General features: G+C 67.4%; 50 protein-coding genes (1 of these 50 cut by a window edge). 36 read left to right on the top strand and 14 right to left on the bottom strand.

Annotation, left to right across the window (positions count from 1 at the left end):
- The 3 genes from JHD80_RS04825 to JHD80_RS04815 form a co-directional block, all read right to left on the bottom strand.
- Positions 1-653, bottom strand: partial view of an Lnb N-terminal periplasmic domain-containing protein gene (locus tag JHD80_RS04825; RefSeq protein ID WP_199085241.1) — the 5' portion only. Its footprint begins 358 nt before the window's first position; only the first 653 of its 1011 coding nucleotides appear in the window; the start codon lies at positions 651-653; the stop codon falls past the left edge of the window.
- A gap of 133 nt (positions 654-786) precedes the next feature.
- Positions 787-2421 carry a phosphoenolpyruvate carboxykinase gene (locus tag JHD80_RS04820; protein WP_210339804.1) on the bottom strand — a complete coding sequence of 545 codons (1635 nt, stop codon included), beginning with the start codon at positions 2419-2421 and terminating at the stop codon, positions 787-789.
- A 268-nt stretch (positions 2422-2689) separates the two neighbouring features.
- On the bottom strand, positions 2690-3451 hold the full coding sequence (locus JHD80_RS04815) for a HugZ family pyridoxamine 5'-phosphate oxidase (protein WP_199085239.1): 762 nt from the start codon (positions 3449-3451) through the stop codon (positions 2690-2692).
- 141 nt (positions 3452-3592) lie between these two features.
- Here JHD80_RS04815 and JHD80_RS04810 point away from each other — a divergent pair, with 141 nt between their 5' ends.
- The 14 genes from JHD80_RS04810 to trxA all read left to right on the top strand — a co-directional run bounded on the left by JHD80_RS04810 (position 3593) and on the right by trxA (position 22037).
- Entirely contained in the window at positions 3593-4294 is a 702-nt protein-coding gene (locus tag JHD80_RS04810) for a response regulator transcription factor (RefSeq protein ID WP_199085238.1), read from the top strand.
- 67 nt (positions 4295-4361) lie between these two features.
- Positions 4362-6155 carry a sensor histidine kinase gene (locus JHD80_RS04805; RefSeq protein WP_199085237.1) on the top strand — a complete coding sequence of 598 codons (1794 nt, stop codon included), beginning with the start codon at positions 4362-4364 and terminating at the stop codon, positions 6153-6155.
- Positions 6145-6630 carry an HPr kinase/phosphorylase gene (locus JHD80_RS04800; protein ID WP_199085236.1) on the top strand — a complete coding sequence of 162 codons (486 nt, stop codon included), beginning with the start codon at positions 6145-6147 and terminating at the stop codon, positions 6628-6630. Before JHD80_RS04805 ends, JHD80_RS04800 begins: the two co-directional genes overlap by 11 nt.
- A 108-nt stretch (positions 6631-6738) precedes the next feature.
- A complete protein-coding gene (locus tag JHD80_RS04795; RefSeq protein WP_061971766.1) occupies positions 6739-7140 on the top strand; it encodes a PTS sugar transporter subunit IIA in 402 nt (133 codons plus the stop codon).
- 21 nt (positions 7141-7161) lie between these two features.
- Positions 7162-7476, top strand: coding sequence for an HPr family phosphocarrier protein (locus JHD80_RS04790; protein WP_199085235.1), 315 nt, complete (start codon positions 7162-7164; stop codon positions 7474-7476).
- A 6-nt stretch (positions 7477-7482) separates the two neighbouring features.
- Positions 7483-7635, top strand: coding sequence for a hypothetical protein (locus JHD80_RS04785; RefSeq protein WP_199085234.1), 153 nt, complete (start codon positions 7483-7485; stop codon positions 7633-7635).
- A gap of 106 nt (positions 7636-7741) precedes the next feature.
- Complete coding sequence (gene ahcY, locus JHD80_RS04780; protein WP_210339803.1) at positions 7742-9148, top strand: adenosylhomocysteinase; 1407 nt, start codon at positions 7742-7744, stop codon at positions 9146-9148.
- Positions 9149-9549: 401 nt separating this feature from the next.
- On the top strand, positions 9550-12030 hold the full coding sequence (locus JHD80_RS04775) for a sensor histidine kinase (protein ID WP_199085232.1): 2481 nt from the start codon (positions 9550-9552) through the stop codon (positions 12028-12030).
- Positions 12027-13583, top strand: coding sequence for a tRNA (adenosine(37)-N6)-threonylcarbamoyltransferase complex ATPase subunit type 1 TsaE (gene tsaE, locus JHD80_RS04770; protein WP_199085231.1), 1557 nt, complete (start codon positions 12027-12029; stop codon positions 13581-13583). The genes JHD80_RS04775 and tsaE overlap by 4 nt, the downstream gene beginning before the upstream one ends.
- Before the next feature lie 28 nt (positions 13584-13611).
- Positions 13612-14352 (top strand): sugar phosphate nucleotidyltransferase, encoded by a 741-nt coding sequence (locus JHD80_RS04765; protein ID WP_199085230.1) that lies wholly within the window; start codon positions 13612-13614, stop codon positions 14350-14352.
- Positions 14345-17452, top strand: a complete 3108-nt coding sequence (gene addB, locus JHD80_RS04760) for a double-strand break repair protein AddB (RefSeq protein ID WP_199085229.1) — start codon at positions 14345-14347, stop codon at positions 17450-17452. Before JHD80_RS04765 ends, addB begins: the two co-directional genes overlap by 8 nt.
- Entirely contained in the window at positions 17449-20943 is a 3495-nt protein-coding gene (gene addA, locus JHD80_RS04755; RefSeq protein ID WP_199085228.1) for a double-strand break repair helicase AddA, read from the top strand. The genes addB and addA overlap by 4 nt, the downstream gene beginning before the upstream one ends.
- Positions 20940-21599: a DUF1345 domain-containing protein gene (locus JHD80_RS04750; protein ID WP_199085227.1), complete on the top strand. Its 660-nt coding sequence runs from the start codon at positions 20940-20942 to the stop codon at positions 21597-21599. Before addA ends, JHD80_RS04750 begins: the two co-directional genes overlap by 4 nt.
- A gap of 117 nt (positions 21600-21716) precedes the next feature.
- The gene (trxA, locus tag JHD80_RS04745) at positions 21717-22037 is read left to right on the top strand and encodes a thioredoxin (protein ID WP_038366779.1); all 321 of its coding nucleotides are present in this window, start codon (positions 21717-21719) and stop codon (positions 22035-22037) included.
- A gap of 73 nt (positions 22038-22110) precedes the next feature.
- Here trxA and JHD80_RS04740 read toward each other — a convergent pair whose 3' ends face one another.
- On the bottom strand, positions 22111-22503 hold the full coding sequence (locus JHD80_RS04740) for a DoxX family protein (protein ID WP_199085226.1): 393 nt from the start codon (positions 22501-22503) through the stop codon (positions 22111-22113).
- Positions 22504-22783: 280 nt separating this feature from the next.
- On the opposite strand from JHD80_RS04740, the gene JHD80_RS04735 reads away from it, so the two are divergent.
- Complete coding sequence (locus JHD80_RS04735) at positions 22784-24940, top strand: transglycosylase domain-containing protein (RefSeq protein ID WP_465246495.1); 2157 nt, start codon at positions 22784-22786, stop codon at positions 24938-24940.
- 3 nt (positions 24941-24943) lie between these two features.
- Here the strand turns inward: JHD80_RS04735 and JHD80_RS04730 are convergent, their stop codons facing one another.
- From JHD80_RS04730 to JHD80_RS04720, 3 genes are read right to left on the bottom strand one after another with little or no spacing between them, the layout of a single operon-like run.
- A complete protein-coding gene (locus JHD80_RS04730) occupies positions 24944-26140 on the bottom strand; it encodes a multidrug effflux MFS transporter (RefSeq protein ID WP_199085224.1) in 1197 nt (398 codons plus the stop codon).
- Positions 26141-26195: 55 nt separating this feature from the next.
- Positions 26196-26867, bottom strand: a complete 672-nt coding sequence (locus JHD80_RS04725) for a glutathione S-transferase family protein (RefSeq protein ID WP_465246497.1) — start codon at positions 26865-26867, stop codon at positions 26196-26198.
- A 2-nt stretch (positions 26868-26869) separates the two neighbouring features.
- Positions 26870-28054: a diaminopropionate ammonia-lyase gene (locus JHD80_RS04720; protein ID WP_199085223.1), complete on the bottom strand. Its 1185-nt coding sequence runs from the start codon at positions 28052-28054 to the stop codon at positions 26870-26872.
- A gap of 104 nt (positions 28055-28158) precedes the next feature.
- Between JHD80_RS04720 and JHD80_RS04715 the strand changes: the two genes are divergently transcribed.
- Positions 28159-28638: an Lrp/AsnC family transcriptional regulator gene (locus tag JHD80_RS04715; RefSeq protein ID WP_199085222.1), complete on the top strand. Its 480-nt coding sequence runs from the start codon at positions 28159-28161 to the stop codon at positions 28636-28638.
- A gap of 105 nt (positions 28639-28743) precedes the next feature.
- Positions 28744-30543, top strand: a complete 1800-nt coding sequence (locus JHD80_RS04710; protein WP_349237210.1) for a chloride channel protein — start codon at positions 28744-28746, stop codon at positions 30541-30543.
- Between the two features lie 9 nt (positions 30544-30552).
- On the opposite strand, the gene JHD80_RS04705 is transcribed toward JHD80_RS04710, so the two are convergent.
- A complete protein-coding gene (locus JHD80_RS04705) occupies positions 30553-31038 on the bottom strand; it encodes a 2'-5' RNA ligase family protein (RefSeq protein WP_349237213.1) in 486 nt (161 codons plus the stop codon).
- A 153-nt stretch (positions 31039-31191) separates the two neighbouring features.
- Here JHD80_RS04705 and JHD80_RS04700 point away from each other — a divergent pair, with 153 nt between their 5' ends.
- The 8 genes from JHD80_RS04700 (at position 31192) to JHD80_RS04665 (ending at position 39051) form a co-directional block, all read left to right on the top strand.
- Entirely contained in the window at positions 31192-32307 is a 1116-nt protein-coding gene (locus JHD80_RS04700; RefSeq protein WP_210339802.1) for an ABC transporter ATP-binding protein, read from the top strand.
- A gap of 15 nt (positions 32308-32322) precedes the next feature.
- Positions 32323-33453, top strand: coding sequence for an ABC transporter substrate-binding protein (locus JHD80_RS04695; RefSeq protein ID WP_199085220.1), 1131 nt, complete (start codon positions 32323-32325; stop codon positions 33451-33453).
- Between the two features lie 184 nt (positions 33454-33637).
- The gene (locus JHD80_RS04690; protein ID WP_465246496.1) at positions 33638-34468 is read left to right on the top strand and encodes an ABC transporter permease; all 831 of its coding nucleotides are present in this window, start codon (positions 33638-33640) and stop codon (positions 34466-34468) included.
- Positions 34465-35280, top strand: a complete 816-nt coding sequence (locus JHD80_RS04685) for an ABC transporter permease (protein ID WP_211201053.1) — start codon at positions 34465-34467, stop codon at positions 35278-35280. Before JHD80_RS04690 ends, JHD80_RS04685 begins: the two co-directional genes overlap by 4 nt.
- 291 nt (positions 35281-35571) lie before the next feature.
- A complete protein-coding gene (locus JHD80_RS04680) occupies positions 35572-36312 on the top strand; it encodes a GntR family transcriptional regulator (protein ID WP_199085218.1) in 741 nt (246 codons plus the stop codon).
- Positions 36309-37145 carry a 5-dehydro-4-deoxy-D-glucuronate isomerase gene (gene kduI / locus JHD80_RS04675; protein WP_199085217.1) on the top strand — a complete coding sequence of 279 codons (837 nt, stop codon included), beginning with the start codon at positions 36309-36311 and terminating at the stop codon, positions 37143-37145. The genes JHD80_RS04680 and kduI overlap by 4 nt, the downstream gene beginning before the upstream one ends.
- Positions 37145-37915 carry a 2-dehydro-3-deoxy-D-gluconate 5-dehydrogenase KduD gene (kduD, locus tag JHD80_RS04670; protein ID WP_199085216.1) on the top strand — a complete coding sequence of 257 codons (771 nt, stop codon included), beginning with the start codon at positions 37145-37147 and terminating at the stop codon, positions 37913-37915. Before kduI ends, kduD begins: the two co-directional genes overlap by 1 nt.
- 101 nt (positions 37916-38016) lie before the next feature.
- On the top strand, positions 38017-39051 hold the full coding sequence (locus tag JHD80_RS04665; protein WP_199085215.1) for an aldo/keto reductase: 1035 nt from the start codon (positions 38017-38019) through the stop codon (positions 39049-39051).
- Between the two features lie 140 nt (positions 39052-39191).
- On the opposite strand, the gene JHD80_RS04660 is transcribed toward JHD80_RS04665, so the two are convergent.
- From JHD80_RS04660 to JHD80_RS04645, 4 genes are all read right to left on the bottom strand, one after another.
- Positions 39192-40463: a M20/M25/M40 family metallo-hydrolase gene (locus JHD80_RS04660; protein ID WP_199085214.1), complete on the bottom strand. Its 1272-nt coding sequence runs from the start codon at positions 40461-40463 to the stop codon at positions 39192-39194.
- A 43-nt stretch (positions 40464-40506) separates the two neighbouring features.
- Entirely contained in the window at positions 40507-41436 is a 930-nt protein-coding gene (locus tag JHD80_RS04655) for an acetamidase/formamidase family protein (protein WP_199085213.1), read from the bottom strand.
- Positions 41437-41724: 288 nt separating this feature from the next.
- Positions 41725-42612, bottom strand: coding sequence for a MurR/RpiR family transcriptional regulator (locus JHD80_RS04650; RefSeq protein ID WP_199085212.1), 888 nt, complete (start codon positions 42610-42612; stop codon positions 41725-41727).
- 32 nt (positions 42613-42644) lie between these two features.
- Positions 42645-43403 (bottom strand): HAD hydrolase-like protein, encoded by a 759-nt coding sequence (locus JHD80_RS04645; RefSeq protein ID WP_199085211.1) that lies wholly within the window; start codon positions 43401-43403, stop codon positions 42645-42647.
- 171 nt (positions 43404-43574) lie between these two features.
- On the opposite strand from JHD80_RS04645, the gene JHD80_RS04640 reads away from it, so the two are divergent.
- The 5 genes from JHD80_RS04640 (at position 43575) to lhpH (ending at position 49119) form a co-directional block, all read left to right on the top strand.
- Positions 43575-44498: an ABC transporter permease gene (locus JHD80_RS04640; RefSeq protein ID WP_199085210.1), complete on the top strand. Its 924-nt coding sequence runs from the start codon at positions 43575-43577 to the stop codon at positions 44496-44498.
- A gap of 6 nt (positions 44499-44504) precedes the next feature.
- Positions 44505-45407 (top strand): ABC transporter permease, encoded by a 903-nt coding sequence (locus JHD80_RS04635; RefSeq protein WP_199085209.1) that lies wholly within the window; start codon positions 44505-44507, stop codon positions 45405-45407.
- A 49-nt stretch (positions 45408-45456) separates the two neighbouring features.
- A complete protein-coding gene (locus JHD80_RS04630) occupies positions 45457-47022 on the top strand; it encodes an ABC transporter substrate-binding protein (RefSeq protein WP_199085208.1) in 1566 nt (521 codons plus the stop codon).
- Positions 47023-47089: 67 nt separating this feature from the next.
- Complete coding sequence (locus JHD80_RS04625; protein WP_199085207.1) at positions 47090-47989, top strand: metallophosphoesterase family protein; 900 nt, start codon at positions 47090-47092, stop codon at positions 47987-47989.
- A gap of 122 nt (positions 47990-48111) precedes the next feature.
- Positions 48112-49119 (top strand): trans-3-hydroxy-L-proline dehydratase, encoded by a 1008-nt coding sequence (gene lhpH, locus JHD80_RS04620; RefSeq protein ID WP_199085206.1) that lies wholly within the window; start codon positions 48112-48114, stop codon positions 49117-49119.
- A 27-nt stretch (positions 49120-49146) separates the two neighbouring features.
- On the opposite strand, the gene JHD80_RS04615 is transcribed toward lhpH, so the two are convergent.
- Positions 49147-49701 (bottom strand): LuxR C-terminal-related transcriptional regulator, encoded by a 555-nt coding sequence (locus tag JHD80_RS04615; RefSeq protein ID WP_199085205.1) that lies wholly within the window; start codon positions 49699-49701, stop codon positions 49147-49149.
- Positions 49702-49796: 95 nt separating this feature from the next.
- Here JHD80_RS04615 and JHD80_RS04610 point away from each other — a divergent pair, with 95 nt between their 5' ends.
- A complete protein-coding gene (locus JHD80_RS04610) occupies positions 49797-50519 on the top strand; it encodes a haloacid dehalogenase type II (protein WP_199085204.1) in 723 nt (240 codons plus the stop codon).
- Between the two features lie 38 nt (positions 50520-50557).
- The gene (locus JHD80_RS04605) at positions 50558-50734 is read left to right on the top strand and encodes a hypothetical protein (protein WP_199085203.1); all 177 of its coding nucleotides are present in this window, start codon (positions 50558-50560) and stop codon (positions 50732-50734) included.
- A 29-nt stretch (positions 50735-50763) separates the two neighbouring features.
- Here the strand turns inward: JHD80_RS04605 and JHD80_RS04600 are convergent, their stop codons facing one another.
- Positions 50764-51381, bottom strand: coding sequence for a ParB-like protein (locus tag JHD80_RS04600; RefSeq protein ID WP_199085202.1), 618 nt, complete (start codon positions 51379-51381; stop codon positions 50764-50766).
- A gap of 132 nt (positions 51382-51513) precedes the next feature.
- Here JHD80_RS04600 and JHD80_RS04595 point away from each other — a divergent pair, with 132 nt between their 5' ends.
- From JHD80_RS04595 to JHD80_RS04580, 4 genes are all read left to right on the top strand, one after another.
- The gene (locus tag JHD80_RS04595) at positions 51514-53241 is read left to right on the top strand and encodes a SulP family inorganic anion transporter (protein ID WP_199085201.1); all 1728 of its coding nucleotides are present in this window, start codon (positions 51514-51516) and stop codon (positions 53239-53241) included.
- A 152-nt stretch (positions 53242-53393) separates the two neighbouring features.
- On the top strand, positions 53394-55064 hold the full coding sequence (locus JHD80_RS04590; protein ID WP_199085200.1) for a peptide ABC transporter substrate-binding protein: 1671 nt from the start codon (positions 53394-53396) through the stop codon (positions 55062-55064).
- Positions 55065-55172: 108 nt separating this feature from the next.
- The gene (locus tag JHD80_RS04585) at positions 55173-56126 is read left to right on the top strand and encodes an ABC transporter permease (protein WP_199085199.1); all 954 of its coding nucleotides are present in this window, start codon (positions 55173-55175) and stop codon (positions 56124-56126) included.
- On the top strand, positions 56123-56935 hold an 813-nt coding region (locus JHD80_RS04580; RefSeq protein WP_199085198.1), incomplete at its 3' end, for an ABC transporter permease. The genes JHD80_RS04585 and JHD80_RS04580, both read left to right, overlap by 4 nt.

Genomic DNA, 56935 nt, shown 5'->3' with positions numbered 1-56935 from the left:
AGGCGAAAGAGCCTGGCATCCTCGCGCCGCGCATGGGTGCGCAAGCCGACGATGTCGCGTTCGTCGGCGGCGACATAGGCCATCTCGTAACTGCGGAAGAAACCGGCCAGCGCCGACCATTCTTCGCCCTTCTCGCGCCGGACCTCGATCGAGATGGTGAGCGGCACCGAATCGGAAAACGTGAAGCTGATCATCAGATGCGCGATCGCCTCGCCCGACCAATAGGTCAGGAAGGCGTCGGCGCCAGTGACGGCCGCAAGATTGTAGCGCCGGGTCTCCCAGACCTGATCGTAATCCGTCTCCGTGCGCCAGTGGAAATGGCGCAGATTGGACACGGTGATCGCGTCGCCCTGGCGCGCGATGCTCGGCAGCTTCGCGAGCTCGGGAATCCAGTCGCGGTCATGCGAGGGCTGGAAGCTGCTCCACCATCCCAGCAGGCCGACGAAGACCGTGGCGAAGCCCAGCGTCAGGCGCGCGTCGCTGGTCCAGATGCCGACGAGCCCGGCCAGTGCCGCGATGCCGAAGCCGATCGCCGCGATGGTTGCGGTCGTGCCCGGCAGGCGGAACAGTAGGAACCCCGCGCCCCAGAGCGCGGCGCCGAGAACGACGAGGGTGAGGAGAAGCTTCAGCACAATGAAAAAGAGGCGGCCCATGGCCGCCTCTCGTAACCGATTTCTCGATCCATCCCAAACGCGGTCGTCCTGGATCGGCGCCTTTCCGTCGGACGGTCCCGTGTCTGCGCCGCAGCATTTCATGCTGCAACGCGCACGGGATGACAGGCGGGTCTCAGGCCGCGAGCGAGCTCGTCGGCGCGGCAGCCTTCACGGCGTCGTCGACATGGTCCTCGAACTTCGCGAAGTTCTTGGCGAACATCTCCGTGAGATTCTTGGCGGTCTCGGCGAAGGCGGCCTTATCCTGCCAGGTCTTCACGGGATAGAGGATATGCGGCTCGACGCCAGGCACCGAGGTCGGCACCGCGAAGCCGAAATACGGATCACGGCGGAAATCGGCGCGGTTGAGCGAGCCGTCGAGCGCCGAGGAGAGCAGGCGGCGCGTCACGCGGATCGGCATGCGCCGGCCGGTGCCGTATTTGCCGCCGGTCCAGCCGGTGTTCACCAGCCAGCAATCGACATGATGCTTGGCGATGAAGTCGCGCAGCAGGTTGGCGTATTCCGACGGGTGGCGCGGTAGGAAGGGCGAGCCGAAGCAGGTCGAGAATTCCGGCTCGACGCCGGTGAGCCCGCGCTCCGTGCCGGCGACCTTGGCGGTGTAGCCGGAGAGGAAGTGGTACATCGCCTCGGCCGGGGTCAGCTTGGCGATCGGCGGCATCACGCCGAAGGCGTCGGCGGTCAGCATCACGATGTTCTTCGGGATGCCGGCGCGGCCGGTGCGCGAGGCGTTGGGGATGAAGTCGAGCGGATAGGCCGAGCGGGTGTTCTCGGTCTTGGACTGGTCGTCGAAATCGACCTCGCGGGTGATCGGGTCCATGACGATGTTCTCGAGCACGGTGCCGAAGCGCAGCGAGGCCGCGTGGATCATCGGCTCGGCCTCGGCCGAGAGCCGGATCGTCTTGGCGTAGCAGCCGCCCTCGAAATTGAAGATGCCTTCCTTCGACCAGCCATGCTCGTCGTCACCGATCAGCGTGCGCTCTGGATCGGCGGAGAGTGTGGTCTTGCCGGTGCCGGAGAGGCCGAAGAAGATCGCGGAATCGTCCTTGGCGCCGACATTGGCCGAGCAGTGCATCGGCACTACGCCCTTGGTCGGCAGGACGTAGTTCAGATAGGTGAAGACCGATTTCTTCATCTCGCCGGCATAGGCCGAGCCGCCGATCAGCACGATCTTGCGGGTGAAGTCGATCGCGACGACGGTCTCGCTGCGGCAGCCATGGCGCTTCGGATCGGCCTTGAAGCTCGGCAGATCGACGATCGTCATCTCCGGCACATAGGCGTTGATCTCGTCGCGCGGCGGGCGGATCAGCAGGTTGCGGATGAAGAGCGAGTGCCAGGCCATCTCGGTGAAGACGCGGGCCTTGACGCGGTGGACGGGGTCGGCACCGCCATAAAGGTCCTGCGCGAACAGCTCCTTGCCCTCGGCATGGGCTAGGAAATCGGCCAGAAGCGTCTCGAAATGCTCCGGCGACATCGCCTGGTTGTTGTCCCACCAGACGGTGTTCTCGGTCAGCGCGTCGCGCACCGTGAACTTGTCCTTGGGCGAACGGCCGGTATGGGTGCCGGTATCGGCGCAGAGCGCGCCGCCGCGGGCGAGCTGGGATTCGCCCCGATCCAGGGATGCCTCATAGAGCTGCGGTGCTTCCAGGTTCCAGTGCACAGCCTTCAGCTTGCGGAAGCCGAAGCCCTCGGCGCCTTGGGCGGCATTGAACTGACCGATATTGTCCACTGAATTCCTCCGGAGGCCGGCCATGCTGTCGGCGGCCCGTTGTCTTCACGAATGCGCCGGGGCAGGTGGCAGGGCCCAGACGTCGAAGGCGAGGCCCTGGAGGCTGCAGGGTTTCGCGGTCCCTGACAGCCTCTGCAGGCCACGATGGTCTTTAAGGCGATGCGGCGCCTCGCTCAAGTCATTGAAAAGGCCCGATGACCTTGGGTCGGCTTCTAAATCGATTGAATTTCAACCTGTGGTAAATGGCCGCGCGCTCGTGCCGCGACCGATTTCACAGGCGGTTTCCGCAATGTCATGCTGCCTTGGCACGCGCCTGTGCGGCCAGTTCCGCAAGGATGCGCCGCAAGGTGCCGGGGCCGTCCACCGAGGCCGGGAAGGGCAGGCGCAGCGTCGCGCTGCCGAGCGCCATGTCGAGCCCGTCCGGATCGAGCCCGATGGCGCGCCATTCGCCGGGCTTCGCCCCGAGCAGTCCGGTCGCATAGAGGCCGATCGCGTCGGCATGGTCCTCGTTCATATGCACGACGGCGCCTGCCTCAACCTCAGCGAGCGCGGCGGCATGGGCCGGGTCGCTCATCAGGTCGGCTGGGGTCGGCGCGAAGGCGCGCGCGAAGCCACCATTCAGGCTGCCGCCTGCGATATCGAGGGCGAAGAAGCTGAAATCCGGAAAATCGGCATAGAGCGCCGATTTCGGCTGGCGCGCGAGATAGCGCCGGCGGACGCGTACCCCTTCCTCGCTCTCGCGTTCGATCTTGCGGGCGCGGACCTTCAGTGTGATCCGTGCATGGGCGAGCGGGTCGCCCTTTCCGCCCGGCGAGATCAGCAGCGAAGCGCGCGGATCGGCCGCCAGGTTGCCGGTATGGGCGGCGAGCCCCGAGATCAGGATGACGGGCGTTCCGTCGATGTCGGTGGCGATCCCGACGAGGCTCGCGGAGGGGTGCCCGTCGGGACCGAGCGTGGCCAGCGCGGCTGAGCGGGCCTCGCGCAGCAGGCCTTTGGCCTCCGCGCGCACGGTCTCGTCCATCGGCTGAATCACGTCCTTGGCGGCCTTGGCCATGGAACCTCCCTGCGATTTCCGGCTTGTGATACGGGGTCATAGGCAAATCGCCACGTCCCGGCTAGATTGCCGCCATGCTTTGGCCCCTCTCGCGCGGGAGGGGAACCCTGTATTGCAACGAGAACAAGAGACGAAAGCCTTATGCCAACGATTGCGCTGGTCGATGACGACCGCAACATCCTGACATCGGTTTCGATCGCCCTCGAGGCCGAGGGCTATCGCATCATGACCTATACGGATGGTGCCTCGGCCCTCGACGGGTTGAAGCAGAACCCGCCGGACCTGGCGATCTTCGACATCAAGATGCCGCGCATGGACGGCATGGAGCTGCTGCGGCGGCTGCGTCAGAAATCCGATCTCCCGGTCATCTTCCTGACCTCGAAGGACGAGGAGATCGACGAGCTCTTCGGCCTGAAGATGGGCGCCGACGACTTCATCCGGAAGCCGTTCTCGCAGCGCCTGCTGGTCGAGCGCGTCAAGGCGATCCTGCGCCGGGCCGGCGCCAAGGACCCGACCGTCGCTCCGCGCGCCGAGGATGCCAAGGCGCTGGAGCGCGGCCTGCTGCGCATGGACCCGGAGCGCCATACCTGCACCTGGCGCGGCGAGCCGGTGACGCTCACCGTCACCGAGTTCCTGATCCTGCAGTCGCTGGCGCAGCGCCCGGGCGTGGTCAAGAGCCGCAACGCCCTGATGGATGCGGCCTATGACGACGAGGTCTATGTCGACGACCGCACCATCGACAGCCACATCAAGCGCCTGCGCAAGAAGTTCAATCAGGTCGATGCCGAGTTCGACATGATCGAGACGCTCTACGGCGTGGGCTATCGCTTCAAGGAAACCTGAGGCAAGGAGAGCGCGGCGCGCCGGATTCGCCGTCGCCGTCATCCCGAGCGGAAAGCAAGCCGCAGCCATGGCAACCGTCGACAACAAAGCATCAGCGCCGCCGTCAGGCTGGCGCGCAGTGCTGCGTCGCCGCGTCGGCATCGCCTGGCGGCGCATGGCGCGCGCGATCTCGCTGCGCGCCGCCTCCAGCCTCACGCGCCGCATCCTCGTCCTCAATCTCGGCGGGCTCGTCGCGCTGCTGATCGGCTTCCTCTACCTCAACCAGTTCCGCGAGGGTCTGATCGAGGCGCGCGTCCAGAGCCTGCTCACCCAGGGCGAGATCATCGCCGGCGCGATCGCTTCTTCCGCCACGGTCGAGATCGACACGATCACCATCGACCCCGACAAGCTGCTGCAGCTTCAGGCCGGCGAGAGCGCCGGCATCGCCGAGGATCCGCTCGATTTCTCGATCAATCCCGAGAAGGTCGCGCCGCTGCTGCGCCGCCTGGTGACGCCGACCAAGACCCGGGCCCGGGTCTACGACAAGGACGGCATGCTCACCATCGACTCGCGCAGCCTCTATTCGCGCGGCGACGTGCTGCGCCTCGACCTGCCGCGCGTCGGCGAACCTGACGAGCCGCCGCTGCTGGAGCGCACCTGGAACATGCTGCGCAACCGCCTGGGCAAGGCTGATGTCCCGACCTATGACGATTTCGAGAACGCCAACGGCAAGTCCTATCCGGAGGTTGCGCGCGCCCTGAACGGCGCGCCGGCCAGCGTCGTGCGCGTCAACACCCGCGGCCAGACCATCGTCTCGGTCGCCGTGCCCGTGCAGCGCTTCCGCACCGTGAAGGGCGCGCTGCTGCTCTCCACGCAGGGCGGTGACATCGACGCGGTGATCGCCTCCGAGCGCTTCGCGATCTTCCAGGTCTTCGCGGTCGCGGCGGGCGTGATGATCGTGCTCTCGATCCTGCTCGCCGGCACCATCGCCGAGCCGATCCGCAAGCTGGCGGAGGCCGCCCAGCGCGTGCGGCGCGGCGTCAAGTCGCGCGAGCAGATCCCGGATTTCAGCAACCGTCACGACGAGATCGGCCATCTCTCGGGCACGCTGCGCGACATGACCAAGGCGCTCTACAGCCGCATCGAGGCGATCGAGAGCTTCGCGGCCGATGTCGCGCATGAATTGAAGAACCCGCTGACCTCGCTGCGCAGCGCGGTCGAGACCCTTCCGCGCGCTCGCAACGAGGATTCGCGCGAACGCCTGCTCGCCGTGATCCAGCACGATGTCCGCCGGCTCGACCGGCTGATCTCGGACATTTCCGACGCCTCGCGGCTCGATGCGGAGCTTGCCCGCAATGATTCCGCCCCGGTCGACGTGGCGCAGGTTCTCGGCGCCGTGGTGACGATCCAGAACGAGACGCGCCGCGAAGGCCAGGCGAAGATCGAATTGAGCAGCGACCGGCGCAGCCAGCGCCTGGGCGACGATGCCTTCCTCGTGCTCGGCCACGATTCCCGCATCGGCCAGGTCCTGGTCAACCTGATCGACAACGCCCGTTCCTTCTCGCCCCCCGACAAGCCGGTGAGGGTCGTGCTCTCGCGCGTCGCCAACGACGTGCTGGTCACGGTCGAGGACGAGGGGCCGGGCATCGAGCCGCATGCGCTGGAGCGCATCTTCGAGCGCTTCTATACCGACCGCCCGAACGAGGGCTTCGGCCAGAATTCCGGGCTCGGCCTCTCGATCTCGCGCCAGATCGTCGAGGCGCATCGCGGCTCGATCCGGGCCGAGAACCGGCTCGGCCCCATCGGCCCCGACGGCGAGGCGGAGCGACTCGGCGCCCGCTTCATCGTCTGCCTGCCAGCGGCCTATGCCCATGCAGCCTGACGCCGGGACGGCCGGCGGGCCTGCGCCGGAGCGCGTCCGCATCCATGCGACCGTCATCGCCGTCGGCGAGGCGGGAATCCTGATCCGCGGAGCGTCCGGCAGCGGCAAGTCGACGCTCGCGCTCGCCCTGATCACGCTCGCATCGCAGGCGGGCCGCTTCGCCCGGCTCGTCGCCGACGACCGCACCGAGCTCGTGGCCGCCGGCGATCGGCTGGTGGCGCGGCCGGTCGCGCCGCTGGAGGGCATCGTCGAGCGCCGGGGATTGGGCCTGACCCCGGAGCCTTACGCGGGCGCTGTCGTCGTCAGGCTGATCGTGGACCTCGCAGCCGAGGAGCCGGCGCGGATGCCCGAGCCCGAGGATCTCGTCGACAGCCTTGTCGGCATCGACCTCCCGCGCCTGCGCATGACGGGCCGTGCCGGCGACGAGAGGCTTGCTCTAAACGCGCTCGACTTATTCACAGAGGCCGAGCGCTAACCACGATTTTGACAAGTTCGACGGCTGACGGCTTGCGCAGACCGCGCTCCTGACGCATAAACCGCGACCTTGTCCGGGCGCTGACGGCGCTCTCCGGTGCTGGATTGAATGATCGGACTGGTCCTCGTGACGCATGGGCATTTGGCGACGGAGTTCCGCGCTGCGCTCGAACACGTCGTCGGCCCCCAAAAGAACCTCGCGACCATCGCCATCGCTCCCGATGACGACATGGAGAGCCGACGCCGCGATATCATCGCGGCGGTCGAGCAGGTCGAGACCGACCGTGGCGTCATCATCCTGACCGACATGTTCGGCGGCACGCCCTCCAATCTCGCGATCTCCGTGATGGAGCCCGGCCGCATCGACGTCGTCGCCGGCGTCAACCTGCCGATGCTGATCAAGCTCGCCAGTGTGCGCGAGGAGAAGACCCTCGACGAAGCGGTCACCAGCGCGCAGGATGCGGGCCGAAAATACATCACGGTCGCCAGCCGCGTGCTGGCCGGCAAGTAACCGCGCCGCGAGAGGGGCAGGATGGACGAAGACTGCGACTGCCCCGAGGTCGATATTCCCGCCGGGGCCCTCTACGGCGAATTCCAGATCGTCAACAAGAAGGGTTTGCACGCCCGCGCCACGGCGAAATTCGTGCAATGCGCCGCCCGCTACGATGCCGAGATCACGGTGAGCCGCTGCGGCGAGACGGTGGGCGCCACCTCGATCATGGGCGTGCTGACGCTCGGCGCCGGCATCGGCTCGACGATCACCATCGTCGCCAAAGGGGCTGAGGCGAAGCCGGCGCTCGATGCGCTGGCGGCCCTGATCGCCGACAAGTTCGGCGAGGGCGAGTAGCGCGCGATGGGAGCGATCTTCGGCGCGGCCCAGGCGGGCTTCGCTTGGATCGAGATCGTCGGCGGCATCGTCTCCCTTTCCCTGATCGCCTGGTTCTTCATCGAGCTTTTGCGCGGCCGGATGTCGCTACGGCGCTTGCGCGATAATGGCTTGCTTTGACGTGCCCAACTCGGTTCCCGGCGAGCATATAAAGACATCTTTATATCTTTGATTGCCATTCGCTCCGTGCGCTGCTAGAGAGCGCGCCATCATTCAGGTTGAGCGATTGGAGCCACCCGTGTCGGATTACATCGTCAAGGACATCTCGCTTGCGGATTACGGCCGCAAGGAAATCAACATGGCCCAGGACGAGATGCCGGGCCTGATGGCGATCCGCGAGGAGCACAAGGGCAAGGCCCCGCTCAAGGGCGCCCGCATCGCAGGCTGCCTGCACATGACCATCCAGACCGCCGTGCTGATCGAGACCCTGAAGGATCTCGGCGCCGACGTCCGCTGGTCGTCCTGCAACATCTTCTCGACCCAGGACCACGCCGCCGCCGCCATCGCGGCGACCGGCACCCCCGTCTTCGCCATCAAGGGCGAGACGCTGGAAGAGTACTGGGAGTATGTGCTGAAGACCGCGACTTGGGGCGACGGCGGCACGCCGAACATGATCCTCGACGATGGCGGCGACCTGACCATGCTGATCATCCTCGGCGCCGAGGCCGAAGCCGGCAAGGCCGAGTTCCTGGATAAGCCGGGCAATGAGGAAGAGACGATCTTCTTCGCGCTGATCAAGCGCCAGCTCAAGGCCAATCCGGGCTGGTTCACCAAGACCCGCGCCGCGATCAAGGGCGTCTCCGAGGAGACCACCACCGGCGTCCACCGCCTCTACGAGCTCGCCAAGGCCAACCGCCTGCCGTTCCCGGCGATCAACGTCAACGACAGCGTCACCAAGTCGAAATTCGACAACCTCTATGGCTGCCGCGAGTCGCTGGTCGACGCCATCCGCCGCGGCACCGACGTCATGATGTCCGGCAAGGTCGCGGTCGTCGCCGGCTATGGCGACGTCGGCAAGGGCTCGGCCGCCTCGCTGCGCCAGGCCGGCTGCCGCGTGCTCGTCACCGAGATCGACCCGATCTGCGCCCTGCAGGCGGCGATGGAAGGCTACGAGGTCGTGACCATGGAAGACGCTGCCCCGCGCGGCGACATCTTCTGCACCGCCACCGGCAATCTCGACGTCATCACCGTCGACCACATGCGCGCGATGAAGCACCGCGCCATCGTCTGCAATATCGGCCATTTCGACTCGGAGATTCAGGTCGCCGGCCTGAAGAACTTCAAGTGGGACAACGTCAAGCCGCAGGTCGACGAGGTCGAATTCCCCGATGGCAAGCGCATCATCCTGCTCTCGGAAGGCCGCCTGGTGAACCTCGGCAACGCCACGGGCCACCCGTCCTTCGTGATGTCCTGCTCGTTCTCGAACCAGACGCTCGCCCAGATCGAGCTCTGGAACCACCACGCCAACTACGAGAACAAGGTCTACACGCTGCCGAAGCACCTCGACGAGAAGGTCGCGGCGCTCCATCTCGCCAAGGTCGGGGCCAAGCTGACCCAGCTCAACGGCGCCCAGGCGAAGTATATCGGCGTGCCGCAGGCCGGCCCGTTCAAGCCCGAGCACTACCGCTACTGACACGCCGCCACGGCGTCATCAGATCAAGGCCCGGCATCCGCCGGGCCTTTTTTCATGGCTGTGCCTTCCGGGAATCACCTGCGGAGACACTACCGATTGTGTCCGTGGGCTCTCGTGCCTCTACAGGTTGATGAGCCTTCGCTAAGTCTTGGTTTGTCCGGAAAATCGAACGATTTACCGGCCATTAAGCACTTCCTGACGGACTCCAGCGATGATTAGAGTGGGGCTGATTCGGTCGCTGCGATGCGCGGGCCGGAACACAGCTCTGATGTGATTGGCGTGGTGGCGAGCGTGGATCGGCCCCTCCGGAGATGGCAGCCCTGCCAACTCCCCCGGCCGATTCCGACGGGCCCGATGGATTGGGCGGCCTGGAGCCGCCGGGAAGACGACGGACGTTGAGGATGGCACGGGCGAGGCGACAGGGGCGAGATGGCGGTTGGCGTCCGCGCGCATTGCTGCCGGGGCTGGCGGTCGCCTCGACCACGCTTCCGACCATGGCGCGCAGCGAATGGCTGGCTCCTATGACCTTCGACGTCACAAGTTCCGGCGGGCTGTCGCTGGTCCTGGCCGGCTTGACCGTCTTCGCCACGACGACATCGCTGATCTATGTCCGCGAGCGGACGCGCTGGCAGAAGCGCGAAGCCAAACTCGCAGCCGATCTCGAAGCGGCGCGCAGCCATCATGAGCGCCTCTCCATCCTGCTCGCCGCCGATCCGCAGGTGGTGGTGAGCTGGAAGGGCCGCAATGCCGAGCCCATCTTCGAGGGCGACAGCGGGTTCCTCGGCGCGCCAGGCACGGCGCTCGCCCTGGCCTATGGTAGTTGGGCGCCGCCGGCCGATGCCAAGCGTCTGGAGCTTGCGACCGATGCGCTGAAGGAGCGCGGCGAGGCGTTCAATTTTACGCTGCGCAGCAAGGCAGGCCCCTTCATCGACGTCGAAGGCCGCCCCGTCGCCGGGCGCGCGGTGATCCGATTCCGCGAGGTCACGGGCGAGCGCGCGGAGGTCATGACGCTGCGCGGCGAGCTCGAACGCGTGACGGCCGGCCACGCGGCGCTGTCGAGCCTGCTCGCGGGGCTGCCGCACCCGGCCTGGATGCGCGATGCCGATGGCCGCCTGACCTGGGTCAACACCGCCTATGGCCGCGCCGTCGAGGCCGCGGACACGGCTGCCGTCGTGAAGGGCGGGCTCGAGCTGCTCGACCGTACCGAGCGCGATGCCGCGGCGCGGGCACGGCGCGAAGGCGCGACCTTCGCCTTGCGGGCGCCGGCCGTGGTTTCCGGCCAGCGGCGCACGCTCGACATCATGGAATTGCCGACCGCGACCGGTTATGCCGGCTTCGCCATCGACATGAGCGAGCTGGAGGCGATCCGCGCCGATCTCCAGCGCCAGATGGACGCCCATGTCCGCACGCTCGACCGGCTGAAGACCGCGGTCGCGGTCTTCGACGGCACCCAGCGCCTCGTCTATCGCAATTCCGGTTTCGACACGCTCTGGTCGCTGGAGTCGGGCTTCCTCGACGGCCAACCCACCGATGGCGAGATCCTCGACAAGTTGCGCGCCGAGCGGCGCCTGCCCGAGCTCGGCGACTACCGGAGCTGGAAGGCGGCGGCGCAGGCGGCCTACACCGCGACGCGGGCCAGCGAGGACTGGTGGTATCTGCCGGACGGACGGACGATCCATGTCGTTGCCAGCCCCAATCCGCAAGGCGGCGTCACCTATCTCTATGACGACGTCACCGAGCGCTTCACGCTGGAATCGCGCTTCAACGCCCTCTCCCGCACCCAGCGCGAGACGCTGGATTCGCTGCGCGAAGGCGTCGCCGTGTTCGGTTCGGACGGGCGGCTCAAGCTCTCGAACCCGGCCTTCGCCCAGTCCTGGCGCATCCAGGGTGGCGATCTCGCGGCGAGCGCGCCGCATATCGACGAGGTCATCCGACTCTGCCGGCCGCTCTTCCCGCAGGACGAGGTCTGGAGCGAATTGCACAGCGTCGTCACCGGCGTGCGTGATGCCCGCGAGGACTACAGCAGCCGCATCGAGCGGCGCGACGGTACCGTGCTCGACATGGCCGCCGCGCCCTTGCCGGACGGCGCGACGCTGATCTCCTTCGCCGACGTTACGGCCAGCGTGAATGTCGAGCGGGCGCTGACCGAGAAGAACGAGGCGCTGGAGACGATCTCGCGGCTGCGCGAGGACTTCGTCCACCACGTCTCCTACGAATTGCGTTCGCCGCTCACCAACATCATCGGCTTCGCGCAGTTGCTGGGTACCGAGACGGTCGGCGCGCTCAACGAGAAGCAGCGCGACTACACCTCCCACATCGTCCGCTCGTCCGGGGCGCTGCTCGCGATCATCAACGACATCCTCGACCTCGCCACGATCGACAACGGCGCGCTGACGCTGGAGATTCAGGAGGTCGATGTCGCCGATGCCATTGCCCAGGCGGCGTCCGGGCTGCAGGATCGCCTCACCGACAGCAAGCTCGAGCTCAAGGTCGAGATCGACGCCCGCACCGGCCCGCTGCGCGCCGACGGCAAGCGCCTGCGTCAGGTGCTCTTCAACCTGCTCTCCAATGCGATCGGCTTCTCCTCGCCAGGCCAGACCGTGACGGTCGGCGCGACGCGCACGGGCGGCGACATCCGCATCACCGTCGCCGACCAGGGCCGCGGCATCCCGGCTGAGGTCATGGAGAAGGTCTTCGAGCGCTTCGAGAGCCATTCGCTCGGCTCCAGCCATCGCGGCGTTGGCCTCGGCCTCTCCATCGTCCGCTCGATCGTCGAGCTCCATGGCGGCCATGTCGAGCTCGATTCCGCGCCCGGCCGCGGCACGCGGGTGACGGCCGTCTTCCCGGCACAGGGCGTGCCGCTCTCGGATGCAGCCGAATGACGGAAGAAGCCCGCAAGGCCGGCACCCACCGGCTTCTGCTGGCGGACGAGGCGGCGACGCTGCGCCTTGCCGCCGATATCGCCGCCATCCTCAAGCCCGGCGACATCGTAGCGCTCTCCGGCCATCTCGGCTCCGGCAAATCGCTGCTGGCCCGTGCCATCCTGCGCGAGCTCGCCGGTAATCCGGCGCTGGAGGCGCCGAGCCCGACCTTCACGCTCGTCCAGAGCTATGAGACGGGGCAGGGCACCGTCCTGCATGCCGATCTCTACCGGGTGCGTTCGCCCGACGAACTCGACGATATCGGCCTGGTCGAGGATATCGACCGGCTCATCCTGCTGGTCGAATGGCCGGACCGGGCCGGCACGCGCCTGCCGGCGGCCCGGCGTCTCGACATCGTGCTCGACGTCGATCCCGATCGTCCCGAGACCGGCCGCATCGCCGATCTCTCGGGGGGCGTGCTCTGGAAGCAGCGCCTCGCCATCGCGGTCGCCTCGCGCCGGCTCCTCGACGCGGCCGGCTGGGGCGATGCCCGCCGCGACTTTATGCTCGGCGACGCCTCGACGCGCGCCTATGAGCGCCTGACGCGGCCGACCGGCGAGAGTTCGATCCTCATGATCTCGCCGCCGCGTCCGGACGGCCCGCCGATCCGCCTCGGCAAGCCCTATAGCGCGCTCGCCCATCTCGCGGAGAATGTCGAGGCCTTCGTCGCGATGGATCGCGGCCTGCGCTCGCTCGGCTATGCCGCGCCGGACATCCTCGCCGCGGACCTGACGACCGGCCTGCTCGTCCTGGAAAATCTCGGCAACGAGGGCGTGATCGATGCCGAGCGCCGGCCGATCGCCGAACGCTACGAGGCCGCGGCCCGGCTGCTCGCGGATCTCCACCGCCATACCTTGCCGGCGATCCTGCCGGTCGCGGAGGGGATCGACCACGCCATCCCCGAATATGACCGCCAGGCCATGGCGATCGAAACCGAGCTGATCCTGGAATGGTATGCCCCGCACATCGCCGGGGTCACGCTGCCGGCTGTGACGCAGGCCGAGTTCGCGCGGATCTGGAGCAGGCTCTTCGACGAGATCCTGGCTCAGCCGACAACCTGGACGCTGCGCGACTATCACTCGCCGAACCTGATCTGGCTGGAAGGGCGCGAGGGCCATGCCAAGCTCGGCCTGATTGATTTCCAGGACGCGGTGCTCGGGCACCCCGCCTATGATCTCGCCTCGCTCGGTCAGGATGCGCGCGTCGACATGCCCGCTTCGCTGGAACTGAGGCTGCTCGCCGCCTATGGCGCCGCCCGCCGGGCCGATACCCCGGATTTCGACCTGGCCGATTTCGCCCGCGCCTATGCCATCCTCGGCGCGCAGCGCAACACCAAGATCGCCGGCATCTTTGCCCGCCTCGACAAGCGCGACGGCAAGCCGGACTACCTGAAGCATCTGCCGCGCATCGAGGGCTATCTGCGCCGCAATCTCGACCACCCCGCCCTCGAAGAGCTGAAGGGCTGGTATCAGGCGCATATGCCGAAGCTGTTCGAGAACGAAGCGGCGGATTAAGCTCAGGCAGATCGACACGGAGATTCGCGTGACCACAACCGCTTCGCCGCCGATCCGCCGGGCGATCGTGCTGGCGGCCGGCCTCGGGCAGCGCATGCGCCCGATTACCGATACGCTGCCGAAGCCGCTGGTGAATATTGGCGGCAAGGCGATGCTCGACCATGCGCTCGATCGACTGGCTGAGGCCGGTGTCGAGGAGGCGGTCGTCAACGTCCATCATCTCGCCGGGCAGGTCGAGGCGCATGTCGCGGGCCGGACACGCCCGCGCATCACGATCTCGGACGAGCGCGGCGAACTGCTCGAAACCGGCGGCGGCGCCAAGAAGGCCTTGCCGCTGCTCGGCGACGGGCCGTTCTTCAGCGTCAATTCGGATTCGCTCTGGAGCGAGCGCGGCATCTCCAATTTCGGCGCGATGGCCGCCGCCTGGGACGGCGACAAGATGGATATGCTGCTGCTGCTGGCGGAGCGCGAGAGCAGCGTCGGCTTCAACGGCCCCGGCGATTTCTTTCGTGACGACGAGGGCCGCCTGACGCGGCGTGGCGCAGCGGCGACCGCGCCTTACGTCTATGCCGGCATCGGGATCGTGACGCCGGAGTTTTTCGTCGATACCCCGGCATCGTTCTCGTTCAACCTGCTCTTCGACCGCGCCGCCGCGCGCGGGCGCCTCTCCGGCCATGTTCTCCAAGGCCGCTGGCTGCATGTCGACCGGCCGGAAGCGATCGCGCCGGCCGAGGCTGCCTTCGCCGCCGCCCAGCCGGTCGATGCCTGAGCTCAACCTGTTCAGCATCCCGGCCGGTGCGCCTTTCCTGGAGGTGCTGGCGCAGGCGATGCTGGATGGCCGGCTCGGGCCGATCCATGACCCCGACGATCCCGCCGCGATGGCGCGGACGACGCTCTATCTGCCGACGCGTCGCGCCGCCCGCGCCTTCGCCGCGATCCTCGCTGGGAAGCTCGGCGGCAGGCCGCTGCTCCTGCCGCGCATCGTCCCGCTCGGCGATGTCGACGAGGCCGAGACCGCCCTGATCGGTGCCGGCGCCTGGGCGGAGGCACGCGTCGCCCCGATCGCGCCGCTGGAACGCCGCATGCTGCTGACGCGGTTGGTCGACGCCTGGGGCCGTACGGCCAATCGCAACCATCTCCGGCTCGATCCGAGCGAGCCCGCCCTGGTGCCGGCGACGTTGGCCGAGGCCTATGGCCTCGCCGGTGACCTTGCGGCCCTGCTCGACCAGATGCAGACCGAGGACGTCTCGGTCGAGCGATTGGCCTCGCTCGATGCCGCGCGCTTCGACCGCGTCTGGCAGCTCAATGCCGGCTTCCTCGCCATTCTCGGCGAGGCCTGGCCCGAGATTCTGGCCGAACGCGGCGCCTGCGACCCGGCCGACTTCCGCAACCGCATGCTCGCGGCCGAGCGCGACCGTCTGCCCGCCGGCGGTGCGGCCGGGCCGATCATCGCGGCCGGTTCGACCGGCACGGTCCCCGCGACCGCACGTTTGCTCGCGGCCATCGCCCGCCTGCCGAACGGCGCCGTGGTCCTGCCCGGCATCGATCTCGGCCTGGAGCAGCGCGCCTGGGACGCGATCGTCAGGGAACCTGCCCCGTCCCACCCGCAAGCCGCCCTGCACCACCTGCTGGAGACGCTCGAAGCTGTCCGCGACGACGTGCGCGAGCTGTCGCAGCCCGATGCCGCGCGTGAGGCCCGCGCCGCGCTGCTGCGCGAGGCGATGCTGCCCGCCTCGGTCACCGAACTCTGGTCCGATATCGGCGCCCGCATCCCGCAAGCGATGGCAGCTGAGGGTTTCAAGGGCCTGCGCGTCGTCGAAGCCGCGGACGAGCGCGAGGAGGCGCTGATCGTCGCCATCGCCTTGCGCGAGACTCTGGAACGGCCGGGCGCCCACGCGGCACTGGTGACGCCGGATCGCGGCCTCGCCGAGCGCGTCGCCGTCGAGCTCAAGCGCTGGGGTGTCGAGGTCGATGATTCCGCCGGTCTGCCGCTCGGGCGCTGGCCAGCGGGCTCGCTGCTGCGGCTCGTCCTCGAAGCCGTACTGGCCGAGATGGCGCCAGTTTCTCTCGTGCCGTTAATGGCCCATCCGCTCTGCCGCCTGGGCCTTGGCCGGGATGTGCTCGCGCGTGGCGCTGCTACGCTCGAGATCGGGACATGGCGCGGCCAGGCGGTCGGCCGCGGCATGCCGGGCCTGGAGGCCGCACTGGCGAATTGGGAGCCGATTCGCGAGAGCGGGCATGTCCCGCGTCCGCGCAAGCGCCTGACGGCCGAAGATCAGGCCGCCGCGGCGAAGGTGCTGCATGCGCTCGGTGCGGCCAGCGCCGCTTTGCGCGAGGCGTTCGCTGCCGAGGCGCCGTCATTGGCCGCCGTCGTTTCGGCGGCGCGCGCGACTGTTACCGCCTTCAGCCTCAGCGAGACCGGCACGCCGCTCGCCTATGTCGGGCCGGATGGCGAAGCGCTCTCCGGGCTTTTCGACGAGCTGGCCGGCGCCGAGCCCGTGATGCCGCCGAACGGGACGGCACGGGATTTCGTCGCCATTCTCGACGGGCTTCTGGCGGAAACCGTGGTCAAGCGGGCGGCGCCGGGCTATCCGCGCGTCGCGATCTGGGGGCTGCTCGAAGCGCGACTGCTGGAGGCCGACCATGTCGTTCTCGGCGGCCTGAACGAGACCGTCTGGCCGCCGCAGACCACCACCGATTCCTTCATCAACCGGCCGATGCGCGCCGAGCTCGGCCTGTCGCCACCCGAGCGGCGCGTCGGCCAGACCGCCCATGATTTCGTCATGGCGGCGCTCGCGCCCGAGGTCACATTGACGCGCCCGCGCAAGGCCGGCGAGGCGGAGACCATCGCCTCCCGCTTCTGGCAGCGCCTTCAGGCGGTGACGCCGCAACCGGTCTGGACGAAGGCCGTGGACGAAGGCGCGAAGCTGCGGGTGTTGGCCGGCGCGCTGAGCGCGCCCGCGGATGCGAAGCCGATCGGCCGCCCGGCGCCACGCCCGCCGCGCGACCTTCAGCCGCTCTCGCTCAGCGTCACCGAGGTCGAGACGCTCTATCGCGACCCCTACCAGATCCATGCCCGCAAGATCCTGAAGCTCGACGCGCTCGACGATCTCGTGGCCGACCCGACCGCGCAGGATCGCGGCAAGCTCCTGCACGGCATCGTCGAGGAATTCACCACGACCTATCCCGAAGCTCTGCCGGCCGATGCGCTGGGCCAACTGGTCGGGATCGGCGCCCGGCTCTTCCGCGCCTATGACGACGTGCCGGAGGTCCGCGCGTTCTGGTGGCCGCGCTTCCTGCTGACGGCCGGGCATTTCATTCGCTGGGAGGAGCGTCGACGCGGCGACATCGCCAATATCGGCGTCGAGCTCTTCACCGGCGCGAGCTTCCCGCTCGCCGATGGCAGCATCTTCCGCCTGAGCGGCCGCGCCGACCGGATCGAGCTGACGCGCGAACCGGCGCTGCGCATCGTCGATTTCAAGACCGGCGCGCCGCCGAGCAAGGCGCAGGTGGAGAAGGGCTTTGCCCCGCAATTGACGCTGGAGGCGGAGCTTGCCGCCCGCGCCGGCTTTGAGGGTTTGGTGGGCCCGACGCCGGTCGCCGCGGTCCTCTACATGAAGCTCCACCACGATCCCAAAGGCTGGGCCAAGGACAAGCCGCTGGAATTCGATGGCGAATCCTTGGCCGATGTCGCCGCGCGCCATCTCGAACGCCTGCTCGAATATCTCGATCGCTTGCGCTCCGGCCGCGAGCCCTTCGTCTCGCGTCGCGCGCCTGACTATATCCGCTATGCCAGCCCCTACGACCACCTCGCCCGCGTCAAGGAGTGGTCGGCCGCGCCCGGTGGGGACGAAGGGGGCGAGGCATGAAGCCCGGCTGGATCGTCCCGCCGCTCACCAACCAGCGCCAGGCACAGGCCGCCGATCCCGGCCTCTCCGCCTGGGTTTCGGCCAATGCCGGCTCGGGCAAGACCCATGTGCTGGTCAACCGCGTGCTGCGGCTTTTGCTCGACGATGTCGCGCCCAGCCGGATGCTCTGCATCACCTATACCAAGGCGGCCGCCGCCAATATGGCGAACCGCATCTTCAAGGCGCTGAGCAACTGGGCGACGCTCTCCGACGAGGCGCTGGGGCGAGAGCTGACGCAGCTCACCGGCCGCGCGCCGACGATGGCCGAGCGGGCCAAGGCCCGCCGCCTCTTCGCGCAGGCGCTGGAGACGCCGGGCGGCCTGCGCATCGAGACGATCCACGCTTTCTGCACCCGTGTCCTGCAGGCGGCACCTTTCGAAGCAAACGTGCCGCCGCGTTTCGAGGTCGCCGACGATCTGGCGCAGGCCGAGATGCTGCGTGCGGCGCGCCGCGAATTGCTCGCCCTCGTCACGGCCCAGCCGAACGGGCCGGAGGCGCGCGCGCTCGATCTGCTGGCGCGGCTGGCGGCGCAGGACTCGTTCGAGACCATGTTCCAGGAGGCGCTGCGACAGCGCGCCCTGTTCAGCGACGAGAATGGCCGTGCCCGTGACCCAGAGGTGGTGACAGCAGGCATCGCCGCCTTCCTCGGCATCGCGCCTGACCTGTCGGCAGACGCGATCAAGGCGCGCTTCCGCGCCGATCTGGCGGCTTTGCCGGGATTGCTTGCCCTGATCGAGGCGCTTCGGGCCGGCAGCGCCACCCGCCAGAACTTCGCGACCAACCTGCGCACCCTTCTCGCCGGGCAGGATGACGGTGACCCCGTCGGTTTCTGCCGGCGCGGCTTCATCACCGAGGCCGGCACGATCAACGCCAATATCCGCGGCAAGGGCAAATCCGAGTTCGACGGCGCCTTGCTTGTCACGCTGGAGGAACTTGCCACCCTCCTGTTGACCGCCTCCGAGCAATTGAACGCCGTCGCGATCCGCGATCGCAGCGCGGCGCTCGCCTTGCTGGTGACGCGCATGCTCGCCTCTTACCAGCGCCAGAAGAGCCTGCGCTCGCTGCTCGACTATGACGACCTGATCGCGCGTACGCGCTCGCTGCTGGAGCGGGTCGAGGCGGCCTGGGTGCTCTACAAGCTCGATGCCGGCATCGACCACATCCTGCTCGACGAGGCGCAGGATACCGGCGAGGCGCAATGGGCGATCCTGCGCAAGCTCGCCGAGGAGTTCACGGGCGGAGACGATCTCCGGGCCAAGCCGCGCACCATCTTCGTCGTCGGCGACGAGAAGCAGTCGATCTACGGCTTCCAGGGCGCCGCACCTGCCGCCTTCGGCGAGGAGCGCCGCGCGCTCGGCCAGCGTATCAGAGCGGCGGAACGCGATTTCGAGGCGATCAGCCTCAACACCTCCTTCCGCTCGGCGCCGGACATCATGCAGGCGGTCGATGCCGTCTTCGCCTTGCCCGCGCATGCGCGCGGTCTCGTCTTCGACGGCGCGGAGCGGCCTGAAATCCACGATACCGTCCGCCGCAATGCGCCCGGCACCGTCGATATCTGGCCGCTCGCCGCCAATGACACGGGCGAGCCGCCTGATGCCTGGACCACGCCGGTCGATGCGCCGGAGCGCCGCGGCGGCACGGTGAAGCTCGCCGGGCGCATCGCGCGGACCTTGCAGCGCTGGCATCGCGACCGCCGCGACGATCTCGGCCATCCCTTCGCGGCCGGCGACGTCATGATCCTGCTGCGCCAGCGCGGCGCGCTGTTCGAGGCGATCGTCAAGGCGCTGAAGGATGCCGATGTCCCCGTGGCCGGTCGCGACAGGCTGACATTGGCGGAGCATCCGGCGGTGGAAGACCTCGTCGTGCTCGGCCGCGCCCTGCTCCTGCCCGACGACGACTTGGCGCTCGCGACCGCGCTCAAGACGCCGCTGATCGATCTCGACGACGACGACCTTCTCCGCCTCGCGCCGAACCGCCAGGGCTCGCTGCGCACCGCCTTGCAGGAAGCTGCGGCGGAAGAGCCGCGCTATGCCGCGGCCGAAGCGAAGCTCGTCCACTGGACGCAGCAGGCCGGGCGGCAAGGACCGTTCCGCTTCTTCGCCGACCTGCTCGGCCCCGGCGGCGGGCGCAATCTGGCGCTGGCCCGGCTCGGCGCCGAAGCGGGCGATGCGCTCGACGCCTTCCTCAACGCCGCGCTCGATCATGAGCGCCGCTACGGCCCCTCGCTTTCCGGCTTCCTCCAGCATGTCGCCGGCAGCGCCGCCGATGTGAAGCGCGATCTCTCGGCCAGCGCCGGCGAAGTTCGCGTCATGACCGTGCACGGCTCGAAGGGGCTTGAGGCCAAGATCGTCATCCTCGCCGATCTCGGCGTCGAGCCGGGCGCGAGGCGCCTGCCGAAGATCATCGCCGTGCGGACGCCATCAGGCGGGCTCGTGCCGCTCTGGCCGCCGGCCTCCGCCGAGGATGTCGGGGCGACCGAGGCGGCCAAGGCCTTGGTGGTCGCGCAGATGGTCGAGGAGCATCACCGCCTCCTCTATGTCGCGATGACCCGCGCCGAGGACCGCCTGATCGTCTGCGGCGCGCAGCCCAAGGGCGAGGCACCGCCCGGAAGCTGGTACGCGATGATCGAGCAGGGGCTGATGCAGTCGGATGCCGGCCTGAAGCTGATCGGCGAGGGCGACGACATCAGCTTGCGCTTCATGGTCTCGGCCCCGTCGTCGATGGAGCATGAGGCCAACCGGTTGGAAGGCGAGGCAAAGCCCCTCGCCGTGCCGGATTGGCTGGCGAAGCGGGTCATCCGCGATGCCGAGCCCTTGCCGCCGCTGAAGCCGTCGAGCGCTCTCACCGCTGCCGATGGTGAGGAGCGGCCCGGCGACGGCCCCTTCCTGGCCGAGGCTGCTGCGGCCGGCCGGTTGGCCCATCTGCTTCTGCAAGTCCTGCCGGGCGTTCCCGAGACGCGTCGCCTTGTAGCTGCCGAAGCCCTTGCCGAAGCGCGCGGCGGAGCGCTTCGCCCCGAGAGGCGGGCCACCATCGTCGCGGACGCCGTGCGCTTGCTAGCGGCGCCCGCGCTAGCCGGGCTCTTTGCACCCGACGCTTTGGCGGAAGTGCCTGTCGCGGGCTCGATCCGCATGCCGGACGGCGAATGGCGCGCCGTCTCCGGCCGGATCGACCGGCTGGCCGTCACCGCCGACGCCGTCATCGTCGCCGATTTCAAGACCACGGCGCGTCCGCCGCGAGAGGTCGATGCCATCCCCGTCACGACGGTCGCGCAGCTCGCCGCCTATGCCGCGCTGATGCGGGAGATCTATCCAGGTCGCACCGTAAGGGCCTTGGCGATCTACACCGCCAGTCTCACCTGTTTCGAACTGGATGCCGGCCGGCTCGATCAGGCGCTCGCCGCGCTGGCGGCGGGCGAACGCGGCAGCACAACCGAGGGATCGTTCCGGCCATGAAGCTCCTGCCTCATTCTCTCGCGCTGCGCCCGCGCCTTGTGGCGGCTCTGGCCGCCGGCATCCTGCTCGCACTGCTGCTGCCCGGCAACTGGCGCTGGGCGACGCGGCTGTTGGTCGCCTGGGATGCGGGGGCTATCGTCTATCTTTGTCTGCTGGCGACGACGATGTTCACCGAAACGGTCGAGCAGATCCGGGCGCGGGCCGAGCGGCAGGACGAGGGCGCCTTCGCCATCCTCGTCATCGCCTGTCTGGCGACGGGGGCGAGCCTTGTCGCCATCGTGCTTCAACTTACCGGCATCGGCGCCGTGCCCGCCCCCGATCGCGGCCTTCATCTCGCGCTCGGCGGCGTCACGATCCTGTGTTCATGGACGCTGCTGCACGCGTTCTTCACGCTGCACTATGCCGGCGTCTACTACCGCGGCGGCCGGAAGGAGCCCTGTCTCGATTTCCCCGGCGAGGCCGATCCCGACTATGTCGATTTCCTGTATTTCGCCTATACGATCGGCTGCACCTCGCAGACCTCGGATGTCGGCGTGACCACACGCGAGGCGCGCGGCGTCGTACTGCTGCACTCGATTCTCGCCTTCGTCTTCAACACCTCGATCCTGGCGATGGCGATCAATGTCGGGGCGAGCCTCGTCTCGGGCGGTTCGTGACGCAGCCGGCACGATTCAGCCCTGCGGTGCACGCGCCTTGACCCGGGGGGCCGGCGTTCATAGCTTCGCTGGCGAAGGGTGGCATTGCCGCCCATTGAAACCGAAAGGCGGCCAGTCATGGCAACGAGCAAGGTTACCGATCAGAGCTTCGAGGCCGACGTGCTGAAGTCGTCCGAGCCGGTCGTGGTGGATTTCTGGGCGGAATGGTGCGGCCCCTGCCGCATGATCGGCCCGGCGCTCGAGGAAATCGCGACCGAGCTCAACGGCAAGGTCAAGATCGTCAAGATGAATGTCGACGAGAATCAGCAAATCCCGGCCCAGTTCGGCATCCGCTCGATCCCGACGCTGATGCTGTTCAAGGACGGCAAGCTCGCCTCGCAGAAAGTCGGCGCCGCCCCCAAGAGCGATCTCTCGCGCTGGATTTCCGCGGCGGTCTGATTCGCGCTGCGGCCTGAATCGAAAGGCCCGCCTCCGGCAGGAGGCGGGCCTTTTTTGTTCGAATGCTTGAGGCTCAGCCGCGGCTGTCCTTGTCGATTGCGAAGGCGCCGGCGCCCGCGAAGACGAGGTACAGGAAGACGAAGCAGTAGAGGACCGCCGCATCGCCGCCATTGGCGACGGGGAACGGGCTCTTCGGCGCATGGGCCATCCAGTAGGCGAAGGCCATCTGGCCCGACAGGATGAAGGCGACGATCCGGGTCTGGAAGCCGACGAGGACCAGCAGGCCGCCGACAAGTTCGAGAGCGCCCGCGAACCAGTACAGCGTGAAGGCCGGCGGCAGCGCGCCGTTCGGCGGCATGATCGGGAAGCCGAACAGCTTCTGCGTGCCGTGTGAGATGAAGATCAGCGCGGTGACGATGCGCAGGACACCGAGGAAATGCGGTGCGTAGCGATTGAGCGACTGCATGGAATAGGCCTCTTTGACGAAGGGTGGGTCGAGCAGCTCGCCTCAGGGCACCGCCATGACCGCATGGGTGAGGCGCTTGTAGTCAACCTGCTAAAGCTTGCGCAATATCCGGCTCGTTGACGATTTCGTTTGCGTGTTTGCAAGCTTGATCACGTTTGCGCGACAACTATGTCCGCCGCGCCGCGCTGCACGCTTTACGAACCCTTAAAAGCGCCATGTTTGAATCCTGTGTGACCTGACCGCATTTGCGAGGCGGCTTGGCGGCCGAAAACGGGGCAGGATGAACGACCGGATTGCACGAGGCGAGCGGCGCGAGCCCTCCTTTGGTTATGAGCGTGGCGAGCGCCACGTGGACGGTGACATGCGCCTTTCTCCAGACGATCGTCCCACCCGCTTCCAGAAGGCCGCGGCGCAGCCCGAGCCGAGCCGGCAGCTCCGCAACCCGCCGAAGCGCGACAAGCGTGGCGGTGGCAGCGGGGGCGGCAAGCGTCGCGGGCGCCGGCGGCGCTCGCTGCTCGGTGGCCTGTTCTACTGGTCGATGGTGCTCGGCCTCTGGTGCGTCATCGGCGTCGGCGGCCTGATCGCCTACCACGCCTCGCAATTGCCGCCGATCAACCAGCTCACCGTGCCGAAACGGCCGCCCAACATCGCGATCCTGGCCGCCGACGGCGCGCTGCTCGCCAATCGCGGCGAGACCGGCGGGCGCACCGTCACCATCGGAGAGATCCCGCCCTATCTGCCGAAGGCGTTCGTCGCCATCGAGGACCGGCGCTTCTACGAGCATTTCGGCATCGACCCGGTCGGCATCACACGCGCCGTCGTCAACAATCTGCGCGGCCGCGGCGGCATGCAGGGCGGCTCGACGCTGACTCAGCAGCTCGCCAAGAACCTGTTCCTGACGCAGGAGCGCACCGCCGCCCGCAAGATCCAGGAGGCGATCCTGGCGCTCTGGCTGGAGCGCACCTACACCAAGGATCAGATCCTCGAGCTTTATCTCAACCGCGTCTATTTCGGCTCGGGCGCCTATGGCGTCGAGGCTGCGGCGCAGCGCTATTTCAACAAGTCGGCGCGCTCGGTGACGATCGCGGAGGCGGCGATGCTCGCCGGCCTCGTCCAGGCCCCCTCGCGTCTGGCGCCCAACCGCAATCCCGATCTGGCCGAGAAGCGCGCCCAGCTCGTCATCGCCGCGATGGCCGATCAGGGCTTCATCACGCAGGCCGCGGCCAAGACCGCGCTGACGGCGCCGGCCGAGGTGCCCGAGCGCGTCGGGGCGGGCTCGGTCAATTATGCGGCCGACTACGTCATGGACGTGCTCGACGACTTCATCGGCGCGGTCGAGGGTGACGTCACCGTCCTGACCTCGATCGACTCGAAGCTGCAGGCCTCGGCCGAGACGACGCTGGTCGATGCGCTCTCGGCGCAGGGCGCCAAGCTGAACGCCTCGCAGGGCGCGGTCGTCTCGCTCGCGCCGGACGGCGCGATCCGCGCGCTGATCGGTGGCCGCGACTACACCAAGAGCCAGTTCAACCGCGCCACGGCCGCGCGCCGCCAGCCGGGCTCGTCCTTCAAGCCCTTCGTCTATCTCACGGCGCTCGAAAAGGGCATGACGCCGGACACCATCCGCGACGACGCCCCGGTCTCGATCAAGGGCTGGGAACCGGAGAACTATTCGCGCACCTATCGCGGCCCGGTGACCTTGGCGACGGCGATGCAGCATTCGCTCAACACCGTCGCCGCGCGGCTGATCCAGGAGGTGACGCCCAAGGAGGTCATCCGCACCGCCCAGCGCCTCGGCATAACCTCGGCCCTGCAGCCGAACATGTCGCTCGCGCTCGGCACTTCGGAGGTCACCCCGCTGGAGATGACCGCCGCCTACGCGACCTTCGCCAATGGCGGCCAGTCGGTGCTGCCCTATGTCATCCGCGAGGTCCGCCAGACCAACGGCAAGGTGGTCTATGCCCGCAAGGCCGCAGGCCTCGGCCAGGTCATCCAGCCGCAGCAACTCGCCATGATCGATATGATGTTCTACGGCGTGATGAACGGCGGCACCGGCAGCAAGTTCAACATCCCGGGCTGGCAGGTCGGCGGCAAGTCCGGCACGACGCAGGATTATGGCGACGCCTGGTTCGTCGGCTTCACCGCCAAGCTCGTCACGGCCGTCTGGGTCGGCAACGACGACAATTCGAAGATGAAGCGCGTCACCGGCAGCGGCCTGCCCGGCGAGATCTGGGGCAAGTACATGAAGGCTGCCCATGCCGGGGCGCAGCCCATTCCGCTGCCGGGAGGCCTCTGGCAGGGCGCCCCGAAGACGCTCGGCGACGGCGCCCCGGTCGCGGAGGTCCGCCAGCAGGAAGCGCCGCCACCGACCGGCGATCGCGCCTGGGTGCCCCCGGCCCCGCAAGAGAAGAACTTCTTCGAGCGGCTCTTCGGCGGCTGAAGCCTAGGCCTTCGCCGCCCGGATTTCCCGCGTCGCGCGGAACAGCACCAGGGACGCCACGCCCAGCGCCGCCATCACCAGCGGCAAGGGCAGCGCGGCGTTCTTCAGGAGATGCCCGACGAGCAGCCCGACGCAGGCCGAGAGCAGCATCTGGCAGAGCCCGTTGAAGGATGAGGCCGCGCCGGCCCGGTCGGGGAAAGGCATCATCGCCGAGGCCTGGGCCTGCGGCATGGTCAGCCCAACGCCGCAGGCATAGAGCGCCATCGGCACGACGACACCGGCTGCGCCGCCGAGGCCGGAGAGCACGCAGATCAGCATGATCACCCCGCCGCCCGCGAGGCAGGCGACGCCGATCGCGATGACGCCGTCCATGCCGCGTCGCCCGACGAGGCGCTGGGCGATGATCGTGCCGGTGATGAAGCCGAGCACGCCGAAGCCGAAGGAGAAGCCGTATTCGATCGGCGTCAGCCCGTAGATGCCGATCAGCACGAAGGACGAGCCCGAGATGAAGGCGAAGAGCCCGGCATAAGCCAGCGCCGTCAGCGCGACATAGACGCGGAAGGCACGGTTGTGCAGCAGCGTCCCGAAGCCGCGGAAGATGCTGGCGAGGGAGAGCGGTTGCGCCGAGCGTGCCTTTAACGTCTCCGGCATCACCGTGAGGATGACGACGGCGAGGGCCAACCCGAAGGCGAGCGAGGCGAGGAAGGTCGAGCGCCAGCCGAAGGCGACCTGCAGCACGCCGCCGATCACCGGTGCGATCGCCGGCACCAGCCCCATGATCATGCCCATCCGAGCCAGCTCGCGCCCCGCCCGCACCCCGTCATAGAGGTCGCGCACCATCGCGCGGCCGAGCACGATCGGGCCGGAGGCGCCGAGCGCCTGGAAGGCCCGCGCGATGGTGAGCGCCTCGATCGAGGGCGCGAAGGCGCAGGCCAGCGTCGCCAGCGAGAACAGCCCGAGCCCCGCGAACAGGATCGGCTTGCGCCCCAGCCTGTCGGAAAGCGGCCCCCAGAAGATCTGCCCGGCGGCATAGCCAAAGAGGAAGGACGAGAGCGTCGCCTGCGCGCCGGCGACATCCGTCTGCATCACCCGCGCGATCTCCGGCAAGGACGGCAGATAGAAATCGGTCGAGAGGGGCCCGAGCGCCGTCAGCATCGCGAGGACGGCGGTCATCGCCAGCGTATCGGGACGAAGCTTCATGCGCTGCCTCCGGCACGGCCGGGGAAAGGCCGCGCTGCCAGGCCCTGCTACGACGTCAGCCGGTCATCCCGCAATGGCCTTGAGCCGTCGGCCGGTCCTGCGTTTCGCCGTGATAGGCCGTTGCTCGCATCGAGGGGCGCTCCGAGAAGGCCTCATACCAGCGTGTCAGTCGCGGCCGGCCGCTGCGGAAATCCGGCAGGTCGCGGAATTCCAGCCATGCGAGCGCCGTCGCCAGCCCGATATGGCCGATATGGACGGGCTCGTCGAAGCTTTGGCTGCGCTCCAGCACGTCGAAGCTCTCGACGAGCTTGGCCGTCTGCCCCTCCTGCAGCGGGAGATAGCGCAGATGCTCCGGCCGGCGCAGCGTCTCCCAGCGCAGCGCGATGCCGGCATCGCAAAGCCCTTGCGCGATGGCATGCAGGCGCAAAGCCTGCCAGCGCGCCTTGCCCTCAGCCGGGATCAGACGGCGCCCGCCATGCAGCCCGTCGAGATAATCGCAGATCACCAGGGAGTCGAAGATCGCCCCGGCTTCCGGCGTGATCAGGACCGGCACCTTGCCGAGCGGATTGACGGCGAAGACCTCAGGATTGCGATTGGTCGGGCTCGTCTCCTGGTCGATGATCGCGAGCCGGTCGGCGATGCCCGCCTCATGCGCGAAGACGATGGTCTTGCGCGCATAGGGCGAATGGCCTTGCGAATGGAGGGTCAGTCGGTCGGTCGCTTGCATGGTCACGCGACCTCCTCCGGCTTCAGCCCGACGAGCTCGGCATAGCGCGCCGGGTCGGTCGCGCCCTCCGTATTGACGAGGAAGACGCGGGAGCTGCTGTCGAGCTTCAGCGCGGCACGGGCCTGCGGATCGCGCAGGGCCGCAAGCAGGCCGGCGAGCCCGGCCGATCCGCTCTCGCCTGCGACGATGGCCGGGTCGCCAGCAGCCGGCCGGGCGAGCCGGTTCATCGCCTCGACGGCATCGGAATCCTCGGCGGTCATGAAGGCATCGGCGGCGCGATAGAGCACGCGCAACGCCAGCGGCGAGGGATCGTAGCATTCGAGCATCGCCATCACGGTCGGAGCGCCATGCGGGATCTTGCCGGGCTTGCCGCTCTTGGCCGCCTCGAAGATGCAAGCCGCGCGCGACGGCTCGACCACCGTGAAGAACGGCCGCTCGTCGCCAAGACTCGTTTCCATTTGCGCGGCAAGCGCGGCGGCGATGCCGCCGACGCCAGCCTGCACGAAGACATGGGTCGGCCGCTGCGGCATCTGCCCCAGCCCCTCGCGGGCGATGGCGGTGTAACCCTGCATGACCAGGCCCGGGATGCGCTCGTAACCGTCCCAGGAGGTGTCGGAGACGATAGTCCAGCCGCGCTGCGTCGCGACGCGGGCGGCCTCGACCACGGAATCGTCATAGGTGCCATCGACGCGCACCATCTCGGCGCCGAAGCGGGCGATGGCGGCGACGCGCTCGTCGCTGACGCCGCCATGGACGAAGATCACGGCCTTCGCACCCAGCAGTTGCGCGCCCTGCGCGACCGAGCGGCCATGGTTGCCGTCGGTCGCGCAGGCGAAGGTCATGCCGGCCGCTGCCTCGCGCACGGCGGGATCGTTCATGTCGGCATCGCCGAGTGGCCGGCTGAGCTTGTCGGAAGCGGCTTCCAGCGCCAGCCGGATCACCGCGTAGGCGCCGCCGAGTGCCTTGAAGCTGCCGAGACCAAGGCGCTGGCCTTCGTCCTTGATGAAGAGTGCGCCGATGCCGAGCGCGGCAGCCAGCGCCGGCAGGTTGTGCAGCGGTGTCGTCACATGGTTCGGCCGCTGCGCCAGATGCGCGGTGATCGCGTCCGCGCCGGCGGGTCCCAGCGTCGCGACATCCTCCGGGTGCAGGGCGGTGCGGTAGTCCGGATGATGGTTGAGCAGGAACATGGCGGCCTCGTCTGGCAGGGTTGCCTGAATGGATATTGCATCCGAGGTGAAAAAGGCGCTGGATTTGGCGCGTGCCCTTGCAAGTTTCTTTCTCAGGATGAGGCATGGCCGAGCCGACCGCTCACGATCTAGACGCTTTCGATCGCGCGATCCTCGCGATCCTCCAGCGGGACAACACCACGCCGCAGCGGGTGATCGGCGAGCGCGTCAACCTGTCGGCGCCGGCCGTGCAGCGCCGCATCCGCCGGATGGAAGCGAACGGCGTCATCCGCGCCAATGTCGCGGTGGTCGATCCCGCCGCGCTCGGCCATCCGATCACTGTTTTCGTCGAGATCGAGCTGGTCAGCGAGACCGCGCCCGATATCGACGTGGCCAAGAGCGCCTTCCTCGCCGCGCCCGAGGTGCAGCAATGCTATTACGTCACCGGCGAGGTCGATTTCATGCTGGTCGTGCTGGTGCCGAGCATGGCGGCCTATGAGGCGCTGACGCGGCGCCTGTTCTTCGCCAATCCCAATATCCGCAAGTTCCGTTCCTTCGTCGCGATGGACCGGGTCAAGACGGGCCTTGCCGTGCCGATTTCCTAGCGCCTTGCGGCGAAAACAGGGCTGCTATTGCCGAGGCGTCTTGTTCCGGCCGCTTCGATATGCGACCGCGTGCGGACGTGACGAACGAGCCTGACGGGCCTTGCCGTGATCACCGTGAAAGCCACCGAAACCCCGGCCGGGACCAGCGATGGATCGCAGGGCTGGCGCGCGCTCGTCCGGTCCAGCGAAATCGGCATCGTGGTGCTGGCTTCCGTGGTCGGCGTGCTCGCGGGGCTGACCGTGCTAGCGATGTCCTTCACGACGCAGCTCCTGCATGAGGTGATCTTCGGGCTGGAGCATGGCGCGCGGCTCTCGATCACCACCACGATCCCGCCCTGGCGGGCCATTGCCGGGCCGGTGCTCGGCGGCCTCGCCATCGGCTGCGCCTCCTGGCTGTTCTTCCGCCGCCGCAAGCAGCCGATCGACCCGATCGAGGCCAATGCCTTGCATGGCGGGCGCATGTCCTTGCGCGACAGCGTCTTCGTCGCGCTCCAGACCATGGGCTCCAGTGGTGCCGGCGCCTCGGTCGGGTTGGAAGCCGGCTATACGCAGGCCGCGAGCGGGCTCGCCTCGCATATCGGCCGCCGCTTGCGCCTGCGCCGGGCGGATATGCGGCTCATGGTCGGCTGCGCGGCCGGCGGCGCCATCGGCGCGGCCTTCGATGCGCCGTTGACCGGCGCCTTCTACGCTTTCGAACTGATCCTCGGCAGCTATTCGATCGCCGCCTTCGTGCCGGTGATGGCCGCGACCTTCATGGCGACCGTCACCCATAGCCTGCTCGCGCCCGCCCTGCTCGCGGTCGAGGTGCCGCCGATCGGGACGATCACGATGGCGAACCTGCCGTTGGTCGTCCTGCTCGGAGCCGCCTGCGGGCTCGTCGGCATCGTCGTGATGCGTGCCGCCGCTTTCGTCGAGGCCGGCTTCCGGCGCTCGCGGATCCCGACCTGGCTCCGGCCCGCCTTCGGCGGGCTCGTCGTCGGTGCGCTGGCGATCTGGAACCCTTCCGTCTTCTCGGCCGGCCATGGCGCGATCAACCTCTATGTCAGCATGGATGCCAGCCTGCTGCTCTTCGCGCTGGTGCTCGTCGCCAAGGCATTGGCCTCCTCGGTCTCGATCGGCTCGGGCTTCCGCGGCGGCCTGTTCTTCGCCTCGCTGCTGCTCGGCGTGCTGACCGGGCGCCTCTTCATCGGCCTGCTCGGCCTCGCCTTCCCCAATCTCGCCGGACACGAGACGCTGTTCGCGCTGGTGGGCATGAGCTCACTCGCGGTCTCGATCGTCGGCGGCCCGATGACGATGACGCTGCTCGCGCTCGAGATGACCGGGGACCTCAAATTGACGCTCGCGGTGGTCGGCGCGGCCGGCGCCGCCTCGCTCGTCACGCGCCGTCTCTTCGGCTTCTCCTTCGCGACCTGGCGCTTCCATCTGCGCGGCGAGAGCATCCGCGGCGCCCATGATGTCGGCTGGATGCGTGATCTCACGGCCGGCAGCATGATGCGCATCGAGGTGCCAAAGATCGCAGTCGACGCGACCATCGCCGAAGCCCGGCTGAAATACCCGCCGGGCTCGACCAATTACTTGGTCGCGGTCGGTCCGGGCGACGCCTATGCCGGCATGGTGCCGCCGGGCGCGCTCTACGAGCCCGATCCGGCGCTGGACGAGGAGGCGGCGGCCGAGCCCGCGCCGCGCACCGTGCGCCATCTCCTGCGCAATCCCGATCGGATGCTGCTCACCGACATGTCGGTGCGCGATACGCTGAAGCTGTTCGAGGCGGCGGAGAGCGAGGCGCTGCCCGTGGTCGCCGATCGCGAGGGACGCCGCCTCGTCGGCATCCTCAGCGAGGCGCATGCGATCAAGCGCTACAGCGACGAAGTCAGCCGCCGAAATCGCGAGCTGACCGGAGAATAGCGGGAAGGCTCAGGCCGAACCCAGCGCGACGCTCGCGACGACCCGCCAATCGGCGATCGGCACGTCCTGGCCGGAGGTCACGATGCCGATCCGATCGAAGCGGATGGCGCGGCCGGCGAGGCGAGCATTGATCTCGGCGATGGCCGCAGCCTTCGCCGGAGCCTCGACCGGTCCGTAGAGCAGCGAGACATGCGGCATGAAGCTCGCGAGACCCTCGGGATCGAGCGCCTGCTTCAGCTTCGCCAAGGCCGGCGAGACGGCGAAACGGGCGTAGAACGAGCGGAAATAGGCATCGCTTCCTTCGACGATGGAGACGGGCTCTGCGAAGGCCTCGACCGCTCCGGCCGCCGCGGCGATGGCACTTTCCAGCTCGGCAGGCGTCGTCTCGGTGTCGCCCTGCAATGTCAGATGCGGGGCGAAAAGTGGCGTGCCGAAACGGCTCGACAGGTCGCCGACGATCCATGCCAGCATCGCCTCGTCCGCAGGCGCCGGCATCAGCCAGAGAGAATGAATCCGCACTGTCATCCGCCCTTCACAAAGCTCTTGCATAGACTGCGCCCCGTGCGTAACGTTTATTTCAACTGAGCCAACGATGGAAGAAATATTCCATTGTCAGGCGATAAGAGCAGAACCGGGGGAGTAGGCGCCTTGCAGCCGGAAACGCAAGCCAGAGCGGGTAGCGGCGCAGCCATCGGCGTGCGCGGTCTCAAGGTCGCCTATGGCGGCACGCGCGTGCTTCATGGCATCGATCTGGACTTCACGCCCGGCAGCTTCACGGCGCTTCTCGGCTCGTCCGGCTGCGGCAAGACCACCCTGCTGCGTTCGCTCTCTGGCTTCGTCCCGGTTGAGGATGGTTCGATCGTCGTCGGCGGTCGCGATGTCGCGGGCTTGCCGCCGGAAAAGCGTGGCATGGCCATGGTCTTCCAGTCCTATGCGCTCTGGCCGCATATGACCGTGCTCCAGAATATCGGCTACGGCCTCAAGTTGCGTGGCAAGTCCAGGGCCGAGATCGCGGCCAAGGTCGGCGAGATGCTGAGCTTCCTCGGCCTCTCCGGTTATGAGGATCGCAAGGTCACGGCGCTCTCCGGCGGGCAGCGCCAGCGCGTCGCGCTTGGCCGGGCGCTCGCCATCGATCCCGGCATCCTCCTGCTCGACGAGCCGCTTTCCAATCTCGACGCCAAGATCCGCATGGTGATGCGCCATGAGATCCGCGCCATCCAGCAACGGCTCGGCCTCACCGCCGTCCATGTCACGCATGACCGCGAGGAGGCCATGACCATGGCCGACCGGCTGGTCATCATGCAGGCCGGCCATATCGCCCAGGTCGGCACGCCCGAGGAGGTCTATGACCGCCCGGCCAGCGCCTTCGTCGCGAATTTCATGGGCGCGGAGAACGTCTTGCCGCTCAGCATCCAGCGCGGCGAGGGCCAGGTTTCCATCGCAACTGGCGATGCCCACGCGACGCTTGCCGGCGAAGCCGCGGCCGCGTTGCCGAACGGTGAGGCGCTCGCCTATTTCCGCGACGATGTCGCGAGCCTCGATGCGCATGACGCGGTGGCGGCTGGCGTCGATCTCGTCGTTCCCGGCACGATCGCCGCGCGCGCCTATCCCGGTGGCATCTACCGCTACAAGGTCGAAGCCGCCGGCCGCCAGATCACGGTCGACGATGTCGCCCGTCACGAACTCGGAACGAAGGTCGGGCTGCGCATTCCGCTGCAGCGCCTTCACATCTTCCCGGCGACCGAGGCCGGGATTGCCGCCTGACAGGGAGTCAGACACATGCGCATTATCACGCTTGCCTGCTCGCTTGCTGCGCTGATCGTGGCTTCGCCGCTATCCGCGCAGACCCTCAATGTCGCCTCCGCCGGCGACCAGAACATGGTCGACTACGTCAAGGACTATCTCGGCCCGATGTTCGAGAAGGCCCATCCCGGCGTAAAGGTCGTCTCGGTCGGCACCGGCCCGGGCGATTCCGGCTCGCAGAAGATCTACGAGAAGCTCGACGCCCAGAAGGGCGCCGCGACCACCGATTTCGACGTGGTCGTCATCCACCAGAAGGCCGCCGGCCAGATGGTCAAGGAAGGCCTGCTCAACAAGTACACGGCCAATGTCGAGACGGCGAAGCTCGCCACGGGCGACTCCGCCAAGAACTCGCTCGGCACCGATGTCGGCGGCTTCGTCATCCCGATGTTCCAGTCGCAAACTGCGCTCGCCTACAATGCCGACATGGTCAAGACGCCGCCGGCGACCTTCGCCGAGCTCGCCGACTGGGCCAAGAAGAACCCCAAGCAGTTCGGCTATAACGGCATCAAGGGCGGCATGTCCGGTGTCTCCTTCGTCGCCGGCTGGGTCTATGCCTTCGGCGGCGACGCTGACAAGCTGATGACGGGCCCCTATGACGCGGCCACCAAGACGAGCTGGGACAAGGCCTTCGCCGATCTCAAGGAGTTCAACAAGAACGCCGTGATCACCCCCGGCAATGCCGGCACGCTCGACATGCTGAACCGCGGCGAGATCGCGATCGGCCCGGTCTGGGTCGACATGTTCTATTCCTGGCAGGCCGACGGCAAGCTGCCGCCGAACATGAAGCTGAAGCTCGTCTCGCCCGGCATGCCCGGCCAGCCGATGTATTACGCCGTGCCGGAGAAGTCGGCGCAAAAGAAGCTGGCGGAGCAGTTCATCGCGCTCGCGACCTCGCCGCAGGTGCAGGCCGACGGCATCGTCAAGAAGTTCAACTGGTATCCGGGCATCGACGCCAAGAACCTCGAAGGCAAGCTCGACAAGGCCGCCTGGGACAAGCTCTTCACCGACGTCACCCCGGCCGAGCTCGCCGCCAACGGCAAGCCCTTCCCGATCGCGCCCTATTTCAACGACATCCTCGAGGGCTACGAGAAGAAGGTCGCGAACTGAGCTTCGCCTGACGGGATGGCGTGGGGAACACCGCGTCAACCCGGCTTCATCCTCCGTCATCCTCGGGTTTGACCCGAGGATCTCATGACCAGTTCGCTCTGGTTTCCGAGATGGTCGGGTCAAGCCCGACCATGACGGCTTTTTCCGCTGCCGCGGATTGGTTTGCCGGAACCAGAGAATGTCCCTGTCCCAACGCAATCTCGCCCTGCTGCTGATCGCGCCCGGCCTCGCGCTCGTCGCGGCGCTGTTCCTCTATCCGCTCTGCTTCTCGCTGATCTCGGCCTTTACCGGACCGGAGGGCGGCTTCTCGCTGCAGGCCTTCGGCAAGGCCTGGGAGCTCTATTCCGGCGACGTCGTGTTCACGGTCGTCATCGTGCTCGCCTCCTGCCTGCTGACGGGCCTCGCCGCCATCGTCATCGCCGGCACGCTGACCCTCGGCGAGAACCGCTGGATCGTCGGCACGCTGAAGGCGCTCTATCGCTGGCCGCTCTTCATCCCCTTCATCGTCGCGGCGCAGTGCATGCGCACCTTCCTCGCCAAGAACGGCTTGATGAACAATACCTTCGTCTCGATGGGCTTGATGGAGCCGTTGCAGGCGGTGAGTTTCCTCGATTGGCGCGGCATCATCGCGACCTTCGTCTGGAAGCAGACGCCCTTCGTCGCCCTGCTGCTGGCCGGCGCGCTCGCCTCACTCGACCGCGCCACGCTGGAGGCCGGCCGCAATCTCGGGGCATCGCGCATGCGCGTCCTCGTCGAGCTCGCCCTGCCGCAGGTGATGCCGCAGCTCCTCGTCGCGCTCGTCCTCTCCTTCGTGACGATGCTCTCGGTGCTCTCGGTGCCGATGATGGTGGCAGGCTCGCAGCCGACCATGCTGACCGTCGACATGGCCTTCCGCATCAATGCCTATGGCGACTACGCCACGGCCAATGCGCTCGGCGTCATCACCTATCTGATCTCGGCCGGTGCTGCGATCATCTACCTCAAGCGTGGCATGGCGAAGGAGGGCACATCATGATCCGCGTCGCCTCCGGCCTGCGCATGGTCCTTGCGGCCTTCGCGCTCGCGGCCTTCGCCTTCTTCCTGATCGGCCCGCTGGTCAATTTGGCGCTTTGGTCGGTCGCCGAGCGCTGGTACACCCCCTACAAGCTGCCGGTCGTCTACGGCACGCGCTACTGGGAGCAGGTCTTCCGCCCGACCGGCGACGCCATGGCCTCGTTGGCGACCTCGGTCTGGATCGCGGTGCTGACCGTGCTCGTCGCGCTCGCGCTCTCGATACCCGCCGGCTACGCGCTCGCTCGGCTCAAGCTGCCGGCGCGCGCCTTCTTCATGGTGCTCTTCCTGCTGCCGCAGGCCTTTCCCTCGGTCGCGATCTACATCAACGTCGCCCGCGTCTTCTACAATATCGGCATCAACGGCACGGTCTTCGCCGTGGTTCTCGTCCATGCCGCGCATGGCCTGGTCTATTCCGTCTGGATCGCGGCCGCCGCCTTCGCCGCCGTCGACAAGGATCTCGAGCTCGCCGCCCGCAATATCGGGGCGTCGCCGCTCAAGGCCTTCTTCACGGTGACGCTGCCTCTGGCCGCGCCCGGCATCATCGCCAGCGGCATCTTCGTCTTCCTGGAATCGCTCGACGAATTCACCGGCACCTTCTTCGTCGGCGTGCCGCAGGTCACGACCCTGCCGCTGCTTCTCTACAACGCGGCGATGGGCGGCAATTATCAGGTTGCCTCGATCACGGCGCTGATCCTGCTGGTGCCCTCGGTGCTGTTCATGCTGTTCATCGAGCGCTTCCTCCGCGCCGACGTGCTCGCCAAGGTCGGGGCTTGATTGCGGGCGCGCCAACCGGTGCCGTCATCCCGGCTAGAGCGAAGCGAAGAGCCGGGATCCATGCCTGAACCTTGATCGGAAGCGTTCCGGCATAGATCCCGGGTCAAGCCGGGATGACCCGGTGGTCCCGGAGGGACGTGAGCTGTTTCGTATCAATGCCCATCAGGGCCGCTGCTGACGCGGCCCTGATGCATTTGCAGGCCCGAAAACCAACTTGATCGCAATTAATATACTAGTATATGAACGCGAAACACAGCCTTGGGAGGGCGTTCAGTGTCGGTCGGCGGCATCATGGCTGCGGGTTCGGGCTCATCTGGACGGCGCACCGCTGCGGCGGTGATCCGTGATGCGTTGCGGGCCGAGATCGTCTCGCTCGCCATCCCGCCCGGCAGCCCGATCGTCGAGAAGGACATCGCCGAGGCCCACGCGGTCAGCCGCACGCCGGTACGCGAGGCCTTGCTCAAGCTCGCCGACGAGGGGCTGGTCTCGATCTTCCCGCAATCGGGCACCTTCGCCTCGCTGATCCCGTTTCGGGCGCTGCCCGAGGCGCTGGTGATCCGCCGTTCGCTGGAAGAGACCTGCGCAAGGCTCGCGGCCCAACGCGGAGCCGGTCGGGCCGATGGCCTCGCCCGCATCATGGATGAGTTGGCCGCGCGGGCCGATCGCGGCGAGCGCGAACTCTTCCACCAGTCGGACGATGCCTTCCACGCCGGCATCGCGGAGCTCGCCGGCTATCCCGGCATCTGGCGCTTCACCCAACAGGTGAAATTGCAGATGGACCGCTTCCGCCGGCTCACCCTGCCGCAGCAGGGCCGCATGGAGCGCGTGTTGCGCGAGCACGGCGCGGTGGTCGAGGCGATCCGGCGCGGCGATGCGGAAGCTGCCGCCCATGCCATGGGCGAGCATCTCGGTAAGCTCTTCGACGACCTCGACGCGGTCGCAGCCCTCAACAGCCCCTATTTCGACATGGGCGACGGTTCGGAGCGGCCACGGCGCGCCGCTCCGCCGGTTGCCCGATTGGAGACGACATGACCATCGACATCCGCCAGGTTTCGCATCCCGAGGCCGTGAAGCGCTTCGACACCGCCGAGCTGCGCCGCCATTTCCTGATCGAGACGCTGTTCGTCTCCGGCGAGGTCAGGCTGACCTATAGCCATCTCGACCGCGTCATCGTCGGCGGCGTCATGCCGACCGCCAAGCCGGTCGTGCTGCCGACGCCGAAGGCGGTCGGCACCGATGCCTTCCTGAAGCGTCGCGAGCTCGGCGTCGTCAATGTCGGAGGCCCCGGCAAGGTCTCCGTCGGCGGCAAGGACTATCCGCTCGCCAAGCGCGATGCGCTCTATATCGGCAAGGAGGCCGGCGAGGTTTCCTTCGCCAGCGACGATGCGTCGAATCCGGCCAAGTTCTACCTGCTCTCGACCCCGGCCCATGCGGCGCACCCGACCAGGGTGATCCGCGAGGCCGATGCCAAGACCTTGGCGCTCGGCGAACAGGCCACCGCCAACAAGCGCACGATCCGCCAATACATCATCCCGGGCGTCTGCGAGACCTGCCAGCTCGTCATGGGCGTGACCACGCTGGACGAGGGCAGCATCTGGAACACGATGCCGGCGCACACCCACGACCGGCGCTGCGAAATCTATCTCTATTTCGACGTCGCCGAAGACGCCCGCGTCTTCCACCTGATGGGCGAGCCGCAAGAGACCCGCCATCTCGTCGTCGCCAACGAGCAGGCGATCCTCTCGCCGGGCTGGTCGATCCATTCCGGCGTCGGGACGAAGGCCTATTCCTTCATCTGGGGCATGGGCGGCGACAATGTCGACTACACCGACATGGACATGGTCGCGACCGGGGACCTGCGCTGATGGCCGCTCCCTTCGACCTCACCGGCCGCACGGCCATCGTCACCGGCGCCAATACGGGCTTGGGGCAGGCGATCGCGGTCGCGCTCGCTGAAGCCGGCGCGGGCATCGTCGCTGTCGGCCGTTCCAGCATGGCCGAGACCAAGGCGCTGGTCGCTGAGACCGGCCGCCCCTTCCATGAGATCACCGCCGACCTCGGGACGCTGGAGCCGATCGCCGGCATCGTCGAGCAGGCCGATGCCGCCGCCAAAGCCGATGGTTCGCGGCTCGACATCCTCGTCAACAATGCAGGCATCATCCGCCGCGCAGACGCGATCGACTTCACCGAGGCCGACTGGGACGCGGTGATGGACGTCAACCTGAAGTCGACCTTCTTCCTGACTCAAGGCGTCGCGAAACGCATGCTCGCCGACGGCAAGGGGGGCAAGGTCATCAACATCGCCTCGCTGCTCTCCTTCCAGGGCGGCATCCGCATCCCCTCCTATACGGCGTCGAAGAGCGGGCTCGCGGGTCTCACGCGTCTGCTCGCCTGCGAATGGGCGGGGAAGGGCATCAATGTCAACGCGATCGCGCCCGGCTATTTCGTCACCAACAACACGGAAGCGCTGCGCGCCGATCCCGCCCGCAACGAGGCGATCCTGGCGCGCATCCCGGCCGGACATTGGGGCAAGCCGCAGGAGCTCGGCGGGGCCGCCGTATTCCTTGCCTCGGATGCCGCCGCCTATGTCCACGGGGTCGTCCTGCCGGTCGATGGCGGCTGGCTGGCGCGCTGACGGCGAGGCCCGCGGATTGTCGCGGGGATGAGCCGAGACAGGCTTGCGTGCCTGCCGACGATCCGCAACTCTGCCGCCCCTTGTCTGAACCGGGTCTTTGCATGGCGAACGCGGCCGCTCCGTCCTTTCCCGTTCCGCCGGGCCGCCCCTTCGCGGGTCTCAGCCCCAGCCTGATCGGCTTCGGCGGCGCGCCGCTCGGCGATCTCTATGGCCATCTCGACGAGGTCACGGCGCAGGACACGGTCCGTGCCGCGCTCGCGGCCGGCATCAACCTCCTCGATACCTCGCCGCTCTACGGCCACGGCCTCTCCGAGCATCGCATCGGCGCGGCGCTCCGCAGCGTGCCGCGCGACAGCGTCATCATCTCCACCAAGGTCGGCCGCTGGATGCAGGCCGGGGCGCCGAAGCGCGACGGCTCGGGCTATGCGGGCGGCCTGCCGCACCCGGCGATGATCGACTATTCCTATGACGGCGCGATGCGCTCCTTCGAGCAGTCGCTGCTCAGGCTCGGCACCGACCATATCGACATCCTGCTGATCCACGATGTGGATGTCTGGACCCATGGCGAGCGGATGGAGCAGCGCTTCACCGAGGCCATGGACGGCGCCTATCACGCCCTTGAGACGCTGCGTTCGTCCGGCGCGGTCAAGGCGATCGGCGTCGGCGTCAACGAAGCCGAGATGTGCGTGCGCTTCGCTCGCGCCGGCGATTTCGACGTGATGATGCTGGCCGGCCGCTACTCGCTGCTGGAGCAGGGCGCCCTGCCGGAATTCCTGCCGCTGGCGCTGGAGAAGAAGATCGCGGTGATGCTGGCCGGCGTCTTCAACTCCGGCATCCTCGCCACCGGCGCAAAGCCCGGCGCCTTCTACAATTACAAGCCGGCACCGCCCGAGGTGCTGGCGCGCGTCGCCCGGATCGCGGCGGTCTGCGCCAGCCATGGAGTCGCGCTGCCGCAAGCGGCACTCGCCTTCTGTGCCGCCCATCCGGCGGTCGCAACGATCGTGCTTGGCGCCGTGACGCCACAGGAAGTCGCGCGCAATCTCGACCTCGTCGCGCGGTCGGTGCCGGCCGCGCTCTGGCATGAGCTGAAGCACGAGGGCCTGCTCGCCGAGGCGGCGCCTGTCCCCGAGGCTTGAACGCCGCCGAAGCGGTTGAAACGCGTCCCCACACGCATCGTCATCCCGGGCTTGACCCGGGATCCATCGTAGAGCTCCGGAGCTTTACGATGGATCCCGGATCAGTGCCGCTTGCACGGCTTGTCCAGGATGACGGCGGGTTAGTTGGCCGGGCCGGTCGAGCCGAGATAATCGACCGCGCAGGCGACATGCAGCTTCATCACCGCGATCGCTTCCTCGATGGTGACGTGCTCCTCGTCCGTGCCCATGCTGATCGGCGATGGCCCGCAGATGAGCGCGGGCACGCCGCGCCAGCGCCAGTAGCGCGTATCGGTGCCGCCGAGGCTCGACACCGGCGGTGCGTCATGGCCGAGCAGGTCGCGGATATTGCCGCGCAGGATATTGGCCATCTCGCCGAACGGATCGGTCAGGCTCGCGGGATAGCTGTGGTCCTCGTTGACCACCATCTCGCAATCGGCCTCGCGGGCGAGCATTTCGAGATCGGCGCGGATCGCATCGCGGTCGGAGCCGATCGGGATGCGCATGTCCAGATGGGCGATGCAATGCGTCGGAATCTGCGTCGCCTTCTGCCCGCCCTGCAGGATGCCGACATTGACGGTGATGCGCCTTGCGACATCGCCTGCACCCTTGCCGAGGTTGAGGTCGGCCGCCGCGATCGTCTCCGGCGAGGTCAGCACTGCGTCGATCTCCGGCGGCAGCGCGGCGAGCTTGAGATGGTAGCGGTCGTAGATCGCGGTCACGAGCCGGCTCACATCCGCGATCGGGTTGCGTGCGCGATGGGCATAGCCGCCATGGCCGCCGATGCTCCTGGCCGAAAGCGAGAAGCGCAAGGTGCCCTTCTCGGTGAAGCGGAGATTGGCGAGGCCGCTCGGCTCGCCGTTGAGGCAGCAATCGGCCTCCATCTCGTCGCCGAATTCATCGAACAGGAACTTGGTGCCGTAGCGTCCGCCGGATTGCTCGTCAGAGACCACGGTCAGCGACAGCGCGCCATGGAGCTTTTCGCGGTGCGGGTAGAGCTGACAGAAGGCCAGGATCGAGGCGAGCGTCCCGGTCTTCATGTCGGAGGCGCCCCGACCCATGATCTTGCCGTCGACGATATCCGCGTCCCAGAGCTTCTCGTTGGTGACGGGGAAGATATCCATATGGCCGTTGAGCATGAGATGGCGACCGGGCTTCCCGGCCTCCCAGCGGCTGATGATGTTCGGCATCTCCGGCACGAAGGCTTCCGTGCGATGCGGCACGCCGGCGGCATCAAGCAATTCGCGCACGAAGGCAGCGGCCTCGCGCGTGTCGCCCGGCGGGTTGACGCTCTTGATGCGCAGGAAGCGTTGCAGCAGCGCGACGATCTCGTCGCGGCGCTGATCGATCGCCTGAAGCAGCTCGGCTTTCAGGGCGGCTTTATCCGTGGACATGGTTTGTCTTCTTGGTCGGCGTTTCGAAGGGGATGAAGGACGCTCAGCGACTGCTGAACGACATCGCGCGCGTCAGTTTGGTCTTCTCCAGCCGGGCGGCGACGCAATAGGCGGGGTTGAAGACATTGGCGATGTCGTAGCGCACCGCCTGCCCGAGCAGATGGCTCGCCTCGACGGAATCGACTCCGAGGGCCTCGCCGACCCAGCGCAGCAGTTCCGTCGTCGCGAATTGCAGGGGCTGGTCGAGCGGGCGCCCACTCGCGATCACCAGCAGGTCGGTCTCGGTCTCGCAGCGTGGCCAGTGCAGGTTCTGTTTCTTGACGAGCTTCACCGAGAATTCGACCTCGAACGAGGTCTCGACGCCGGTGCCGGCGATCTCGCCATCGCCCTGGCAGGCATGACCGTCGCCGAGGAAGAACAGCGCGCCATCGACGAAGACCGGGAAGGCGATCGTCGCGCCCGGCCCGAACAGCCGGTAATCCATGTTGCCGCCATTGGCGCCGCTGGTCGCGGTCGAGATCGCCTGGCCGCGTTCCGGGGCGACGCCGAAGCAGCCGAGCATCGGCGCCAGCTGAAAGCTCCAGTCCTTTATGCGGGCGGAGGGCTCCAGCAGCTTCACCGTGCCGGCTTCCGCGTCGATCGCCCATTCGTAGCGCTCGCGCTTCGGCAGTTCGTGCAGCATGCCGGGGTCGAGCACGCCCGGCGCCAGCGGCGAATAGGTCCAGCCGGTCTTCCTGTTCGGCGTCATCCGTTCGATGGTGACGAGCAGGGCGTCGCCGGGTTCGGCGCCGGTCACGAAGAAAGGGCCGGTCATCGGGTTGCCGCGCGGGGCGTGCTGCGCGCCGTCGCCGCCGAAGCCCGCCGCATCGAGCGTGGTGGTGACGACGCTCTCGCCGCTGGCGATCTCCAGCACCGGCGGCAGGGTGGCGAGCACGTTCGAATAATGGGTCGGAACGAAGTTGTGGCGCGCCATGTAAAGCCTTCCTGAGCCGGGTCTCGTCGATCTGTGACGACGACCGTAGGAGCAAGCCTCGGGCTTGAGAAGGACTCGCAGGCGAGGGGGCGCCCTGCATGCCGGACGGCTGGAGGCTGTCCGCCTGCAGGCAAGATGCGCTACCATCGCGCAATTGAGATGCGCCGGGCGGATCGACCTTGAACAGCCGTCAGATCGAAGTCTTTGCCGCCGTCATGAAAGCCGGAACCGTCTAGCGCGGCCGAAATCCTGGGCGTCACGCAGCCCGGCTCGAGCCGGCTGATCACGCTAGAATCGCTTGGTCGATAGAACGTCGAAGGTCCGGCCGATCGTCGCCACCGCCTTGTCGTAATCGGCCAATGACAGGCAGGCGATCAGGGCGTCGATGACGGCGAGCTGAGCGATGCGGCTCGTCATCGCCTCGGTGCGGAACTGGGTCTCGCGTGCCATGGTGTTGAGCACGATATCGGCATGGGCGAGCAGGGGCGACTTGCCGAAATTCGTGATGCAGATCGTGGTTGCGCCCGCTTCCTGTGCGAGCCGCGTCGCGGTGACCGTCTCGTGCGTCGAGCCCGAATGCGAGATCGTGATGGTCGCGACATCCGGCCCGGTCAGCGAGGCGCTGATTGCCTGGACATGCGAGTCGACCACGACCTTGGATTCGACGCCGATGCGCAAGAGCCGGTAATTCGCGTCCTCCGCGATCGGGGCGGCGCTGCCGATGCCGTAGAGCTCGACGCGCCGCGCCCCCCGAATCGCGGCGACCGCGCGCTCCATCGCGCCCTTGTCGAGCACCTTCATCGTGTCGTGCAGGGCCTGCAGATCGCTGCGGAAGATCTTCTCGATCACCGTCCCCGTGTCGTCGGCACGGGCGAGATCCTCGTGGATGAACTGCACCGGCTGCACAAGGTCGCGGGCCAATGCGATCTTGACCTGCTGGAAACCGCGTGCGCCGAGCTGGCGGCACAGCGAGATCACGCTGCCCTCGCTCGCTTCCGCCCGCTCGGCCACTTCCGTCACCGACATATGCACGACCTCCGCCGCATGGCTGAGGAAGACGTCCGCAATGCGTGCGGCGGCTGGTGGCAGCGTCGCGCGCAGCGCCGTCAGGCGCTCGATCACGCCGTCGAAACCGTCATGTCCGCCATTGCGCGCGGGCTCGGGGCTCTCGGGCATCGCACCGGCATCCGGCTTGTGTCGCGACGAGGTCATGCGGGCAAGGCCATCACGCTCGTCTCGTGCCGGCAAGCCGTTTCGCCCTGGATTTGCGGGAAAGCGCCATCGGCGATCTCGACATAGCGCAGGCCGAAGCGGCGCGCGCCTTCGCCATCGGTCCGGGGATTGTCGCCGAGCATCGCGACGACCCGCTTGGGCAGATCGAGCAGGGCGAGGCCGGCGGCGAACAGCGTCGGCTCCGGCTTCCCGACGAGACGGTAAGCGACAGGGCCGGTGCAGGCGAGCAGCGCCGCGAGCAGCGCGCCGGTTTCCGGCACGACGGTGCCGTTTGGGCCGGGATGGACGAGATCGGGGTTGGCGACGACGAGCTCCGCGCCCGCACGCACGGCATTGGCTGCCAACGCGAGCCTCGCATGGCTGAACTGCCGGTCGCGGCCGAGGAAGACGATGTCGGGCCGGGTCTGGACGGGCCGAAGCCCCCGCGCGCGGGCATGGCGCGCCAGGCTCCTGCCCGCCAGCATGAGCACGCGCGCGCCCGGACGGCGCCGGGCGGTCTCGTCGAGCGCGAAGGCTCCCGCCAGCACGATGCGATCAGCGGGAATCTCGAGCCCGATGCGCCGCAGATCATCAGCCAGTTCCGCCGGGGTATGTTCGGCATCGTTGGAGACGACGACGAAGCGGCCGCCGCAGGCCTCCAGAAAGGCCGGGGCGCCAGGCATCGCCCGGCCGCCGCACACCAATGTGCCGTCGAGATCGATCAGCCAGCCACGAATATCGTCCGCTGCGTGCACCGCAAACTCCGCGTCGAAGTGCGGCAGGCATGAACTGAGATTGTCTCAGTGTCAAATAGGTTATTTCCTGAGTTAAATTCATAAACCTGTCATGGAAGGCTGCCAGAAGGCTCCGGCATCGGCCGCTTGCGATAGCCGGCCATATCCCCGCAGCTCGTTCCGGAGGACGCCATGCTTTCGTTCCTCGGCAGTCGTCTCCTGCGCATGTCGATCACCCTCTGGGCGATCGTCACCGCTGTCTTCCTGGCGACGCGGCTGACCGGCAATCCGATCGACTTCCTGATGCCGGAAGGGCTCGACGCCGCCTCCCGCGCCGAGATGATCGCCTATTGGGGCCTCGACCGGCCTATCGCGGAGCAATACCTGCTGTTCTGGAAGTCGCTGCTCTCGGGCGATTTCGGCCTCGGGCTGATGGAGCGGCGGCCGGTCGCGGTGATCTTCGGCGAGCGGCTCTGGCAGAGCGCCTCGCTCCTCATCGCGACCCTGGCTCTCACCGTCGCGGTCGGCGTGCCGCTCGGCATCCTCGCCGCGCTCTGGCGTGGGCAGCCGCGCGGGCAGGGCGTGCTCTTCGTCGCCTTCCTCGGCTATGCCGTGCCGAATTTCGTCCTCGCCATCCTGCTGCTGCTCGTCTTCTCCTACACGCTGCACTGGCTGCCGAGCGCCGGCTCCGCCACCTTGCTGCATTACGCGATGCCGACCGTGGCGCTCGCCGCCTATTTCGTCGCGGCGCTGACCCGCTACACGCGCAACGCCATGCTCGACGTCCTCTCCGAGGACTATATGCGCACGGCCCGCGCCAAGGGTCTCTCCGAGGGCGCCATCATCCTGCGGCACGGGCTGCGCAACGCGCTGATCCCGGTGATCACCGTGCTCGGCCTGCAAATCACCACGCTCGTCTCGGGCGCTGTCGTGGTCGAGACCGTCTTTGCCTGGAACGGGGTCGGAGATCTGCTCGTCGGTGCGACGCTGCGGCGCGACTATCCGGTCCTGCAATTCGGCGTCCTGATCGTCGCCGGGGCGGTCATCCTCGTCAATTTCGCGATCGACCTCGCCTATGCGGCGTCGGATCCGCGCGTGCGCCTCGTCGGAGCCTGACCCGTCATGACCGAGATCGCAGACGCCAAGCTGATGCTGCCGCCACGCCGGTTGCCGCGCCTGAAGCTTCCCGCGCTGGGTGGAGCCGGCGTGCTGGTGACCGCAGCCGCTCTGCTCGGCCTTGTGCTGCTCGCGCTAGCCATCCTCGCGCCGCTGGTCTCGCCCTTCGAGCCCGACCAGCAGCGGCTGCTGGCGCGCCTCAAGCCGCCGGTCGGTTTTGCCAGCGCCAACCCGTTGCACTGGCTCGGCACCGACCAACTCGGCCGCGATCTGCTCTCGCGCTGCCTCCATGGCCTGCGGCTGACGCTGGCGCTCGCGCTGTTCGGTACCTTGCTTGGCCTGGCGCTGGGCGCGGCGCTCGGGCTCGCGGCGGGGCTGCTGCGCGGCTGGGCCGATGCGCTGATCATGGGCCTGGTCGACATCATGATGTCGCTGCCCTTCACGCTCGTCGCGCTCTTCGTCGTGGCGTTGGCCGGCACCGATGTCGCGGTGCTGATCTGCGTGCTCGGCATCGCCTACTGGGCGCATTTCGCTAGGCTGATCCGGGCCCAGGTGCTCAGCCTTCGCGAGATGCCCTTCGTCGAGGCGGCCCGCGCCGCCGGGGCCGGCCCCTGGCGCATCGCCACCGTCCATATGATCCCGAACCTGATCTCGCCGGTCGTGGTCATGGCGAGCCTCAACTTCTCGAACCTGATCCTGCTGGAATCGGCGCTCTCCTTCCTCGGCCTCGGCGTGCAGCCGCCGACGGCGACGCTGGGTTCCATGGTCGGGCAAGGGCGCGACTACATGGCCTCCGCGCCCTGGATCGTCGCGGTTCCCGCCCTCTTCATCGTGCTCGTCAGCCTCGTCGCCATGCTGCTCGGCGATGCGCTGCGAGACCGTCTCGACCCGCGCCTGCGCGGACGCTGACCGCCACGCCCAAGCCTCATCCCGCTCACCCAACAAGGGACTGAAATCCATGCGCAAGATAGTGAAGACCCTGGCGTTCGCCGCGTTGTCGGCCACCGCCCTCATCGGCGTCGCCCAGGCGCAGGAATTGAAGGTCGGCGTCCAGAACATGGCGCCCTGGCTCGATCCCGGCCGCGACTTCTCGAATGTCGGCTCGCAATTCTACTTCAACGCCTTCGACCCGCTGATCGGCAAGGACGCGACCAAGGCCGAAAGCGTCTGGCAGCCGGGCATCGCCACGAGCTGGAAGCAGGTCTCGCCGACCGTGTTCGAATTGAAGATCCGCCAGGGCGTGACCTTCCATAACGGCGACCCGATGACGGTCGAGGACGTCGTCTTCTCCTTCGACCGCATCATCAACTCGACCTTCGCGCCCTACACTGTCCGCAAGCGCGACACGCTGCCGAACATGGCCAAGGTCGAGGCCGTCGACGCCGAGACCGTGCGCATCACTGCGACCCGGCCGGAGCCGCTCTTCGAGACGCTGCTCAACGTGCAGCAGGGCATGATCGTGCCGAAGAAATACGTGATGGGCCTGACCGGCGATCCCAACGTCGCCGAAGCCTCCGATTTCGAGGCTTTCGCGCTGAAGCCGGTCGGCACAGGGCCCTACAAGATCACCGAGTTCGTGCCGAACCAGCGCCTGGTCTACGAGCGCTATGACGGCTTCTGGGGCGAGAAGGCTCCCTTCCAGAAGGTCACGGTGACCCGCATTCCCGAGCTGTCCGGTCGCCTGACGGCGCTGAAGAACGCCGAGGTCGATCTGATCACCAACGTTCCCCCGGATCAGCTCGAGCCGATCGCCGCCGATCCGAAGCTCAAGGTCGAGGGCATGCAGACGCCGCTCTTCCACGTCGTCATCTTCAACACCCAGAATCCGAAGATGGCCAATCCGAAGCTGCGCCAAGCGCTGTCCTACGCCATCGACCGCAAGACGCTGAACGACGCGCTCTGGTTCGGCAAGGCGAAGGTGCCGACCTCGCATACATTCCCGCAGTTCGGCCCGCTCTATATGCCGGAGCTCAACACCTTCGAATACGATCCGGCCAAGGCCAAGGCGTTGCTCAAGGAAGCCGGCTATGACGGCTCGCCCATCCGCTACGACATCCAGGCGGCCTATTACACCAACGGCCTCCTCGCCGCGCAGGCGATCCAGGAGATGTGGGCCGCTGTCGGCGTCAAGATGCAGCTCAACGTCACCGAGCAATGGACCGGCTCCGACCCGACCATGATGGCCCGCGGCTGGTCGAACCCGATGTATTTCCCCGATCCCGCCGGCGCCTTCGGCATCATGTGGGCGCCGACCGGCAACTCGGCCTCGGAAGGCCGCTTCAAGGCCGACGACGCTTATGTCGCGCTCTGGGACAAGTTTCGCTTCTCGACAGACCTCGCCGAGCGCAAGCAGGCCTATGCAGCGCTGATGCAGGCGATCAAGAACGACCCGCCGGTCCTGCCGCTTTACCAGCCCTACGAGTCCTACGGCATGAAGCGCTCGCTCGCCTGGCGGCCGCTGCAGGGGCACATCCCCTATGTGCTCGATTTCCGCGCCGGCCGCGTGACGCTGGCTGCGCGCTGAGGTGCTCGCGGGAGCCGGCTTGCCGGCTCCCGCACCCGATGTCCACCCCTTCTCGACGAGCCCCGCCATGACCCGTTCGCTCCGCCTCGCCTTCGTCGCCGACATCCATCACGGCGCGAACAGCTTCACCAAGATCGGCACCGCGGCCCTGCCGCTGATGGACGAGTTCCGCCGCTTCGTCGCCGACGCCCGGCCCGATGCGGTGATCGACCTTGGAGATCGTATTTCCGATATCGACCATGACACCGATCTCAGGCTGGAGCGGGAGGTGGCGGAAGCCTTCGCGCCGATCGCCGTGCCGCGCTTCCACATCTGCGGCAACCATGATCGCGACCATCTCAGCGTCGCCGAGAACGAGGAGATCCTCGGCCAGGCGCTCGGGCATCGCACGGTCGATCTCGGCGACTGGCGCCTTGTGCTCTGGGCGGCCGATTCGCGCATCCATCGTCCGGGCGGTTTCGTCCTGCGCGAGGCTGACCTGATCTGGCTCGCCGCGACCGTCGAGGCCGCCGACCGGCCGCTCGTGGTGATGAGCCATGTCCCGGTCTCCGGCCACGGCCAGATCGGCAATTACTATTTCGAGCGCAATCCGGCCTCCTCGACCTATCCCGGCGCCGAGCGCGTCCGGGCCGTGCTCGCCCGGGCCAAGGTGCCGATGGTCTGCATCGCCGGCCATGTCCACTGGAACACGCTGACCACCGTCGACGCCATCCCCCATCTGACGCTGCAGTCTCTGACCGAGAGCTTCACCACGATGCCCGGGCCGGCCGGCGCCTTCGCCCTGCTCGAACTCGGCGAGACCATCGCCTGGACGGTGCATGGCCAGGACCCCTTCACCGCCCGCATCGACCCGGCCGGGACGCTCCGGCGCTGGATGACGCCGCTCCAGCCCTTCGACGAGCATCCCGAATTGCGGCAGAAGCGCCTTCTCTCTACGCTCCAGATGAATGCGGCGGCCTTGGCCTGAAGCACTGTCTCAGGCGATCCCGTCTTGCCCGCGGCCGGGACGAACGCGATGATCCCGGCGCAAACCTGCGCCGGGGCTGCCCCTCGGCGCGGCAACGAGCTGACAGGGCGCCAGAGAGAACGATGCAAGCCGACCGCGTGATTCAGACCGTCGAAGCCCATACCGGCGGCGAGCCCTTCCGGATCGTGACCAGCGGGCTGCCGCGCTTGCCCGGCCGGACGATCGTCCAGCGGCGCGACTGGGTGAAGGTCAATATCGACGAAATCCGGCAGGCGCTGATCTTCGAGCCGCGCGGCCATGCCGACATGTATGCAGGCTACCTGACCGAGCCGGTTACGCCCGGCGCCGATTTCGGCGTCATCTTCGTCCATAACGAGGGCTATAGCGACCATTGCGGCCATGGCGTCATCGCGCTCGCGACCGCGGCCGTCGAATTGGGCTGGGTCGAGCGCACGGAGCCGGAGACCCGCGTCGGCATCGATGCGCCCTGTGGCTTCATCGAGGCCTTCGTCGCCTGGGACGGAAAGCGCGCCGCCAGCGTCCGCTTCGTCAACGTGCCCTCCTATCTCGTTCATCGCGATGTGAGTGTGGAAACGCCGAGCTTCGGCCGGGTCAACGGCGATATCGCCTTCGGCGGCGCCTTCTATTTCTATACCGACGGCCGCCCCTTCGGCTTATCGATCCGCCGGGAGAACGCCGAGGCGCTGATCCGCTTCGGGGCCGAGGTGAAGATCGCCGCCAACGCAGCCTTCCCGGTCATGCATCCGGAAATCCCGGAGCTGAACCATATCTACGGCACGATCATCGACGGCGATCCGCTCGCTCCCGACGCGACGCAGGCCAATTGCTGCATCTTCGCCGACCGGCAACTGGACCGCTCCCCGACCGGCTCCGGCACGGCCGGACGTACGGCGCTCCTCCATGCCAAGGGGCTGCTGAAGCCCGGCCAGATCCTGGTCAACGAATCCATCGTCGGCTCGATCATGACCGGGCGCGTCCTGCAGGAGACCAAGCTCGGAGACATCGACGCGGTCATCCCCGAGGTTTCCGGCAGCGCGCATCTCTGCGGCCAGGCGACCTGGTTCATCGATCGCGATGATCCGCTGCGGCACGGCTTCCTGCTGCGGTAGGGGGCTCGACAGGGCCGGCGCTGGCTATCAGTCGCTCAGCAGCAGCTCGACCAGTCGCGCGGTGCTGCCGACATTGTATTTCCGCAGAAGCCGGGCGCGATAGATATCGACGGTGCGCGGGCTGATGCCCAGCATCTTCGCGACCTCCTTGCCCGTCTTGCCCTCGATCAGGAGCGCGGCGACGTCGCGCTCGCGAGCGGTCAGCGAAGACCTCAGCGATTGTCCGGCGGGCTTGGTCCGCGCCAATTCCGAGAACACCCAGAGCGCGTGGGCATGCGCGTCGTCCGGCGTATGGGTGAAGCCGCTGACCCTGACCCAGAACAGGCTGCCGTCGAGGCGCCGCATCACGCGATCGTCCGTATAGCTCGGCGCGCCGGACAGGCGCGCTCCGACCCGCTTCCCGGTTTCCTCGAAATCGGATTGTGTCGGGTAGAGCCGTTCGAAGGTCTGTCCGACCAGCTCGTCCATCGATCCGCGAAACATCCGCGCGAATTCATGGTTGCAGGCCTGGATGATGCGATTGCCGCCGACGGCGAGCCCGACCGGGGCATTCTCGAAGGCCTGCCGAAAATCCACCTCCATCGGCGCTTCTCTCCCGGCCGGATACTTAAGTGTCCGATACGTATAGGATTAAGCGTTTAGGTCGCCTAGCCTGTCCCGAAGACAGGACGAGGCCGATGAAACTGACGGACTTCAAGGCGCTGACCTTCGATTGCTACGGCACGCTGATCGATTGGGAAACCGGCATGTTCGAGGGGCTGAAGCCCCTCATCGGCCGTCTCGCCACCCCGCCGACCCGCGACCAGGTTCTGGAAGCCCATGCGCGCCATGAATCCGCGCAGCAATTACAGACGCCGGCCCGAATCTATCGAGAGCTCCTGCCGATCGTCTACAAGCGCCTCGCCGAGGAATGGGGCTTGCCGGTGTCCTGGGAGGAGTGCCTGGCCTACGGGCAATCGATCAAGAACTGGCCGGCCTTCCCCGACTCGGCGGAGGCACTTCAGTATCTCAAGCGCCACTATAAGCTGGTGATCCTGTCGAATGTCGACAATGAAAGCTTCGCCGCAAGCCAAGCGAAGCTCGGGGTCGCCTTCGACGCGATCTACACCGCCGAGGATATTGGTTCCTACAAGCCGTCGGAGCGCAATTTCGACTATATGCTCCGCAACCTGGCGACGCTCGGCATCCAAAAGGGCGAGATCCTGCACACGGCGGAGAGCATGTTCCACGACCATGCCCCGGCGAACCGGCATGGCCTGGCATCCTGCTGGATCTATCGCCGCTACGACCAGGACGGCTTCGGCGCGACGATGCATCCGGGCGACATGCCGACATACGATTTCCGCTTCAACAGCATGGCCGATCTCGCCAAGGCGCATCAGGAGGCGCTGCGCGGCTGACCTCGCCGGAGAGGGGCGCCGGCAGCTACAGCGCGGCGATGAAGGAATCCGGCCTCACCTGGAACGAGGCGACGTTCGCCGAGTGCATCCAGAACCCGCGTGCCAAGGTGGTGGGCACCAGGATGATCTATGCCGGGCTCAAGGACGAGAAGCGCATCGCCGACCTCCTGGCCTATCTCAAGCAGTTCGACGCCGCCGGCAAAAAAGCCGATTAACCCGGAGCTACGACCCGTCAGAGTCTGGCTCAGGCATCGACCGGTCCGCACCAGCCGGGGAGGTAGCTGGCATCCCGGCCGCGCGCGAGCTTCAGCGCTTTCCCGATGGCTTTGTCGAAATCGGCATCGACCTGCCGGCGGGGGAGGTTCCTCCGGAGGAAATCCGCCCAAAGGAACTCGGAATAGGGTGTCGTGTCCTTGGCGAAGCCGCCGCAGCGGCGCAATTCCCCCGCCAGCGAGCGATAGGGGTCGTCGACCATCTCGCCGATCTTCCGGGGGAGCGCATCGGTGCCGCAGCGCCGTCCCTTGGCATCGTACGGATGCACCCAGTTCCGGTGCTCGCAGACCGTCCAGAAGGCCGGTTGCGTCAACCACGAGATATCGGCGATCACGTTGACGAGAACTTTGCTTTGGCCCTCGTCGTGCAGCGCACGGACCAGATGATGGTGGTCGATGACGTAGAGCCGGTCCTTCGGCCCCTTGATCACCGGGATCATGTGCCGGCCCAGGAAATCCTCGGCCTCGCCGCCGTCCCGCTCGCGCCAGATCCGGCGCTTGTCCTCGACCTCCCTGAGGCCGACGGTCATCTGGGTCGGGCGTAGCTCCGTGATCCGCACGGGCTGCAGGATGGGTTCCCGAAGTGTCATGACGTTCACCCGCTCGTTCGAAAAACCATGATGCGCATCGCTTTTGCCGGTCGCGAACGCGCCGGCGCGAAGACTTGCAAGCTGCTATAGTTGCTACCATTCTGGCTACGCATGCAACGCGGTGGACCGGTCATGTCGAATGATGGACCTCTGGCCGGTCCGGCCCGCCCTTCGGCAAGCCTGTCGCGTCCTGCGGGCCTGGGGCGCAGTCTGCTTGCGGGCCTGACGCTGGCGGCGATCACCATTCCCGAGCAGATGGCGACGGCGCGCCTCGGCGGCTTTCCGGTTCAGGTCGGCTTGTTCGCCTTCGTCGCGGCGACGCTCGGTTTCCTGTTGCTGGGCGCTAGCCGGGTTCTCACCGTCGGTGCCGACTCGACGATCACCCCGATCTTCGCCGGCACGCTGGCCACGCTGGCCGTCGGCGGTACAGTCGCTCCGGCCGCGGCGCCGACCCTGGCGATCCTGGTCGGCGCGCTGCTGCTGCTCGCGGGAATCCTGCGCTTCGGCTGGATCGCCGATTTCCTGTCGACGCCGGTCGTGGCGGGATTCCTGGCCGGCATCGCCGCCCATATCGTCGTGTCGCAGTTGCCCGGCCTGCTCGGGCTCCATGTGCAGGCGAGCAGCCTTGTTCCGCGGCTGGCGGAAATCTGGGCGCAGCGCGCAGCGAGCCATCCTGTCTCGGCCCTGCTCGGGCTCGGTGTGCTCGGCATCATCCTTCTCTGCGAAAAGACGGCGGCGGCGCTGCCCGGCGCCCTGATCGCCTTCGTGCTGGCGACGGCCGCCGTCATGGCCTTCGACCTGGAGAGCCACGGCGTCGCGGTGCTCGGTTCATTGCCGAAGGGCCTGCCGCCCTGGCCCGGCTTCGCCCTGTCCTGGACCGATTTCCGGGCGCTGCTGCCACTCGCCCTGATCATCGCGCTCGTCGTGATGATGCAGACGGCGACCGTCAGCCGCTCCTTCCGCGACCCCGACGGCCGCGCGAGCGATGTCGGGCGCGATTATCTCGGGCTGGCGGGCGCCAACCTGCTCGCCGGCCTCGCCGGCGCCTTCCCGGTCAATGCCAGTCCGCCGCGCACGGCCATCGTCGTCGAAAGCAGCGGCCGCAACCCCGTGGTCGGGCTTGTCGCCGCGGGTCTCGTCCTGGGTCTCGCGCTGTTCGGCACCGATCTCCTGGCCGACGTGCCGGAGGCGGCCTTTGCCGGGGTCCTCTTCTTCGTCGCCGGTCGCATCCTGAGGATCGGCCTGATCGTCCAGATCGCCCGCCAGAGCCGGCCGGAATTCGCGCTGGTCCTGCTGACCGCCCTGGCCGTCGCCCTGCTGCCGATCGAGAGCGGCGTCGCCATCGGCATCGGTCTGTCCTTGCTGCACGGCATCTGGATGACGACCCGCAGCCATCTCGTCGAGTTGGGCCGCATCCCCGGCACGACGGTGTGGTGGCCGCCGGAACAGGGCAAGCCCCCGGCGACGCTTCCGGGCATTCTCGTCGCCGGCTTCCCGGCGCCGCTGCTGTTCGCGAACGCGCTGGGCTTCCAGCAGGAATTGCTCGACCGGTTGGCGCAGCGGAAGCCGAAGCTGCTCGTCCTGGAGGGCAGCGGCATCGCCGCCATCGACTATACGGCGGCGCAGGCGCTCCTGGCCGTCGCCGAGGCCTGCGACGCGCAAGGGACGGTTTTCGCGATCGCGCGCGTGGAATCGGTGCGGGCCCGCGCCGCGCTCGATCGTTTCGGCATCGTCAGCGCGATCGGGGAGGATCGGATCTTCCACAGCGTCGACCAGGCCGTGACACGATGGGGAGGCGAGGCCGCGGCGGGGGTGGCGCCTGTTGGTGACGCGGTTGGACTGTCGCTGCCCTCCACATAGCACATGGCCGGCGGTGGTTGATCACCGATTGCGTCGGGGGAAGCGATGGCAATAGTCTCGCGTCAGCAGCCGGTCTCGCAAAGCCGGCAGACGAGGTCCAGCGTCGCGCTCGGCGGCGCGGTGAAGCCTCGCATGACGCCGGAGGTGATTGTATGACTTTCAGGACGACACTGGCCGCACTGGGCATCGCGGGTTTGATGATGGCCGCTGCGCCGGCCCAGGCGGCCAAGGATCAACTGACCATCGGCGTCGCGCAATTCCCCTCGACGCTCCACCCCAACATCGATGCCGAAGTGATCAAGTCCTATACGCTGGGCTTCGTCATCCGGAACATCACGGCCTTCGACAAGGACTGGAAGAACACCTGCCTGAGCTGCACCGAGCTTCCCAGCGTGAAGAACGGCACGGCCAAGATCATCGACCTGCCCAATGGCGGCAAGGGCATGGAGGTCACGATCAAGCTCAAGCCGGACCTGAAATGGGCCGACGGCAAGCCGGTCACGACCAAGGATCTGGAGTTCACCTGGCGCCTCGGGCGCGATCCGAAGACCGGTTTCTCCAATTCCCAGCCCTGGACGCGGGCCGTCAAGATCGACATCATCGACGCGACCACGGCGGTTCTGACGCTCGACAAGGTCCTGGCCTCCTATAACGAATGGGACCAGATCCTGCCGGAGCATATCGAGGGGCCGGTTTACGAGAAGGCCAAGGAAGCCGGCGACTACATTAAGCAGACGACCTATGCCCGCAACCCGACCACGCCCGGCCTGTATAACGGCCCCTATATGGTCACCGGTTACACCTCCGGATCGCAGGTCGTGCTCGAGCCCAATCCCTATTGGGCCGGCACCAAGCCCGGCTTCAAGCGCATCGTCCTCAAGCTGATCGAGAACACCGCGGCCCTGCAGGCCAATCTCCTGTCGGGCGATGTCGACATGATCGGCGGCGAGGGCGTCGGCCTGTCGATCGATCAGGTCCTGGAACTGCGCAAGCAGCATCCCGACCGCTTCGAGTACCTGTTCAAGCCGAGCCTGAACTACGAGCATATCGACCTGCAGAACGGCAACCCGCTGCTGAAGGATCTGCGGGTCCGGCAGGCCCTGATCTACGCGGCCGACCGCAAGACGCTGACCGACCGCCTGTTCCAGGGGTTGCAGCCGGTGGCCGATACCTGGGTCAATCCGCTCAGCGCCAACTTCACCAAGGACACGCTGCATTATCCCTTCGACCTGCCCAAGGCGAAGGCGCTTCTGGCCGAGGCCGGCTGGAAGCCCGGCCCCGACGGCATCTGCCGCGACGCCGCGGGCACGCGCCTGTCGCTGGAGTTCGCGACCACGGCGGGCAATCGCTTGCGCGAATTGCAGCAGGCCGTGCTGCAGAACAACTGGAAGGCCGCCTGCATCGAGGTGCGCATCAAGAACGAGCCGGCGCGCACCCTCTTCGGCGAGACCATGAAGAAGCGCAGCTATAGCGGGCTGGCGATGTACGCCTGGTCGAGCAGCGTGACGGAATCGCCGCGCCGGACGCTGGCCACCGACAACATCCCGACCGAAGCCAATGGCTGGGGCGGCGCCAACTACATCAACTTCTCCAACCCGCGCATGGACGAGCTCATCACCAAGGCCGAATCCGTGCTGGATCCGGACGAGGCCAAGGCGCTCTGGGCGGAGATGGAGCAGATCTACGCCAAGGAACTGCCCGTCATTCCCTTGTTCTTCCGCTCCGAGGCCCATGTCTATCCGAAATGGCTGAAGGGCTACGAGCCGACCGGACATGGCCATTACGGCTCGATGTTCAGCGAGAACTGGCGCGCTGCCGAGTGATCGGGGCGGTTGCGTGTCCCGGTTCGGCAGCCGCGGCAGCGCGGCGGTGACCGGCCGGAGCTCGAGGCGGCGGCGCGCGCAGGCGCGCCGCGACAGGGAGTTGGGTTGATGCTGTCCTTCATCACCCGCCGGCTGCTGCAGACCTTGGTGGTGCTGCTGGTGATGTCGTTCGTGATCTACGGGCTGATGGGGCTGATGCCCGGCGACCCCGTCGACATCATGGCGGCGAGCCAGCCCGGCATGACGCCCGAGGTGATGGCCAATCTCAGGGCGATCTATGGGCTCGATCAGCCGCTCATGGTTCGCTATGCGCGCTGGCTGATGGCGGTGCTGAGCGGCGATTTCGGCTTTTCGCGCACGCATGCGCGGCCCGTGCTGGAGGTTCTGACCCCGGCCCTGCTGCAGACCTGCAAGCTCATGCTGGCGAGCTTCACGTTCAGCGTGATCCTGTCGCTGGTCCTGGGCGTCTCCTCGGCGTTGAAGCCCGGCGGCTGGATCGACGGCTTCGTCAGCCTGTTCGCCTTCGCCGGGATCTCGGTGCCGATCTTCTGGCTCGCGCTCGTGCTGATCCTGACCTTCGCGGTCGGGCTGCAATGGCTGCCGGCGAGCGGCATGGGGCAGGTCGGCGATTTCGGCTTCTGGGATCAGGTGCGGCATCTCGCGCTGCCGGTCCTGGCGCTGACGCTGGCCAATACCGGCCAATTCACCCGCTACGTTCGCGCTGCGATGATCGAGACGCTGCAGATGGATTTCATCCGGACGGCGCGCGCGAAAGGGAGCGGCAGCCGGCGCGTCATCTTCGTCCACGCATTGCGCAACGCCATGGTGCCGTTCGTGACGATCATGGCCCTGAGCTTTGGCTCGCTGTTTTCCGGCGCGCTGGTCACCGAGACGATGTTCGCGCAGATGGGCATGGGCAAGATGATCTATGATTCCATCCTGTCCAACGACTTCAACCTCGCGCTGATCGGATTGCTGTTTGCGACGTTCACGACGCTGATGGCCAATCTTCTGGCCGATCTGGCCTATGTCGCCCTCGACCCGCGGATTCGACTGGAATGAGCAGTTTGGACGAGCCCGTGGCGCAAGGCGGGTACGGCAGGCCGGGTGCGGCCGATACGCAATCGATCTGGGCGCTGCGCTGGCGTCGCTTCCGCGGGCACCGCACCGGCGTCGCGAGCCTCGTCGTGCTCGCTCTGCTGGTCGTGTTCTGCCTGATGGCCGGGCCGCTGGAAGCCTGGCGCGGCATCGACGCGACGCAGACCGACCTGTTCAAGCGCTATTTGCCGATCTCGGCCGAGCATTGGCTGGGGACCGACGATGCCGGGCGGGACGTGCTGGCAAGGCTGATGTATGGCGGCCAGGTTTCGCTCCTGGTCGGGCTGCTGGCCACGGTCATCGGCGGCGTCTTCGGGGTCTCGCTCGGCCTGCTCGCCGGCTATTATGGCGGCCGTCTCGACAATGCCCTGATGCGGCTGACCGACGGCATGATCGCCCTGCCATTGCTGCCGCTGCTGATCGTGCTCGGCGCGGTCGATCTGACCAAGCTCGGTTTCTCCGCCGAGGCCGCCCATTCGCAATCGGTCGCCTTCTGGCGGATCATCCTGATCATCGCGCTGGTCGACTGGACCGCGATCGCCCGGATCGTCCGGGCCGCCACCCTCTCGGTCAAGGAGCGCGACTATGTCAGCGCGGCGCGCGGCAGCGGCGCTAACGCGCTCTACATCATGGCGCGGCACATCCTGCCCAACACCATCACGCCGATCATCGTCGCCTTCACCCTGACTGTCGGGCGCGTCATCTTGTTCGAGTCGGTGCTGAGCTTTCTCGGCTTCGGCATCGTGCCGCCGACGCCGAGCTGGGGCAACATG

This window comes from Allobosea sp. ASV33 (genome assembly GCF_016428755.1).
Lineage (GTDB): Bacteria > Pseudomonadota > Alphaproteobacteria > Rhizobiales > Beijerinckiaceae > Allobosea.
The sequence above is the reverse complement of the archived record's forward strand: the minus strand, read 5'-3'. Positions and strand labels throughout refer to the sequence as shown.

What these genes read in the sequence shown, in the direction of transcription:
- JHD80_RS04740 (WP_199085226.1), bottom strand. Translation starts at nt 22,503, where the DNA reads ATGCAGTCGCTCAATCGCTACGCACCGCATTTCCTCGGTGTCCTGCGC.
- JHD80_RS04605 (WP_199085203.1), top strand. Translation starts at nt 50,558, where the DNA reads ATGAAGGAATCCGGCCTCACCTGGAACGAGGCGACGTTCGCCGAGTGC.
- JHD80_RS04775 (WP_199085232.1), top strand. Translation starts at nt 9,550, where the DNA reads ATGGCACGGGCGAGGCGACAGGGGCGAGATGGCGGTTGGCGTCCGCGC.
- JHD80_RS04635 (WP_199085209.1), top strand. Translation starts at nt 44,505, where the DNA reads ATGACCGAGATCGCAGACGCCAAGCTGATGCTGCCGCCACGCCGGTTG.
- JHD80_RS04665 (WP_199085215.1), top strand. Translation starts at nt 38,017, where the DNA reads ATGGCGAACGCGGCCGCTCCGTCCTTTCCCGTTCCGCCGGGCCGCCCC.
- JHD80_RS04810 (WP_199085238.1), top strand. Translation starts at nt 3,593, where the DNA reads ATGCCAACGATTGCGCTGGTCGATGACGACCGCAACATCCTGACATCG.
- JHD80_RS04820 (WP_210339804.1), bottom strand. Translation starts at nt 2,421, where the DNA reads ATGGCCGGCCTCCGGAGGAATTCAGTGGACAATATCGGTCAGTTCAAT.
- JHD80_RS04685 (WP_211201053.1), top strand. Translation starts at nt 34,465, where the DNA reads ATGATCCGCGTCGCCTCCGGCCTGCGCATGGTCCTTGCGGCCTTCGCG.
- JHD80_RS04590 (WP_199085200.1), top strand. Translation starts at nt 53,394, where the DNA reads ATGACTTTCAGGACGACACTGGCCGCACTGGGCATCGCGGGTTTGATG.
- JHD80_RS04610 (WP_199085204.1), top strand. Translation starts at nt 49,797, where the DNA reads ATGAAACTGACGGACTTCAAGGCGCTGACCTTCGATTGCTACGGCACG.
- JHD80_RS04705 (WP_349237213.1), bottom strand. Translation starts at nt 31,038, where the DNA reads ATGCCGGCGCCTGCGGACGAGGCGATGCTGGCATGGATCGTCGGCGAC.
- JHD80_RS04800 (WP_199085236.1), top strand. Translation starts at nt 6,145, where the DNA reads ATGCAGCCTGACGCCGGGACGGCCGGCGGGCCTGCGCCGGAGCGCGTC.
- JHD80_RS04650 (WP_199085212.1), bottom strand. Translation starts at nt 42,612, where the DNA reads ATGCCCGAGAGCCCCGAGCCCGCGCGCAATGGCGGACATGACGGTTTC.
- kduD (WP_199085216.1), top strand. Translation starts at nt 37,145, where the DNA reads ATGGCCGCTCCCTTCGACCTCACCGGCCGCACGGCCATCGTCACCGGC.
- JHD80_RS04715 (WP_199085222.1), top strand. Translation starts at nt 28,159, where the DNA reads ATGGCCGAGCCGACCGCTCACGATCTAGACGCTTTCGATCGCGCGATC.
- JHD80_RS04720 (WP_199085223.1), bottom strand. Translation starts at nt 28,054, where the DNA reads ATGTTCCTGCTCAACCATCATCCGGACTACCGCACCGCCCTGCACCCG.
- JHD80_RS04585 (WP_199085199.1), top strand. Translation starts at nt 55,173, where the DNA reads ATGCTGTCCTTCATCACCCGCCGGCTGCTGCAGACCTTGGTGGTGCTG.
- JHD80_RS04615 (WP_199085205.1), bottom strand. Translation starts at nt 49,701, where the DNA reads ATGGAGGTGGATTTTCGGCAGGCCTTCGAGAATGCCCCGGTCGGGCTC.
- JHD80_RS04805 (WP_199085237.1), top strand. Translation starts at nt 4,362, where the DNA reads ATGGCAACCGTCGACAACAAAGCATCAGCGCCGCCGTCAGGCTGGCGC.
- JHD80_RS04815 (WP_199085239.1), bottom strand. Translation starts at nt 3,451, where the DNA reads ATGGCCAAGGCCGCCAAGGACGTGATTCAGCCGATGGACGAGACCGTG.
- addA (WP_199085228.1), top strand. Translation starts at nt 17,449, where the DNA reads ATGAAGCCCGGCTGGATCGTCCCGCCGCTCACCAACCAGCGCCAGGCA.
- JHD80_RS04795 (WP_061971766.1), top strand. Translation starts at nt 6,739, where the DNA reads ATGATCGGACTGGTCCTCGTGACGCATGGGCATTTGGCGACGGAGTTC.
- JHD80_RS04655 (WP_199085213.1), bottom strand. Translation starts at nt 41,436, where the DNA reads ATGGCGCGCCACAACTTCGTTCCGACCCATTATTCGAACGTGCTCGCC.
- JHD80_RS04640 (WP_199085210.1), top strand. Translation starts at nt 43,575, where the DNA reads ATGCTTTCGTTCCTCGGCAGTCGTCTCCTGCGCATGTCGATCACCCTC.
- JHD80_RS04750 (WP_199085227.1), top strand. Translation starts at nt 20,940, where the DNA reads ATGAAGCTCCTGCCTCATTCTCTCGCGCTGCGCCCGCGCCTTGTGGCG.
- JHD80_RS04680 (WP_199085218.1), top strand. Translation starts at nt 35,572, where the DNA reads ATGGCTGCGGGTTCGGGCTCATCTGGACGGCGCACCGCTGCGGCGGTG.
- JHD80_RS04595 (WP_199085201.1), top strand. Translation starts at nt 51,514, where the DNA reads ATGTCGAATGATGGACCTCTGGCCGGTCCGGCCCGCCCTTCGGCAAGC.
- addB (WP_199085229.1), top strand. Translation starts at nt 14,345, where the DNA reads ATGCCTGAGCTCAACCTGTTCAGCATCCCGGCCGGTGCGCCTTTCCTG.
- JHD80_RS04630 (WP_199085208.1), top strand. Translation starts at nt 45,457, where the DNA reads ATGCGCAAGATAGTGAAGACCCTGGCGTTCGCCGCGTTGTCGGCCACC.
- JHD80_RS04600 (WP_199085202.1), bottom strand. Translation starts at nt 51,381, where the DNA reads ATGACACTTCGGGAACCCATCCTGCAGCCCGTGCGGATCACGGAGCTA.
- lhpH (WP_199085206.1), top strand. Translation starts at nt 48,112, where the DNA reads ATGCAAGCCGACCGCGTGATTCAGACCGTCGAAGCCCATACCGGCGGC.
- JHD80_RS04695 (WP_199085220.1), top strand. Translation starts at nt 32,323, where the DNA reads ATGCGCATTATCACGCTTGCCTGCTCGCTTGCTGCGCTGATCGTGGCT.
- JHD80_RS04785 (WP_199085234.1), top strand. Translation starts at nt 7,483, where the DNA reads ATGGGAGCGATCTTCGGCGCGGCCCAGGCGGGCTTCGCTTGGATCGAG.
- JHD80_RS04730 (WP_199085224.1), bottom strand. Translation starts at nt 26,140, where the DNA reads ATGAAGCTTCGTCCCGATACGCTGGCGATGACCGCCGTCCTCGCGATG.
- JHD80_RS04660 (WP_199085214.1), bottom strand. Translation starts at nt 40,463, where the DNA reads ATGTCCACGGATAAAGCCGCCCTGAAAGCCGAGCTGCTTCAGGCGATC.
- trxA (WP_038366779.1), top strand. Translation starts at nt 21,717, where the DNA reads ATGGCAACGAGCAAGGTTACCGATCAGAGCTTCGAGGCCGACGTGCTG.
- kduI (WP_199085217.1), top strand. Translation starts at nt 36,309, where the DNA reads ATGACCATCGACATCCGCCAGGTTTCGCATCCCGAGGCCGTGAAGCGC.
- tsaE (WP_199085231.1), top strand. Translation starts at nt 12,027, where the DNA reads ATGACGGAAGAAGCCCGCAAGGCCGGCACCCACCGGCTTCTGCTGGCG.
- JHD80_RS04625 (WP_199085207.1), top strand. Translation starts at nt 47,090, where the DNA reads ATGACCCGTTCGCTCCGCCTCGCCTTCGTCGCCGACATCCATCACGGC.
- JHD80_RS04790 (WP_199085235.1), top strand. Translation starts at nt 7,162, where the DNA reads ATGGACGAAGACTGCGACTGCCCCGAGGTCGATATTCCCGCCGGGGCC.
- JHD80_RS04735 (WP_465246495.1), top strand. Translation starts at nt 22,784, where the DNA reads ATGAACGACCGGATTGCACGAGGCGAGCGGCGCGAGCCCTCCTTTGGT.
- JHD80_RS04725 (WP_465246497.1), bottom strand. Translation starts at nt 26,867, where the DNA reads ATGCAAGCGACCGACCGACTGACCCTCCATTCGCAAGGCCATTCGCCC.